Consider the following 47463-nt stretch of genomic DNA (forward strand, 5'->3'; position numbering starts at 1 on the left):
CGGCGAGCCGGTCCCAGCCCGCGCCGGGCGCCGCGCTCATTGCAGCCGCAGCCCGCGCCACGGCCGCCACAGCGCCGCGATCGCGGCCGGGGGCTGGGCCGGGTCGGCGCCGTCGCCGTCGCGCTGGCGGTAGAGGTGCGCGGCAAGGCGGAGCAGGCCGTGGCGCAGCCCGTCGGGCAGGCTCGCCCAGTCGGGCGCCAGCCCGGCCGTGTAGCGCACGACGAACAGAGCCACCCCGCCGGGCGCGAGGATCCGCACCCGGCCGCTGCCATCGGCCCCGAGTTCGACCGCATAGGCCGCGCTCGGCAGGTCCTGGCGTGGCCCGCTCGGGGGCTGCCCCTGCACCGCAAGGATCGCCTGGACCGGCGCCGTGGCCAGCGCCTGCCAGCCCGGGTCCGGGGCAAACCGCTCCTCGCAGCCCGCCTGCAGCGGCAGGACCCCGGTGAAGGCCTCGCAACTGTCGAGCGCGGCGCGCAGCAGCCCGGTCAGCATGGCATCCTCGGCGCTTGCCCCGGAGGCGATCCCGAGCCAGTCCCTGAGCGCGCCGAGCGCCGCCGGCGCCAGCGGCGCGGGCGTGACGATAGTCCGCTTCATCGCGGTCTCCCGATGAGAAACAGAGGGGCCGCCCCGGGTGCGAACCGGGACGGCCGCGGCGGATCAGGCGGCGATCTTCAACAGCTTGATCGCGTCGCTGTTGAGCACCTGCCCGCCGATCCGCTTGGTCGCATAGAAGTTGACGAAGGGCTTGTTGGTATAGGGATCGCGCAGGATCGTGGTCGTGCTGCGCTCGGTGATCAGGTAGCCGCTGGCGAAGTTGCCGAAGGCGATCGGCACGTTGCCCGCCGCGATATCGGGCATGTCATCGGCCTCGACCACCGGATAGCCCAGCAGCCGCACCGGATGCCCGTCGACCAGGCTGTTCTGGTAGAGATACTGCCCATCGGTACCCTTGAGCTTGCGCAGCTGCCCGAGCGTGGCCGAATTCATCACGAAGACCGCGCCCTGGCGGTGCCCGGACTTGAGCGCGTGAACCAGGTCGAGCAGTTTGAGGTCGGGCGCCGCGTCGAACCCGCTGGCGTTGCCGCTCGGCAGGAACTGCAGCGTGCCATAGGCCCGGGCCGCGTCGGGCTGGGTCGTCGCCGGCGCCATCAGGAAGCCGCGCGGCTGGTTGGTCCCGCTGCCGTTGACGAACGCCGCGCCCTCGGCCCGGGCGAACTCGCGGCCGATCTCGTCCGCCAGCCAGGCCTCGAGATCGAACATTGCATCGTCCAGCATGGCCTGGGTCGCCGAGGGGTTGGCATAGAGCTCGCCATAGGGCGGGACGACCTCCATGAACCGCGGCGAGGCGGTCTCGGGCCGGGCCCCGGTCTCGCTGGTCCAGCCCGAGGCCGCGCCGGCGGTCATGATCAGCTTGCGGTAGCCCGAGGTGCCGGTCTGCACGACCTGCGCGATCGTGCGGATCGGGTTGGTCCGCTTGAGCACCTGGGCGATCGCCGCGTCGATCTCGCGCGGCACGGCATAGCCGCCATCGGGCAGCGAACCCTGCGACATGGCCTTGGTCTGGGCCTTGAGCGCGCTGTCGCGGCCCTGCCGCAGATAGCCCTCGACGAAGCTGGTGACCTCGTGCGGGCGGGGTTCGGCACCGGCCAGCAGCGGCCGCGCCGGGCTGCGCGACAGGCGTTCGACCAGCGACTTCACCTCGGTGAGATCGCCCTGCAGCGCGGCCAGCGCAGCCTCGGCCGCCGCCTGCCGGTCAGCCAGATCGAAGGGGCGGTCGAGCGGGTCGGGGAGGGTCTCGGTTTCCATGGGCAGTCACCTTCCTGAAGGGCCGCGGCGGGATGCCGGGCGGGGAACTGGGGGGCGGGGAACTGGGGGGCGGGGAACTGGAGGGGCGGAGGACTGGAGGGCGGAGGACTTGGGGGGGCAGGACGGGGACGGCTCAGGCCACCAGCAGGACCCGGGCGCCGGGCTGCATCGGGTGGGTGACGAGGCTGACCTCGAACAGGTCGATCTCGGTCAGCTCGCGGCCGATCCCGTCGGGCTGGAAACCGCGCGCGACATAGCCGAACGACAGCCCGGTCACCGCGCCGCGGCGCAGCGCCGCCGCCGCGCCGCCGCCGGGATTGTCGATCGTCGCGGTCACCCGCAGGCCGCGCTCGTCCTCGGCGAGGCTCTCGACCCAGCCGATCCGCTGGTCCGCGCGGTGCTGCCAGTAGAGCGGCAGGGGCCCGCGCCGCGCCGCCAGCGAGCGGGCGAAGGCCCCGCGGCGGATCACGTCGCGGCCGCCGTCGCGGCGGTCGAACAGCGCGGCATAGCCGGCGAAGCGCAGCCGGTCGGGCGCGCTCACCGCAGCCATTCCGGATGGCCGAAGCGCATCGCCAGACCGACCAGCAGCAGCGCCAGGGCGGCGCGCAGCAGCCAGCCGAGCAGCGCGCGCCAGGCCCCGCGCTTGGCATCGCGCCAGGCGCCAAGCAGCTCGCGCAGCTCCGACAGGTCGCCGCGCGCCGCGGCATCGTCCAGCCCGAGCCGGCACAGCGCGCGCGCGGCGCCAAGCTCGCTGGCCTCCTCGACCAGCGCGCGCAGGGTGACAAGGTCGGCGCCGTCCGCGCCGGCCTGGCCGACCAGCCGGGCCAGCATGTCGTCATGGTGCATGTCGGGCACTCCCGCGTCAGAGGGCGGTGGTCAGGCCGAGCAGCGCGCGCTTCTCGGCCGCGGTCAGGAAATCGGCGGCGCTGACCTGGGCCCACAGCCGCTCGCGGTCCTCGGCCAGCGCCGGGACCTGATCGAGATCGACCGCGAGGACGGCCTCGGGGAACCAGGTCGCCAGGCCCTCGGCCAGGGCGCCCAGCAGCTTGGCCGCCAGCGGCAAGAGCGTCAGCCGCCACAGCGCGCGGTTGGCCTCGCGGTAGTTGGCATAGGTCGAATCGCCGGGCAGCCCGAGCAGCATCGGCGGCACCCCGAAGGCCAGCGCGATGTCGCGCGCCGCGGCCGCCTTGAGCGTGGCGAAGTCCATGTCGGCCGGGGACAGGCTCAGCGCTTGCCAGCGCAGCCCGCCCTCGAGCAGCAGCGGGCGCCCGGCATTGCTCTGCCCGGCAAAGGCCTCGACCAGCTCGCGCCGCAGCCGCTCGAACTGTTCGCCGGTCAGGGCATTGCCCTCGCCCGCCTCGTAGACCAGCGCGCCCGAGGGCCGCGCCGCATTCTCCAGCAGGGCGCGGTTCCACGCGCTCGCGGCGTTGTGCGTCGCCACGGCGCGGTCGGCCGCGGCCAGGCAGCCGGCGCCATAGTGATCGTCGGCCGGATGGAACCCGCGGACATGGATCAGGTTCGGCGACGCATCGCTGTCGAGCAGTGGCAGGGTCAGCGTGCGCTCGCCGGCGCGGTAGCCATAGGCCTCGGGCCAGCCATCGGCACCGGGCAGCACCGTCACCCGCTCGGGGCGCAGCGCGTAGAGCTCGACCGGTCGTCCGGCGCCGTCCTTGAGGATCTGGATGAAGGCATTGCCGTGCAACAGCAACTGGCTGGCGGCGGTCTCGAGCAGCGATTGCCCGCCGCTCGTGGCCCCGACCAGGCCGAGCAGGGCCGGATCGGCCGGTTGCAGCGGCGCCCCGCCGATCCCCTCCGCCACCAGCCGCACCGCGCGCTGCGCCACCGGATTATCCAGGTAGGCGCCGCGCACCGCGCGCTGGTACTCATAGGTGGGGCGCCCGCCGCCGGGCTCGGCGAAGACCCAGGGCGAGGCGAACCCCCGCGCCAGCGGCACACGCGCGCCGCCCCCCTTGAAGGCGGCGACAAGGGATTGAAGGAAGGACATGGCTGATCCTTTCGGCTGTGGCGAGGAGCTGCGCGGCGCCGCAGACGTTTGCTGATCGGGCGCAGGGGTCGGGGCGCGAACCCCCGGCTAGAGCGCCAGCACCCGCGGGATGCTCCGGTACGACAGGCACAGGTCGGTGAGCGCCCAGACCAGCGCGTCGGCGCGGTCGGGCGAGCGGCCCGGGCCGGCGTAGCCGCCACCGGCCAGCAGGCCGCACAGTTGATCTTCCAGCACGGCGAACAGCCCGGCGTGGCGCACCCGCCCGGCCTCGTAGAGCGCCGCCACCGGCTCGGCCCGGGCGGCCTTGCCGGTGCGGGCATGGACCAGCTGCAGCGGCAGGGCGCAGTCCGCCGCGCGCAGCACGCTGGCCACCATCGCCCCGCCCTGGTTGGCCTCGGCCACGACCCGGTCGGCCTGCCACAGTGCGGCAGCGGCGGCGACGGCGCGGGCCCAGCGCTCGGGGCTGGCGCGTTCGGCGGAGGCATCGGCCAGCACCCGCGCCACTCCGTCGGCTCCCAGCGCGCAGACCACGATCCCGCAGGCGTCGCCCCCGGCCGAGGCCGGCGGATCGACCCCGATCACAGTGCGCGCCGCGGCCGGCACGGCGCCGCTCTCCCGCGCGGTTTCAAGCAGGGCGCGGGTCCACAGCGCGCCGGCGCGGTCGAGCAGCAGATCGCCATAGAGCTCCTGGCGCCCGAGCTGGCTGGCGCCATAGCTGCGGCGCATGGCGTGCAGATAGGCCCGCGGCAGGTTGGCGCAGTTGTCGAAGGTGGTGCCTCGGGTCACCACCGTCGCCGCGGCCCCGGGCGCCTCGTCCCCCGCCGCGGCGACCAGGTGCCGCACCAGCGGCCTGTCGCGCGGCGTGGTCGTGACCACCACGCGCGGCTGGTCGCCGAGCCGCAGCCCCATCATCAGATTGTCCCAGGCGGCCATGGCCCGGCCCGCGCAGGGGTCCCACTTGCCCACCTCGTCAGCCCAGGCGTGGCTCGCCTCGGGGCCGCGCAGCGAATCCGGCTCGGCCGCCGAATAGAGCGTGGCCTGGGCGCCGCTCGGCCAGGTCAGCCGCCGCAGCGAGCTTTCGTAATGCGGCTGCTGGCCCGGCGGGGCGATGCGGCGCAGCCCGCTCTCGCCTTCCACCATGATCGCCCGCGCCTCGCCAAGGCTGGCCGCGACCAGCGCGATCCGCGCGGCGCCGTCGTGGGCGGCGACGGCCTGGACCCATTCGGCCCCGGCCCGGGTCTTGCCGAAGCCGCGCCCGGCCAGGATCAGCCAGGTCTGCCAGTCCCCCGGCGGCGGGCACTGCGCGCTGCGCGCCCAGAGCGGCCAGAGATGCCGCCAGCGCTTGCGCTCGCGCTGATCGAGCATGGCGACCAGCGCGGCCTTCTCGCCCTCGTTCGCGCGGTTCAGCCATTCGAACCACGGCGGCGTTACGGCCTCGGGCAGGTCCACCCGGTCAGCCGTCACCGTCTGTCTCCTGCCCGCCGCCGGCTTCCGCCGCCTCGCGGGTCAGGACCCATTCGCGCAGGCGGGCGAGCTTGTCCTCGATCGAGGCGCGGATCGCCTCGGCCGAAACCGCGTCCTGCTGCGCCATGTAGCGCGTGCGGCTGTCCCGGTGGGCCAGCAGCAGGCGCAGCCCGGTGGCATTGTCATGGCGCCGCTCGGCCCCGTCCGCGGGCTGGCGCGGCTCGCCGCCGCGCAACCGGCCGAGCAGCTCGAGCTCGAGCCGGTCATAGCCCTCGCACAGGGCGGCCAGCCAATCCGCAGCGAAGTCCGGATCGTCGCGCTTGGTCCGGTAGACGCAGGACAGGCTGATGCCGGCGGCCTGCGCCGCAGCGCTGACGTTCGAGGTTTCGGCCAGCGCCGCCAGGAACAGCGCACGCCAGTTGCGCCGCGCGCCCGGCGCGGCGGCAGAGGAGGATGAAGCCATGACAGGGGTTTCCCGAGAGCGACGCGGTGACCGGCGGCAAGCGACTCGGTCTATCGCGATGTTCCGGATATGTGCCATATCAGCGTGACGCTGTCAAGCTGAATAACCATATCGGTTATCGACTCGTCGCTTGCCGCTCTCGCGCCCTGCCCCTATGCAGGCCGCTCCCTAGGAGATCTGCCGGATGCTACGCCGCCTCTACGACTGGACCCTGGCCAAGGCCGCCGATCCGCGGGCCGAAGTCTGGCTGGCGCTGTTCGCCTTCGTCGAGGCCAGCTTCTTCCCGGTCCCGCCGCACCCGCTGCTCGGCGTGATGTGCCTGGCCGAACCGCGCAAGGCGGTGCGCTTCGCCGTGATCGCCGTGCTCGCCTCGGTCGCCGGAGGGCTGCTGGGTTACGCGATCGGCCATTTCGTCTACGAGGCGGTCGGCGCGCAGCTGCTCCACTGGCTCGGGCTCGAGCAGAGCTTCCCCAAGGCGGCCTGCTACCTGCGCGAGACCGGGTTCTGGATCTTCGTCGCCAAGGGGGCGACGCCGATCCCGTTCAAGCTGCTGACCATCACCGCCGGCTTCATCGCCATGCCGCTGGGCACCTTCATCCTGGCCAGCCTGGCCAGCCGCTCGATCAGCTTCCTGCTGGTCGGCGTGCTGTTCCGCCTGTTCGGGGCGCCGATCAAGGCCTTCATCGACAAGTACCTGGCGCTGGTCACCGCCGGTTTCGTCGCGCTGGTGATCCTCGGCTTCGCGGCCATCACCCTGCTCGGCCACTCGGGTGGCCGGCCCGGCTCGCGCTGCGATGCGGTCACGGCGGTCACCGCGGTCACGGCGGCGCCCGCCCGCTTCCCTGCGGGTGAAACCGGTTCTACAATCGCGTCACTGGAACCATCGCAGCCGGTGCGGATGGCCTGACCGACCAGCAAGGACATGCCGATGAACCCGCTTTTCCCGCTCACCGCCGCCACCCTCGTCCTGCTGCTGGGCGCCTGCGCCGACACCAGCCCGGGGGGCAAGGCGGTCAGCGCCCGGCATGAGCGCTTCGAGGAGATGGGCGCGGCGATGAAGGCGATCGGCGGCGAGCTGGAGAAGGACAACGCCACCTCGGCGACCGTCCGGCAAAGCGCCGACCGGCTCGCCGCACTGGCGCCGCAGGTCAAGGGCTGGTTCCCGGCCGGATCGGGCCCGCAGGACGGCAAGCGCACCGATGCGAAGGCCGAGATCTGGACCCGCCAGGCCGAGTTCGGCGCCGCCGCCACCCGGTTCGAGGCCGCGGCCGTAGCGCTCAAGGCCGCTGCCGACGCGGGCGATGCGGCCAAGATCCGCGCCGCGGTGCAGACCGTCGGGGCGGCCTGCAAGGCCTGCCATCAGACCTTCAAGGAGGACTGATCCCGCGCCGGTCGGGCGGGATCAGAGGCCGAAGCGGAACGAATAGAGCAGACCCGCGGCATAGCTGGTGCGCTGGCCGCGCTGGCGGATCAGCGCGGATCCGGCGGGGGCGTCGCCCAGCCGGTCGATCCCGGCGAACAGCGAGACGGCGCGCCGCCGGTCGAGCGGACGGATCAGGTTGCCGCCCAGCCCCCATGAGACCAGCCCGCCATCCGGGCGCGATACGGCCAGGCCGGTGCGCGCGGCCTGGGCCGCATTGACCCCGAAATAGGTTTGCATGAAGTCGCGGCTCGCCAGAGTGGCGCGCGGGCCGACCGAATAGAGCACCCGGCCGGCGCGGCCGCCATAGGTCAGCGACAGGTCGCCAACCACACCCTCGTGTGCGCCGAAGCCCTGGCGCACCTCGATCCGTCCGCGCCACTGTCCGGTCCGGCCCAGCCGCTTCTCGACGAAACCGCCCAGTTCGCCGGCCACGCCGATGTCGCCCATGCCGCGCAGGGCATTGCTGCCGCCGACGATCTGGAAGGGCGAGCCGCCGTTGTCCTCGTTGCGACCGAAGCGCGGCTTGAGCACCGGACCGATCCGCCAGCCGTCACGGTTGATCGCGTTCCAGCCGAGCCCTTCGGGGATCGATAGGAAGATCCGGTCCCGGTAGTTGATGCGCAGGTCCGGGATCACCGACAGCGCGGTATCGCGCGAGCCCTGCCAGGCCGTGCCGACCAGCGTGCCCACCCCGACCGACATGGTCCAGCCCTGCGGCGGTGGCGGTCCGGCCGGACGGAAGGCCGCACCCGGCGCGCCGGCAGGCGCGCCCGCGGGAGCCGCGGCGGACTGGGCGAGCGCCGGGGTCGCGGCGCTCAGCAGGCCGGCGGCGAGCGACAGAACGGACAGGGGGGCGCCAGGACAGGTCAGGCGGGGCATGCAGGAACTCCGAGCGCGGCGTGAAGCCCGCGGCTATGCCCCAGCCTGTGCCAATCGGTCATGTCTCGTTTGTGACGAAACATGGCTGGCGCCGGTACCGCCGGGGCTCACAGGATGCCCGCGGCCTTCCCGGCCCGGGCGAACATGCCGATGATCGTCTGGACCTGCTCGGCGCTGTGCTCGGCGCAGAGCGAGCAGCGCAGCAGCGTCATGCCGGCCGGGGTGGCCGGCGGGCGGGCCAGGTTCACGTAAAGGCCCTCATGTAGCAGCGCCTCCCACATCCCCGCGCCGCGCTCCAGATCGGGCATGATCACCGCGATGATCGCGCTCTGCGGTTCGGCCGTGCCGAGCTGGAAGCCCAGGTCGCGCAGGCCCTTGTGCAGGGTGCGGCTGTTCTCCCACAGGTGGGCGCGCTTGTCGGCGCCATGCATCAGCTTGCGGATCGAGGTCGCCGCGGTCGCCACCACGCTCGGCGGCAGGCTGGCGGTGAACACGTAGGGACGGCAGACCAGCCGCATGATCTCGAACTTGGGATGGTTCGAGACACAGAACCCGCCGACCGTGCCGACCGACTTGCTGAAGGTCCCGATCACGAAGTCGACCTGGTCGAGCACGCCCTGGTCCTCGGCCACGCCGCGGCCGTTCGGGCCGATGAAGCCCATCGAGTGCGCCTCGTCGACCAGCACCATCGCGCCGTGCTCCTTGGCGATGCGGATCATCTCCTTGAGCGGCGCGATATCGCCGAGCATCGAATAGACCCCCTCGAGGATCACCAGCTTGCCGGCCCCCTCGGGAATGCGCTTGAGGCGCTTTTCCATCGCCTCGATGTCGTTGTGCTTGAACGGCACCACCTCGGCATCGCCCATCTTGCAGCCGTCCCAGATCGAGGCGTGGCTGTCGATGTCGAGCACGATGTAGTCGCCCTTGCCGGCGATCGTGCTGATGATGCCCAGGTTGGCCTGGTAGCCGGTGGAGAACACCATGGCATGGTCCATGCCATAGAACTCCTTGAGCGCCTGCTCGACCGCGCGGTGCCCGGCATAGGTGCCGTTGAGCACGCGGCTCCCGGTCGTGCCCGAGCCGAAATCGTCGAGCGCCTGCTTGCCCGCCGCGATCACGTCGGGGTCAAAGGTCATGCCCATGTAGTTGTAGGTGCCGAGGAGAATCGTCTCGCGCCCGTTGCACACCGCCACGGTGGGCGAGATCACCCGCTCCATCACCAGCCCGAACGGGTCGGTCACGCCAGTCGCCAACAGGCCCTCGCGCTGGGCGATCAGGGCATCGAACTTGGAGAAGAGATCGGTCATCGCGGCCTGTCTTGTCCTTCTGATCTGTCGTCACCCTGAACCGGGCCAGATGAACCGGGCCAGGGTCGCTCCCGCGCCGGGCCGGCCCAGCGGGGCGGGCGGCGCGGGCCGGGGCATGCTATCCCTGCAGCTTCACCACCGCGTCGATCAGCTGGCCATAGGTCTCGATCTCGGCCTGCTGGTTCATTGAGATGATGATGTCGAACTCGTCCTCGATCGCCGCCACGAAATCCATCACGGTCAGGCTGTCGAACTCGAGGTCGCCGGCGAAGGTGCTGGCCTCGGTGATCGCCACGCCCTTCTTGTTGAAGGGGGCGATCAGGGCGGCGATCCGGTCGACAGTGGCGGCACGATCCATGGTCAGGCTCCAGACAGGGGGGCGGGGCGGACCGCAAGGGCCGCCTCGGCAGGGCCAAGGCCAAAGCCGGGCGCGCCGGCGAAGTCAAGCAATCCGCTCATCACTGCCCTCATGCCATGCCCCACTGCGGCGCCGCGACCACGGCCGGTCTGCCCCGGGCGCTCATGCCCCCGCCTTGTCGAGCAGGCCGCGCACCGCGGCGAGGAAGGGGCCGATCGACACCGGCTTGGCGAGATAGCCCTCGGCCCCGGCATCGCGGATGCGCTCCTCGTCGCCGCGCCCGGCATAGGCGGTGACGGCCAGCACCGGGATCGGCCGCAGCAGCGCGTCGGCCTTCGCCCGCTCGATCAGCTCGACACCCGATACGTCGGCCAGCTGGATGTCCATGATGATCAGGTTCGGAACGAATTCCCGTGCGCGATCAAGCGCCTGTGCGCCATCGGCAACCGGTTCGACAGCAAAGCCCTGGCTCTTCAGCACGTCGCAGAAGAGCTTCCGGTTCAGATCGTTGTCCTCGACAACGAGTATTCTCTTTGCCACTTGCAATCCCGCCCAGCGAATGCCTTGCTGCCCGTGTCTATGCCCTGCGAAAGACCCTGACAATTCTCCGTGACCCCTCATCCCCCGCTGATCCCCAGACCCTCGCGCTCGGCGCGCTGGGCTGGCTGCTGCAGAGCGAGAGCCGGGCCGAGCGCCTGCTCGCCCTGACCGGGTTGACGCCCGAGGCGCTGCGCGGGGGACTGGGCGATCCGGCGGTGCTGGGCGCAGTGCTCGACTTCCTCGCCGCGCACGAGCCCGATCTGGTCGGGGCTGCGGCGCATCTCGGGGTTCCGCCCGAGGCGCTGGCGCGTGCCGCCGCGGGGCTGGCACGATGAGCCGCCCGCTCGTGATCAGCGACTGCGACGAAGTGCTGCTGCACATGATCGGCCCGTTCCGCGCCTGGCTGGGCGAGGCGCAGGGCGTGACCTTCCGCATGGGCGGCAACGATTTCGCCCGCTCGATGACCTGGACCGCCAGCGGCGATCCCGTCGCGCCGGCCGAGATCTGGCGGCTGCTCGACCTGTTCTTCACCACCGAAATGCACCGCCAGGTCCCGATCGCCGGGGCGGTCGAGGCGATCGGCGCACTGGGCGAGGTGGCCGACGTGGTCGTGCTCACCAACCTCGGCGACCACCACCAGGCGCGCCGCACCGACCAGCTGCGGGGCCACGGACTGGCGCTGAAGGTCTATACCAACCTTGGCCCCAAGGGCCCGGCGCTGCGCCGGATCGTCGAGGAATACCGCCCGAGCCGCGCCGTGTTCATCGACGACATCGCCCAGCATCATGGCTCGGCCGCCGAACACGTCCCCACGCTTGGCCGCCTGCACTTCTGCGGCGAGCCCGAACTGGCCCCCTTGATCCCCTGCGCCCGTGACGCCGGGCACGCCCATGCCCGGATCGACCACTGGGCCGGAGCCCTGCCCTGGCTGCTCGACCGCCTGACCGGAGACCCCGCATGACCGACGCCGATATCGAATCCCGCCTCGCCGCACTCGGCCTGGCCCTCCCCGCCCCGGCCGCGCCGGTGGCCGCCTATGTCCCGGTGGTGATCGCCGGCGGGCTGGCCCATGTCTCGGGGCAGTTGCCGTTCGTCAACGGCGCGCTCGTCACCGGGCGGCTCGGCGAGGACGTCTCGGTCGAGGCCGGGACCGCCGCCGCGCAGGCCTGCGCGCTGATGATCCTGGCCCAGCTGAAGGCCGCGCTGGGCTCGCTGACGCGGGTCGAACGCGTGGTCAAGCTGGGCGCCTTCGTCAGTTCGACGGCGACCTTCACCGATCAGCCGAAGGTCGCCAATGGCGCCTCCGAGCTGATGGCCGCCGTGTTCGGCGAGGCGGGCAAGCATGCGCGCAGCGCGGTGGGCGTGCCGGTCCTGCCGCTTGGCGCCGCGGTGGAGGTGGACGCGATTGTCGCTGTTAAGCCCGCTTGACCGCTGGCTCGCGCCGGCGCCCGATCCCGACCGCGTGGCCTGGTTGCGCGGCGCAACTTTCGCGCACCGCGGGCTTCACGGCCCGGGCGCGCCGGAGAACGGACTGACCGCCGCCGCAGCCGCGATCGCCCGCGGCTTCGGGATCGAATGCGATGTCCACAAGGCCAGCGACGGGCGCCCGGTGGTGTTCCACGACGAGACCCTCGAGCGGCTGACCGGCGTGACCGGCGCCCTGGCCGACCGCACCGCCGCCCAGCTGGCCACGTTGCGCCTGCTCGGCAGCGATGATGCCGTGCCCACGCTGCGCCAGCTGCTCGATCTGGTCGCCGGGCAGGTGCCGCTGCTGATCGAGCTCAAGGCCCCGCCCGATGGCCGGATCGGCGCGCTGTGCCTGGCGGTGCGGCGGGTGCTCGAAGGCTATCGCGGCGCCCATGCGGTGATGAGCTTCGATCCGCGCATCGTCCGCTGGTTCCGCCGCCATGCCCCGCACACCGTGCGCGGGCTGGTCGTCTCCGAGCAGGACGACAAGGCCCTGGCCGGGCGCTGGCGCCGCCATCGGGCGCTGTGGCAGGCCCAGCCCGATTTCCTCTCCTACGATATCCGCGACCTGCCGGCCCGGTTCCCGCGCGCCCAGCGCCGGCGCGGACTGCCGCTGGTCACCTGGACCGTGCGCAGCCCGGAGCTGCTCGCCCGCGCGCTGGATCACGCCGATGCGCCGACGGTCGAGGGAGCCGGGGTGCCGTGACCGCGCCCGGCGCCGAGGATCCGGCCGCACCGGGGGACCAGGCGGTCACGGTCGAGCTCGGCCGGGCGGTAGGCCAGTTCACCGCCGCCGAGTGGGACGCGCTGACCGATGGCGCCAACCCCTTCGTCAGCCACGCCTTTCTCACCGCGCTCGAGGATTCGGGCAGCGTCGGCGGGCGCAGCGGCTGGGACCCGGTGCCGCTGGCGATCCGCGACGCGGCCGGCCGGCTGGTCGCGGCGCTGCCCGCCTATCGCAAGCTCCACAGCCAGGGCGAATACGTGTTCGATCACAGCTGGGCCGATGCCTGGCACCGGGCCGGGGGCGACTATTACCCCAAGCTGCAGATCGCCGTGCCCTTCACCCCGGCCACCGGGCCGCGGCTGCTGACCCGCGAGCCGCGGCTGGGGCTGGCCCTGCTGCGCGGCGCCGAGGCGCTGTGCGAGGGCAACGGCCTGTCCTCGGCCCATGCCACCTTCATCGAGCCGGCGCAGGTCCCCCTGTTCGAGGCGGCCGGCTGGCTGCTGCGCAGCGACATCCAGTTCCACTGGGAGAACCGCGGCTATGCCGGCTTCGCGGACTTTCTCGGCACCCTGTCCTCGGCGCGGCGCAAGACCCTGCGCAAGGAGCGCGCCGCGGCCCAGGACGGGGTGGAGATCCGCCAGCTGACCGGCTCCGACATCCGGCCCGAACACTGGGATGCCTTCTGGGGGTTCTACCAGGACACCGGCGCGCGCAAATGGGGTCGGCCCTACCTGACCCGCGCCGCCTTCACCCTGCTGGGCGAGCGCATGGCCGAACGGATCCTGCTGGTCCTGGCCTTCCAGCACGGCGAGGCGGTGGCCGGGGCGCTCAACTTCATCGGTCGTGACGCACTTTACGGGCGCTACTGGGGCGCGCGGATCGACAAGCCCTTCCTCCATTTCGAGCTGTGCTACTATCAGGCGATCGACGCCGCGATCGCCCGCGGCCTCGCCCGGGTCGAGGCCGGGGCCCAGGGCGGGCACAAGCTGGCGCGCGGCTACGAGCCGGTCCAGACGATCTCGGCCCACCACATCGTTCACCCCGGCTTCCGCGCGGCGGTAGCCGACTTTCTGGAGCGGGAACGCGCGGGCGTGGCGCAGGAGCAATTGCTGCTGGGTGAGCGCACGCCATTCCGGAAGGGGTGAGCCCTCTGGCGGGTGGGCGCGTGTCTCGCAGAGATCGCACAGACGGCAGAGGACGCCGAGGCGAATGGCCCGCGGCAAGCCCCGGTTCCGGATGATGGCTGACCCTTTACCGCTTCGCGGTCTCCGGGGTCTCTGCGCGAAACCCGACCGAGGTCGGGATCCAGATCGAAGCTGTCAGCCCATCCGCTTGAGCAGCCAGGCGAAGTTGCCGCCGCCGCGGCTGACCAGGCCCTGCACCACGATCTGCTGGATCGCCACCGGGCGGGCATTGCCGTCGGCCCACAGCGATTCCTCGACCGCCACCTCGCCGCCGCCGACGCGGAACTGCCAGTAGGAGCCATCGGGCAGGGCCAGCCCGACGCCCTGGCCATCGGGCGACTGGCCCACTTCGATCCCGGGACCGAGATGGAAGCGGATCGCGAAGGCAACCTTGCCCTTGGCGCCCTTGCCACGGGTCGGCACCAGCAGGTCCTCGCCGCGCAGCTCGGTGCCGTCATCGCGCAGGATCAGGATGCGGCGGTGGACCAGGCCGTAGCGCGCGACATAGCCGTCATGGCTCGCCTCGATCCGGGTCGCCCCGCTGTTGCGCTCGCCCAGCAGGGTGCGCCGGTCGACCTCGACCTCGCCGACCCCGCTGCCGATCTTGCCGTTGATCAGCACGGCGGTGGAATTGGCGTCGTCGAGCACCAGGGTGGAATGGGCCGCCGTGGCGCGCAGCCCCTGCTCGAGCCGCGCCGGGATCAGTCCCCCGGCCGCGGCGGCGCCGCCGCAGTTGACCACGATGCGCTGGCCGGCATGGCTCAGCTCGAAGGCCAGGGTCGAGGCGCAGCCGGTCCGCGCGTGCCGCGCCATCGGCGGCGGAGCGGCATCGAACTGGAGGATCGTCTTCTGCGCCACCGCGCGCTGATAGCCCCACTGGCGCACGTCGCGCAGCGGCCGGGTGCGCACCCCCGAGGCCTCGACCAGCCGCGCCACCTCATCGGCGGCCACGGCCCAGCCGCCCTGCCACGAGCCGAGCGAGCCGTCGCCATGGGTCAGCGCCAGCAGCGGCGGGACCAGCAGGCCCAGCGTGCCCTGCACCGCCTGCGGCGGATCGCCGCGCAGCGCGCGGTAGCAGGCCGACAGCCGCACCAGCAGCGCGATCGCCTCCATCTGCGCCAGCGGGCTGCGCGCCAGGGTGCCGCCATCGTCGCCGATCAGCTCGCCGAGGCAGCGGATCAGCCCGGCCTCGGCATGGAGCCGGCGGCCCTTGCCGTCGGGCAGCAGCAGCCCGGTGGCGACCAGCGCGCACCAGCCGGCCAGCTGGGCGAGCAGATCCTCGCCGCGTCCGACATTGCGGTCGAGCCAGCGGGCATGGCCATCGATCATCCCGAGCATGCGGGTGCGCAACCCGCCCGACAGGATCAGCGGGGCATGGACCAGCCACGACAGCAGCCGGGTGCCGGTGAGCGAGACCGTCCAGCTGCCGGCCTTGGCGGCCCGGGCCGGCGGTTCGGGGTTGGCTTCGAGCCAGGCGGCCAGGATCCGCTCGGCCAGCGGCGCCCCCTGGTCGCGGCTGCCGGCCGCCTCGAGATCGGCCAGCCAGGTGAAGCCGTGGACATAGCGCTCGAGGGGCGGGGCCATCCGCGCGACGCCGGCCAGCTCGGCCTGGGCGATCGGCAGCTTGACCCCGTGCAGCAGGAAGTGCCCGGCGCGCAGCGCGGTGCCGGCTACGCGGTCGCCCGGCAGGGGATTGGCCACCGTCGCCAGCAGGCGCCGCTTCGACGGCTTGCGGAAGGCCCCCATCAGGCTGCCGCGCAGCCCCAGCCCGTAGGCCAGACGGACCAGCCGCTCGCCGGGGGAGAGCGAAGGCGGCGAGAAATCGGCCAGGGCCAGCATGCGGCCGGGTTCGATCACCTCGCCGGCGGGGTCGGAGGACAGATCGGAAGACAGATCGGAGGACAGGCCGGTCATCGCATGGGGCTCCGGCTGGTCGGCCGGCAGGGGCACGGCCGGGGCCTCGCCACCGCGCAAGCCGGCGCCTGTCGTGGCGGCGGGGCGGGCGGCGAGATCGACCATCGGTTCAGCCCAGTCCCTTGAGGGCGGCGATGTTCGCGGCATAGCGCTCCGGTCCGCCGCGGAAGGTCGCCGTGCCGGCCACCAGGACATCGGCCCCGGCGGCGACGCACTGCGGCGCGGTGACCGCATCGACCCCGCCATCGACCTCGAGCCGGATCGGCCGCCCGGTCTTGTCGATCATCTTGCGCACGGCCTCGATCTTGCGCAGCTGGCTGGTGATGAAGCTCTGCCCGCCGAAGCCGGGATTGACGCTCATCACCAGCACCAGGTCGATCTCGTCGATCAGGTAATCGAGCATCTTGGCCGGTGTGGCCGGATTGAGCGAGATGCCCGCCTGCTTGCCGAGCGAGCGGATCAGCTGGACCGTGCGGTGGACGTGCGGGCCGGCCTCGGGGTGGACCGTGATGATGTCGGCGCCGGCGGCGGCGAAGGCCTCGACATAGGCGTCGACCGGGCTGATCATCAGGTGGACGTCGAACGGCTTGGCGGTGTGCGGGCGCAGCGCCTTGACCACCATCGGGCCGATCGTGAGGTTGGGAACGAAGTGCCCGTCCATCACGTCGACATGGATCCAGTCAGCCCCGGCCGCGTCGATCGCGCGAACTTCCTCGCCCAGCCGCGCGAAATCGGCCGAGAGCAGGGACGGAGAGATCAGCGGCACGGTCATGCGGGTAAGGTTCCTTACAATTCGGGGTTAGACAGCGGGGGCCGCGGCCACAACCGCGCGGCGCGGCGTTTTCCACACCGTTGGCGGCGGCGCGCGCCCCGACAGACCGGCGCCAAGCACTTGCCGGGGCTTGATTCATCGGGCAGTGGGGGCCACGGGCCGCGGCCAAGGGTGATGGGACGGACTCCCGCAGGAGCGATGGGATGAAGATGGGTTCGCGACGCCGCATGTCGCTGCCACTCGCGGCAGGGCTGGCGTTGGCAGGTTCGCTGGCCTCGGGGCAGGCCCGGGCCGAGGCGGCTCCGGCGGGATGCACCGGCCCGGCCAGCGCCACCTGGATCGAGGTCGCGGTCGAGGGCGTCACCAGCGACAAGGGCCTGATCGCGATCACGCTCTATGCCGACAATCCGCGCAAGTTCCTGGTCAAGCACGGTTCGCTCTATGTCGGCCGGGTCCCGGCGAAGGCCGGCACGACCACCGGCTGCCTGTTCATCCCCGCCCCCGGGGTCTATGCCATCGCGATCTACCACGACGAGAACGCCAGCCAGACCTTCGACCGCACCGGCCTGGGCCTGCCCGACGAGGGCTACGGCTTCTCGAACAATCCCAGCACGCTGGCCGGGCTGCCGGCGTTCCGCTCGGTCCGCCTGGCGATTCCCCGCGCCGGCCTGCTGACCCGGATCCGCATCAAGTATCCCTGACCGGGCTGGTGCCGCCGCCACGCCAGCGGAAGCGAAGCTAGCCGTAGAGCGGGGCGAGCGCCGTGGGGGCCTGGGCCTCGGCCAGGGCATGGGCGCGCGGATCGTCGACGTCGATCCACCAGGCCGTGCCGAGATCGAGCGTGGCGGCGCGGCCCCGGTCCGCCAGGCGCTGCATCCCGTCCGACAGGCTGCCGGCGGCCCCGGCGGCAATGGCTTCGGCGATCGCCTCGGGCAGCTCGGGGGTGGCGAGAAAGGCCCCGCAGTCGACCGCATCGTAGGGTGCGATGGTCTTGCCGATCGCCGCGATCCGCCCGGCGGCGCCCAACCGCACCCAGGTGGCATCGTCGGGATCGACCAGCGGGCTGTCGGTGCGGTGGTCGATCGCCAGGGTCACCCCGCGGTCGGGCGCGCCGACCCGGACGAGGCGATGCAGGATCTCGGCCGCGAACAGGTGGTCGGCCATCATCAGCAGGAAGTCGCGCCCGCCGGCGCGGGCGACGCGGGCGGCGCCGGCCATCACCGAGAAACCGTTGGGCCGCGACCAGTCGGCGACCCGCTCGGTCAGGACCTCGATGCCGCTGCGGCGCGACAGATCGGCCAGGAAGGCCTCGACCCGTGCCGCCTCGTGCCCGGTCACCACGGTGACCCGGGCGGCGCCGGCGGCATGGGCCTGGCGCACCCCCAGTTCGATCAGGGGCACGCCCGCCACCGGGGTGAGCGGCTTGGAATCGGACAGGTCGCGCAGCCGGCTGCCATAGCCGGCGGCGATGATCACCGCGTCCATGCCGCGCCCCGGGCGGTGTCGCTTATTCGGCCGCGATCGCCGTGGCCGAGATGTACTCCTCGACCATGTGGGCGGCGGTGTCGTCGCTGAACTGCTGCGGCGGATGCTTGCAGAAGTAGGCCGACGGACCGACCAGGGCGCCACCCTCGCCGCGCTCGAGCGCGACCTTGCAGCAGCGAATCGCGTCCATCACGCAGGCCGCCGAGTTCGGGCTGTCCTCGACCGAGAGGCGCAGCTCGAGGTTCATCGGCACGTTGCCCCACTGCGCGCCTTCCAGGCGCAGGAAGCACAGCTTGTTGTCCTTCTGCCACGGCACATAGTCCGACGGACCGACGTGGATGTTCTCGTCCTCGAGCCGCTGGGCGAGCATGGCCTGCACCGCCTCGGTCTTCGATTCCTTCTTGCTGCCCAGCCGCTGGCGATCGAGCATGTTCATGAAGTCGGTGTTGCCGCCGGTGTTGAGCTGGTAGGTCCGCTCGACCGTGACGCCGCGGGCGGCGAACAGGCTGGACAGCACGCGGTGCACGATCGTCGCGCCGACCTGCGCCTTGATGTCGTCACCAACGATCGGGATGCGCTTCTCGCGGAACTTGGCTTCCCACTCGGGACGGCTGGCGATGAACACCGGCATGCAGTTGACCACGGCCACGCCCGCTTCCAGCGCGCATTCCATGTAGAACTCGGTCGCGGTCTCGCTGCCCACCGGCAGGAAGTTGACCAGCACCTCGGCCCCGCTGTCCTTGATCGCGGCGACGATCGATTCCTTGGTGGCCTCGGCCTCGTCGGCGAGGATGAAGCCCTTGTCGCCCATGCCGGTCATGTGATCGGCCACGCCGTCGAGGATCTTGCCCATGATCACCTTGGCGCCGGTGGCCGGCACCTCGGGGTGGAACACGGCGGTGCAGTTGGGCGCGGCGAAGATCGCCTCGGCAATGTCCTTGCCCACCTTGCGCTTGTCGACATCGATGCCGAGCACGAAATCGACGTCGCCAGCTCCGTAACCGCCAATCACGTCATGGATCAGACCCTGCGAGGAGTTGTTCTGCCGGTAATAGGCCACGCCCTGCACCAGCGAACTCGCACAGTTGCCAACACCGATCACGGCAACCTTGATTGACTTCATTAACTAGAACCCCTTCAGGCGGACGATCTGGAGTACCCAAACGGCTCCGGCGCCCTGGTTAAGACTTCGCGCCGGGACCGGGCCCGGCCCTCTCCGGCCGGCAACCCCCTCCCCGTCGCGCGGGACACGTCCGGGTCCAGCCGGACCTGTGACGCCACACATTGATGACCGTCGCGCTGGCGCTGCTGGCACCGGCCGTTGCAGCCCGCGTCCACGCCGGTACGGCACACTGGTGCACCCGATGCGCGGCGACTATAGTTGGCTTGGCGCCCCCCGCAAGCCTATATGACGGTTGGGTTGCAGTAAGACGGTATCACGACGGTCACAGGACAGCCCGCAGCGGCGCCTGCGGACAGGGGAGCATGGGCTTGAGTCACCAGGAAGCAACGGTTGCCGTAGCGGCAGGACGGCCGCAGCGGCCCCAGCGCCCGCGCGAATTGCAGGATCCGCTCAACCATTACCTCTACCACCCGCTGGCCTGGCAGCTGGCCCGCCTGCTCGCGCCGACTCCGCTCACGCCCAACATGGTCTCGGTGGTCGGCGGGTCCTGCGTGGTCGCGGCCGCCTGCGCCTATGCCGGCCCGGCGTTCGGGCTGCTGTCCTGGCCGCTCTCGGCCCTGCTCGGCATGGCACTGCACATGACCTGGCACGTGGTTGACGGCGCCGACGGCGATCTGGCCCGGCTGACCGGCCGCTCGAGCCCGATCGGCGAGATGGTCGACGGGCTGTGCGACTATTGCAGCCATATCGTGCTCTATCTGGTGCTCGGCTGGCTGCTCGCCGGAATGGCCGCACCTGGCGAACGGTGGATCGCCTGGGCCTGGATGTGGGCCGCCGGGCTCAGCCACGTCGTCCAGGCGAACCATGTCGAGGTCCAGCGCCGCCAGTACCAGTGGTGGGTCTATGGCACGCCGTGGATCCGCAACAGCCATGCCGCCGATTCCGCCACCGGGCGCAGCCTGTTCGGCGGGCTGGTCTCGGCCTACCTCGCCCTTGCCACCGGACTGACCCCCCATGCGCTGCGGATCGACGCGGCCGTGGCGGCGGGGCAGGACGATCCGGCCCGGCGCGAGGCGATCCGCGGCGCGGTGCGCGCCGAGGCCCCGCCGCTGCTGCTGCTGTGCAAGATCCTTGGCCCCAACCCGCGCGCGATCGTGCTGGGGCTGGCGATGCTGGCAGGCAGCCCGCTCTGGTATTTCCTGTACCAGTCGCTGGTGCTCAACGTGCTGCTGGTGGTCTCGGTGATCGCGCACAACCGCGCGGCGCAGCGAATCGCGGCGCGGATCGGCCTGCCCCAGGCCTGAGCCCGGTCAGCGCACCCCGCCCCCGCGGCGCTCTCGACAGCGGGGCGCGGCGGGGTAAGATGCGGCCATGCTACACGCCGATCTGCTTGCCGCAGCCCGGGGCCTGGCCCCCGACATTGTCGCCCTGCGCCGCGCGATCCATGCCGAACCCGAGCTGGGGCTGCACACCCCGCGGACCCGCGACAAGGTGCGCGCAGCCCTCGCGGGGCTGCCGCTCGACTGGCGCGAGGGCCCTTCCACCACCGGGCTGGTCGCCACGCTCAGGGGCAGCGCCGCGCCGGGGGCGGCGGGTGCCCGGCGGGTCCTGCTGCGCGGCGACATGGATGCCCTGCCGATGCCGGAGGAGACCGGCCTGGCCTTCGCCTCGACCGTGCCGGGCACGATGCACGCCTGCGGCCACGATGCCCACACCGCGATGCTGGTCGGCGCCGCGCGGCTGCTCTGCGCACGCCAGGCCGAGCTGGCCGGCGAGGTCCAGTTCATGTTCCAGCCGGGCGAGGAAGGCCATCACGGCGCGCGCTTCATGCTCGACGACGGCCTGATCGATCCGCTGCCCGACGCCGCCTTCGCACTGCACGTCATGCCCAATGCCCCGCACGGTCTGGTCGGCGGCCGCGCCGGGCCGCTGCTGGCCGGCGCCGACCAGATCGACATCGTGGTCGAAGGCCGCGGCGGCCATGCCTCGCTCCCGCACGAGACGCTCGATCCGATGCCGGTCGCCTGCGAGATCGTCATGGCGCTGCAGGCCATGGTCACACGCAAGTTCAGCGTGCACGATCCGGTGGTCCTGACCATCGCCCGGATCGAGGGGGGCAGCACGCACAACGTGATTGCCGATCGCGTCGCAATGCGCGGCACCATGCGCACCCTCTCCCCCGCCAACCGCGCGCGAATCCGCGAGAGCCTGGCCATGGTGGCCGAAGGCATCGCCGCCGCGCATGGGCTGACCGCCCGGGTGACCGTGACCGAGGGCTTCCCGGTGACCGTCTGCGATCCCCGCGCGGTCGACTTCGGCGAGCGGATCACCCGCGACCTGCTCGGTGCCGGCGCCTTCCAGCGGCTGGCCGATCCGATCATGGGCGCCGAGGACTTCGCCTACCTGCTGGAAAAGGTCCCCGGGGCGATGTTCTTTCTTGGCATGGCCCATGCCGACGACGACTGGCGCCAGTGCTGCGGAATCCATTCGACCCGCATGGTGCTGGACGAGACCGTGCTGCCCCACGGCGCCGCGCTGCTGGCCACGCTGGGCGCGCGGTTCCTGGCGGAAGGGTTCGGCTGAGGCGCCCGGCGCGATCCGGCAACAGCGGCCAGACCAGATCAGACCAGACCAGACCGGGGTCAGCCGCCGGCCGCATCCTCCGGGCGCAACCGGAACTCGTCCACCGGCGTGCCTCCGATCAGGTGTTCCTGGAGGATCCGTTCGAGCACCGGCTCGGTACAGGAGTGATACCAGACCCCGTCGGGCCAGACCACGGCGACCGGGCCGGCAGCGCAGATCCGCAGGCAGTCGGCCTTGGTCCGCGCCACTCCGCCCGGACCGTCAAGCCCGAGCTGCCTGACCCGCTTCTTCAGGTACTTCCACGCGGAGCTGCCCACCTCGGGCGTGCAGCATTCCCCCTTCTGGGGTTCGGCGCAGAGAAAGATCTGGCGCTGCGGGCCGTCACCCACGGTCTTGGCAAGCGCTGCACGCGCCTGGGCCAGTGCGGACGCGCCCCCGGCGTCCTCACGCCCGTCCTCACGCGCAGCCTCGCGGTCGGTCAAACCGGTTCAGCCCTTCTTGCCGACGATCCGCGCGATCTCGGCCGCGACCATGCGCTCGACCAGCGGCGGCAGGTTCTTGTCGAGCCAGTCGGCCAGCAGCGGGCGCAGCATCTCGCGCACGAGGCCCTCGAGCGAGGTTTCCCCGGCCCGGACGATCTGCGGCGCGGCGCCCGGCGCCGCCATGGTGGCCAGCGCAGCCAGCGAATCGCGCATCGCATCGACCGCGGCATCGGCCAGCAGCGGGCCGTCCTCGGCCGCATCGGTCGGCGCGGCCACCTCGGGATCGAGCGCCGCGGCCTCGGTCAGATCAAGCACCTCGTCCTCGGCGGGATCGCGCACCGGACGAAGCTGGTGCACGCGGCGTTCCTCGACGGCGGGAGTGCGGCTGTCCCGGGCGATCACCTTCTTGATCGAATCGAGGATCTCCTCGACCGATGGTTCGCCTGCCTGCCGCATTGTCGATACCCCCCCGATTCGCAATTCATGCCGCGTCCCGAATCGCGACAGTTTTGGCTTACACGCTCAAGGCAGGGATTTCACCGGACTTGTTGCGTCCTGCGCGGGGGTGTCGACCGTGCGGGTCGACTGCGCCACCGGCGCGGGGTCCTTGTCCCAGTCGAAGATGCGGTGCCGCACCCGCTCGTAATTGGTTTGCGGATCATACAGTGCGCCGCCGTCGAGCCCGAGATCGTCGGCATCGGCCTTGCCCATCGCCGACAGCAGGTTGAACCCGGCGACATAGGCGTTGCGCCGCGCCGCGACGAGCTGGACCTGCGCGCGCAGCAGCTCCTGTTCGGCATCGAGGATGTTGAGGATCGTGCGGTTGCCCACCGAGTTCTCGGCCTTGACGCCCTCGAGGCTGAGCGCCGCGGCATCGACCGCGGTCTGGTTCATCGCGATGATCTCGTTGGCGGCGCGCCACTGCGCGAAGGCCGAGCGGACGCTGGCGATGACCGCGCGCTCGGTCGCGATCTCGGTTTCCAGCGCCGCGCCTTCGCGGGCCTGGGCCTGGCGGGTCTGCGCCGCCGGCCGGCCACCCTGGAACAGCGGCAGCGACAGGCTGACCGAGGCCTGGGCCGTGGTGAACTGCTGCAGCGCCGGAATTCCGCCCGGGATCGTGCCCAGCGTGCCGAGCGTGTTCTGGTAGGCGCCCTGGGTGTTGACCGAGACCGTCGGCAGCTTGGCCGCCTCGGCCACGCGCACGTCGATCTTGGCCGCCTTGCTCCGTTCCTGGGCGGCCAGCAGATCGGGGTTGTGCTCCAGCGCGAAGTCGACCGCCTCGTCCGGGCTGGCCGGCATGCCCGGCAGCGGCGGCGGCGGCGCCAGATCGGCCGGGGCCTTGCCCACGATCTGGACATAGCGCTCGCGGCTGGACAGCAGGTTGACCTCGGCAGTGCGCAGGTCGCCGCGGGCCAGCGCCAGGCGCGACTGCGACTGGGCCACGTCGGTGCGGGTCAGGTCGCCGATCTCGTAGCGATCGGTGGTTGCGCGCAGGTTGACCTCGAGCACCTGCACGGTGTTGCGGTTGAGCCCGACAATCGCCGAATCCCGGATCACGTCCATGTAGGCCGCGACAACCTGGCTGAACAGGCCGGCCTCGGTGCCGCGCAGATCCTGCTGGCCCGCCTCGACGCGGATTTCCGCCGCCTCGATGGCGTTGCGCACGGCACCGCCCGAATAGACCGGCACGCCCATGTTCACCTGGCTCGACAGGGCGCGCAGCGGCGCGGTGAAGGCCACCGGGTTGCGCTTGATGAACTCGACGAAGTTGACCTGGCCCGACAGGCTGGGCAGCGCGTTCGAGCGGGCCAGCGGCACCCCTTCGTCCACCGCGCGCTGGTTGGCCCGGGCGGCCTGGATCGTCGGGTTGGTGGCATAGGCGCTGGTCAGGGCATCGCGCAGGTCATCGGCGCGCAGCGGCATGGCGGCCAGGACGGTCCCCAGCGCGGCGCCCAGCCGCAGCGCGGTGCGCAGCGCGCCCGGTCCGCGCATCGGCCCCATCAGAAACTCCAGCGCTTGGGCGCGGCGAATTCGGCCAGGACCGGAATGCCGATGTCGGTCACCGGCAGAAGGGCCACGGTGCCCGCGGCCTTGGCGCCGACCGCGAGCCGGGTGACACCGCGCTCGACCGTGCCGGTGACGATCCGGCCGCCCTCGGCCAGCTGGTCGCCCAACGCCGCCGGGAGCTGCTCGATCGCGCCATCGATCAGGATCAGGCTGCAGGGCCCCTCCGCGGGCGTGGCCGCAGCCACGGCCTCGGCCGGGCCAAGCTGCCGCACCGTGGCGCCCAGTTCGGTTGCCAGCGCCGCCAGATAGCCCGCCGCGGCCACCACCAGCACGCGCTCACCCGGCTGGATCCGGGCCTCGCACAGCGCCAGGCCGTGGAACAGCGGCGCGGGCAGCGCCTGCCCGTCGCCCAGCGGCAGGGCGCGGTCGATATAGGCGTGGTCACGCTGGGCGGCGGGCACGAAATCCTCGCGCGCGACCCGGTCGAGCGCCGCGAGAACCGCCGGATCGTTGACGCCGCTGACCCGCAGCTGGCTGTCGATCATCGCCCGGCGGGCGGTGCTGGCGCGTTCCTGCACAATCGTCATTCCGTCTCTGTCCTGCCCGTCATCGTCCTGTCGGCCTGCCGTGCCGTGGGGTCGGTGGTGTTATACGGCAGCAATACACCACTGCAACGTTCCGCCTTCTAGGACAAGGCCCTTTTCCCGCCAAGCGGTTTCAGGCCCGCAAGGCGATGCGCCGAATGGCGTATCGCCGCGGCCACAGCGGGCTGGGCGGGTCGGCGCGGGCTGTCCCGTCGAAGCGGCTTTACGGCGGCGCGGGCTTGGGCCTATGGGCGCCGCGAGGGTTCATCCGGGATGAAGGAGCAGGGCACGTCATGGCGGACATGGTCACGATTCGCGAAGCTGATCTGATCGAGAGCGTTGCCGACGCGTTGCAGTACATCAGCTATTTCCACCCGATGGACTACATCCGCGCGCTGGGCGATGCCTACGAGGCCGAGCAGGGCCCGGCGGCCAAGGACGCGATCGCGCAGATCCTCACCAACAGCCGGATGTGCGCCGAAGGGCACCGTCCGATCTGCCAGGACACCGGGATCGTCAACGTCTTCATCGAATGGGGCCAGGACTGCCGGCTGGAGAGCGACCGCTCGCTGCAGGAGGTCGTCGACGAGGGCGTGCGCCGCGCCTACCTCAACGCCGACAACAAGCTGCGCGCCTCGGTCCTGGCCGATCCGGCCTTCACCCGCCGCAACACCCGCGACAACACGCCTTCGGTACTCCACGTCACCATGGTGCCGGGCAGGACGATCTCGGTCGATGTCGCGGCCAAGGGTGGCGGGTCGGAGAACAAGACCAAGTTCAAGATGATGAACCCGTCGGATTCGATCGTCGACTGGGTGGTGGAGATGCTGCCGCAGATGGGTGCCGGCTGGTGCCCGCCGGGCATGCTGGGCATCGGCATCGGCGGCACGGCCGAGCACTGCATGCTCCTGGCCAAGCAGGCGCTGATGGAGCCGATCGACATGGCCCAGCTCAAGCAGCGCGGGCCCGCGAACGATATCGAGGCGCTGCGGATCGAGATCTTCGACAAGGTCAACGCGCTGGGCATCGGCGCCCAGGGCCTCGGCGGGCTCTCGACCATCCTCGACGTCAAGATCCTCGACGCGCCGTGCCATGCCGCCTCGAAGCCGGTGGCGATGATCCCCAACTGCGCCGCCACGCGCCATGCGCACTTCACGCTCGACGGTTCGGGCCCGACCTTCCTCGAAGCGCCCAACCTGGACGAATGGCCCCAGGTGCAGTGGGCGCCCGACAGCGCCGCCAGGCGGGTCAACCTCGACACGCTGACCGCCGAGGAGGTCAAGAGCTGGAAGCAGGGCGACCGCATCCTGCTCAACGGCAAGATGCTCACCGGCCGCGACGCCGCGCACAAGCGGATCAAGGACATGCTGGCCAAGGGCGAGGAGCTGCCGGTCGATTTCAGGGGCCGGGTGATCTACTATGTCGGCCCGGTCGATCCGGTGCGCGACGAGGTGGTCGGCCCGGCCGGGCCGACCACGGCCACCCGGATGGACAGCTTCATGGACATGATGCTGGGCCAGGGCCTGCTCGCCTGCGTCGGCAAGGCCGAGCGTGGCCCGGCGGCGACCGAATCGATCGCCCGCCACGAAAGCGCCTACCTGATGGCGGTGGGCGGCGCGGCCTATCTGGTGGCGCGCGCGATCAAGGGCGCCAAGGTGGTCGGCTTCGCGGACCTCGGCATGGAGGCGATCTACGAGTTCGACGTGGTCGACATGCCGGTGACGGTCGCGGTCGATTCGACCGGGCAGAACGTCCACAAGCTCGCCCCGCTGGTCTGGCAGAAGAAGATCGCCGCGGAGGGCCTGCTGGCCGGCTAGGACCCGGCCTGCGGCGGGGCAGCCCTGCCCGGCCGGCTGCGCTCAGGCACGTATGGCTTTGTCGGGCGGCAGGGCTATGCTGGCGGCATGGCCTTGCTCGTCTGCTTCCTCCTGGGCATCGCGAACTTCGCGCTGCACCGGGCCGTGCTCGACAGCGGCCACCCGGTGCTGGCGCAGGTCGGCTGGCTGTTCCGCTCGCTCGGCGGGCGCGGCAGCCTGCTCGCCGAGTTCGCGCTGCTGCTCGGCACGATGCTGCTGGTCGGCAGCGGCACGGCCGGCTGGGCCTGGGGCTATGCGCTCTACAGCCTGAGCAATGCGGTGTCCGCCTGGCTGATCCTCACCCGGCGGGTATGAGCGGCGCAGCGATCGCGCCCGTCGGCCCGGCCGGAGCGCTTTTCGCTTGCCCCCTTCGCGCTCGATCTGCTTGGCAGCGCGGGATGAGCGGCGCGATCACCCTGTTCCACATCAGCGACCTGCACTTCGGGCGCGAGGATCGCCGCGCGCTCGACTGGGTGGCCCAGGCGATCCGCAGCGAGCGGCCGCGGGCCGTGGCGGTCACCGGCGACCTGACCATGCGCGCGCGCCCGCCTGAGTTCCGCGCCGCCTGCGCCTGGATCGGCCAGCTCGCCGCGCCGGTCACGGTCGAGCCGGGCAACCACGACATGCCCTATGTCAACCTGGTCGAGCGCTTCGCCGCGCCCTACCGGCGGTTCCGCGCGATCGAGGCGCTGCTCGAGCGCCAGCTCGACCTCGGCGATCTCCACATCGTCCCGCTGCAGACCGTCACCCGCGCGCAGTGGCGCTTTCCCTGGGTCGACGGCTGGGTGCGCGAACCGGCGCTGGCCGCCACGCTGGCGCAGATCGATGCCCTGCCGCCGGGCGCGCGCGTGCTGGTCACCGCGCACCACCCGCTGCCCGAGCGCAGCACCTCGGGCAAGCGCCTGACGATCAACGGCGCCCGCGCCATGGCCGCCCTGGCCGGGCGCCGGGTGCTGGGAGTGCTGACCGGCCATGTCCACGATCCCTTCGACCTCACCGCCGAGACGCCGGAGGGGCCGCTGCGGATGATCGGCGCGGGCACGCTCTCGCAGCGCGTCCGCTCAACCCCGCCCAGCTTCAACGAGATCGTGGTCGACGGCCGCGAGGTGCGCGTGCGCGTGCGCAATCTCGAAGCCGTGTCCACGGCGGACATGCAGGTCGATGCCGTGCCCGAAACCGCCCTGCCCCCGCGCGCCCCGGGCGAGCCCGTCGCGCCCGTCGGGGCCGTGCCCGAGGTCGATCCGCCGGAGCATTGAGCCCCGTGGCGGCCGGGGTGGGCCGGCGCAGGATCAGGCGGGCGGTGCGGATCATCGCCGGGCTCCTGCCACAACGAAAAAGGGGCCGGCAAGCCGACCCCTGTTCCGGTTCCTGTCCCGCCCCGGAAGGCGGGCGGGAAATCAGCGCTTCGAGAACTGGAAGCTGCGACGGGCCTTGGCCCGGCCATACTTCTTGCGCTCGACCACGCGCGGGTCGCGGGTGAGGAACCCGGCGGCCTTGACCGCGCTGCGCAGCACCGGCTCGAAGCGGGTCAGCGCCTGGGCGATGCCGTGCTTGACCGCGCCGGCCTGGCCCGAGAGCCCGCCGCCCTTGACGGTGCAGATCACGTCGTACTGGTCGACCCGGTCGGCCACCTGGAACGGCTGGTTGATCACCAGGCGCAGGGTCGGACGGGCGAAGTACACGGCCTGGTCGCGGCCGTTGACGATGACCTTGCCCGAGCCGGGCTTAATCCACACGCGGGCGACGGCGTTCTTGCGGCGGCCGGTGGCATAGGCGCGGCCCTGCGCGTCGATCTGCTTCTCGCGCAGCGGCATGGTCGGCGCGGCAGGAACCACGGCGGCCGGGGCGGCGGTGTCGGCGGCAACGGCGCCGCCGGCGAGGGCACCGAGATCGGCGAGATCGGTGACGGTGTTATCGGACATCAGGCACCCACCTTGTTCTTGCGGTTGCGGCTGGCAACATCCAGCGGTTCGGGCTGGGTGCCACCGTGCGGGTGCTCGGCACCCGCGTAGAGGTGAAGGGCACGCATCTGCGCCCGGCCGAGCGGGCCGCGCGGGATCATGCGCTCAACCGCCTTCTCGAGCACGCGCTCGGGGAAGCGGCCGTCCAGCACCTTGGCGGCGGTCACTTCCTTGATGCCGCCGGCATAGCCGGTGTGCTTGTAGTAGACCTTCTGCTTGAGCTTGTTGCCCGTCAGCCGCACCTTGCCGGCGTTGATCACGACGACGTGATCGCCGCAATCGACGTGCGGGGTGTAGCTCGGCTTGTGCTTGCCGCGCAGGAGGTTGGCGATGATCACCGCAAGGCGGCCGACCACCAGGCCATCGGCATCGATCAGATGCCACTTCTTCTCCACCTCGGCCGGCTTGATCGACCGGGTGACCGTGCTGAGCGCCTTCATGGCTTGGTCTATCCCTATGATTCGGTGACCGGCAGGCAGGGCCCGACGGTCAGGAAGGCGCGCCAATGGCGAATGGGGCCGGCAGAGTCAAGGTTTGCGGGGGTTTGCAGAGAGGTAAAATAATACCGGCGGGGTTTGGGGGTCGATATGGGTTGGCCTGCTGGTGGATGCGGCAGGGTAGGCTGGCGCGGGAATAGGCGGGGGGCGGACATTGCGGTCGAGCATGGCAAACGTATAAGGACGCCATGAGCGGCATCCCTCCCAAGAGTGTTGGCCTTGGTGGCGACGGTGACGAGATATGCGCCATCGAAAGCGTTGAGCGCGCCTTTGGCGTGAAACTCGACAAGGCTGACGCCTCTAAATGGCACACCGCTGGCGACGTCTTTGCATCGCTCCGCCAAGCGCTACCTAACGAAGTTCGGGACCATGACCTATGGCCGCGCTTTACAGAGGTTTTGACGGAACAGACCGGCGTGGCCCCGGAGGCGATCGAGATGGCCAGCCCTTTGCTATCGCAATCGCGACTTTGGGTTCATGTGACAAATGCGTCTGCAGCAGCTTGGATTTCCGCAGCCATGGTGGTCTTGGGTTTACTAGGTTGGGCGCTGCTTTAGATCGTCAAAGTTCGGCAATGGAGCGCAATCGGACAGGCTGCTCTCGAGCCCAAGCCCTTGCTCCCAACCACGACCCAAGCCCGCTCAGGCTGAGCCTGTCGAAGCCCACGCGCGGCGGTGGAGCTTGGTCCCGCTGCGTTTCACCCGGCGGCGAGGTCGCCGGGTTGCTGGGCTGATCACGGCGCGTGGCCTTCGACAAGCTCAGGCTGAGCGGGCTTGGTGAAATGGGTGTCGAGGCGTGCCCGGCCCGAACGGGGCTAAACGCCCAGCCCGCCCAGCCAGGCCAGCGTCCCGGGCGCCGCCGCATCGCAGCGCCAGCCGAGGATCGCCGGCTCGTCATAGGGGTGCACCTCGCCCAGCCGCTCGATTACGGAATCGAGCAGGGCGGCGGTGGTCTTGAACAGCACGCCGACCTCGTCGCCGGTGTGCCGCGCGCCCTGCCAGACATAGAGCGAGCGCATCCCGGGCAGGAGATTGGCACAGGCCACCAGGCCCGCGTCCAGCAGCGTGCCGGCCGCGGCTTCGGCGCTGGCCGCGTCGGGGAAGGGACACCAGATCAGCGCCGGCGCCCGGTCCATGGTCAGACCCGCTCGACCGGGCGCCCGCCGAGGGCATGCGCGCCCCAGGCGGTCGCGGCCACCAGCAGCGCGCCGACCAGCTGGTGCAGCACCGCCAGCCACAGCGCGATCCCGCTCAGCACCGTGGCGATGCCCAGCAGCACCTGCACCCCGAAGGCGCTGTGCACCGCCACCGAGGCTGGCCGCGCGCCGATCCGGCGCAGCTTGCGGCCCATCACCACCAGCACCGCCACCACCACCCAGGCGAACCAGCGGTGATCGAAATGGGTCAGGAACGGATCGTTGAGCGCGGCGTGAAGCACCCCGCGGCTCCAGTCGATCCCCTCGGGAACCGCCGCGCCCTGCATCAGCGGCCAGTCGCTGGCGACATGCCCGGCGCGCATCCCCGCCACCAGCGCGCCCATGAACAGCTGCAGCGCCAGCGTGCCCAGCGCCAGCGCGGCAAAACCGGTCAAGCGGTGCGGCGGCTCGCCCCGAGCCAGCGCCAGCAGATCGAGCGCGGTCCAGACCAGCCCGCCGAGCGAGAACAGCGCGGTGAGCAGGTGGGTCGCCAGCCGGAAGTGGCTGACCCGCACGTCGTTGACGATGCCCGACTGCACCATCCACCAGCCGATCGCCCCCTGCAGGCCGATCAGCGCGATCAGCGCCAGCAGGCGCGGCTTGTAGCCGGGCGGGATCTGCCCGCGCAGCCAGAACCAGGCGGTCACCGCGATCAGCACGGTGCCGATCAGCCGCGCGATCAGGCGGTGGACCCATTCCCAGAAGTAGATGAACTTGTAGGTCGCCAGCGTCATCCCCTGCGGTCCGTTCACCTCAAGGTACTGCGGCGTCTGGCGATAGGCATCGAATTCGGCCTGCCATTGCGCGGCGTTGAGCGGCGGCAGCGTGCCGGTGACCGGCTTCCATTCGGTGATCGACACGCCCGATTCGGTCAGCCGGGTGATCCCGCCGACGGCGACGATGCCGACCACCAGCGCAGCGACGATCAGCAGCCAGCGGGCCAGCGCCAAGGGGCGGGGCGAGCGGACCGCGGCCAGGGACGGGGTGCCGGGCAGACCGGCGGCGAGGGCGTCAGACATGGCGCCCCGATGCGCCCCCACCCGCGCGAGTTCAAGCGTCTTGTGGGGTAGGGTGCGGCGGCGGGGCGCCAAAGTGGGCTGGTTGCCGACGGCAGCTACAGGTGTAGGCCCAGGCTGGCTTTGTCGGCGGGAAGCGCAGGTTGGCGGACGGGCCAAGGCAGCTGGGCCCCGGCTCAAGGCCGGGGCGACGTGGACGTGTTGAGGACGATCCCCTGGCTTGAGGCCTTCCCCTGCCCCCGATCCTTTCCCGTCAGGAACCAATACCCACCCCCACCTTGAACCATGTTACATTATAACATACATGGGCGGAACGATGCGCGACGCGATCCTCTCGATTCGGGACCGGCTGGACGGTTTCGGGGTCTTCCTTTCAGGCCTCTGCGCGCTGCATTGCCTGCTCGGGCTGGTGCTGGTCCCGCTGATCGGGCTGGGCGGCGGGGCCTTGCTCTCGCCGCGGGTCCATGAACTCGGCCTCGGCCTGGCCATCGCCGTCGGGCTGGTCACGCTGGGGCTGTCGGCGCTGCGCCACGGCCGGCTGCGTCCGGCGCTGATCGGCGCCTGCGGGATCGCGCTGATGGCCCTGGCGCTCGGCGTGGGCCATGGTGCGCGCGAGGCGGTGCTGACCATCGCCGGGGTGGGATTGGTCGCCTTTGCCCATTGGCAGAACTTGCGCACGGCCGCCTGAGCGCTATCTGCGCAGTGCATGACCACCGACCTGTCCCTTATCGTCAACGGCGAGCCGCGTCGCGCGCCCGCCGGCCAGTCGATCGCCGATCTCGTCGCCGCGCTCGGGCTCAACCCGGCCAAGGTCGCGGTTGAGCGCAACGGCGATATCGTGCCGCGCGCCACCCTGGCCGAGGTGCTCCTGGCCGATCAGGACCGGCTGGAGATCGTGCATTTCGTGGGGGGAGGAGAGAGCGTGAACGTGACCGAGGACGACAGCTGGACCGTGGCCGGCCGCAGGTTCCGCTCGCGCCTGATCGTGGGCACCGGCAAGTACAAGGACTTCGCCCAGAACGCCGCCGCGGTCGCCGCCTCGGGTGCCGAGATCGTCACCGTCGCGGTGCGCCGGGTCAATATCTCCGACCCCGCCGCGCCGATGCTGACCGACTTCATCGATCCGGCCAAGATCACCTACCTGCCCAACACCGCCGGCTGCTTCACCGCCGAGGATGCGATCCGCACGCTGCGCCTGGCGCGCGAGGCCGGCGGCTGGGACCTGGTCAAGCTCGAGGTGCTGGGCGAGGCGCGCACGCTCTATCCCGACATGCGCGAAACCCTGCGCGCGACCGAGGTGCTGGCCAGGGAGGGCTTCCTGCCGATGGTCTACTGCGCCGACGATCCGATCGCCGCGCGCCAGCTGGAAGAGGCCGGGGCCGTGGCGATCATGCCGCTGGGCGCGCCGATCGGCTCGGGCCTGGGCATCCAGAACAAGGTGATGATCCGCCTGATCGTGGAAGGGGCCAAGGTGCCGGTGCTGGTCGATGCCGGCGTGGGCACGGCCTCGGACGCGGCCGTGGCGATGGAGCTGGGCTGCGACGGGGTGCTGATGAACACGGCCATCGCCGAGGCGAAGGACCCGGTGCTGATGGCCCGGGCGATGAAGCTGGCGGTCGAAAGCGGCCGCGCCGCCTACCGCGCCGGGCGCATGGCGACCCGCCGCTATGCCGATCCGTCGAGCCCGCTGGCCGGGCTGATCTGAACGCGGGCTGGCCGCAGCGCACCACCCCGTCATCCCAGCGCAGGCTGGGACCTCTCTCCGGATTGTCCAGCGCCGGCGCGGGGCGGTACAGGCGATCTCGGACCAAGCCCATGAAGGTCCCAGCCGGCGCTGGGATGACGATGTTGTCCTGCCGCTTCAGGCTGTACGCCCCGGCGCCTGAACCTTACCCGGCCGGCGGGTGCGGTCCCGGGGGCATGGTTAACCCGATCCTAACCCGGGGCGGGGCATGGTGCGGGTGGTGGATGTCCCACCGGCAACAGGATCACGCCCCATGCGCTACGGCCGGACCGCTTCGCTCGCCATCGCGGAATTCCGCGAGTTCGCCGGGTTCACCCCGTGCGAGCAGCGCTACATCAAGCGCAGCCTCGACGTGGGACTCGGCCGTCAGGACGCGTTCAAGCTGTGGGCCCGCGATGCCGAGGAATCGGCCTCGATCCGCAGCCAGTACATCGCCTATCAGGAATTGAAGACGCTGCGCCGCGACATGCCCGACGAGACCGCCTTCGAGGGTATCGAGGCCTTCGTCGGCAAGCTCATCCGGGTCTCCGCCTTCGATCTGGCGCAGGAGCGGATCACCTGCTTCTCGGCCTATCGCTTCCTTTACGAACGGCTGCTCGGCGCCGAGGTGCGACCCTGGCTGCCGGCCGCCTTCTGCGGCGCCGCGGCGCTGCCGCAGATCCGCCCGGCGCTGCGCAAGGAGCTGCTCCAGTCGATCAGCGAGGCCGCCGCGACCGCCCCCGGCTGGTCGGACACGGCCCCCAGCTTCTTCCCCGAATGGGTGGAGAAGGAAGCCGCCTGATCCGGGCGCCGCGGCCAAAGACCCTTCCCATTCCCGAACATCGTCATCCTGAACTCGTTTCAGGATCCATGGTTGAGCTCGGTGCCGGCCCCGGACTGGACAGTGCGGCGAGCTCCCGCATGCGACGGGGCGCAGCGTTTGGCGTGCGATGGATCCTGAAACGAGTTCAGGATGACGGGAACGAGTTCAGGATGACGGGAACGAGTTCAGGAGGCGGGGCGGCAGCGGACGCTGACTAGCCCTTGTACAATCCGTCCAGCCGCTCGCCATAGCGCGCCTTCAGCTTGTGGCGGCGGATCTTGAGGCTGGGGGTCATTTCCTCGTTCTCGATGGTGAACGGCTCGTCGGCGAAGGCGAACTGACGGACCTTTTCGATCACCGAGAGGTCGCGGTTGACCCGGTCGACCGCCTCGCGCACGGCGCTGCGGAAGGCCGGCAGGTCCTGCAGCGCGGCCAGGTCGTACTTCTCGCCGTTGGCCCGCGCCCAGGCCAGCGCCCATTCGGCGTCGGGCACGATCAGCCCGGCGATGTAGGGGCGCTTGTCACCCACCACCATGGCCTGGGCGATCTCGGGCTGGAGCGTCAGCATGCCCTCGACCTTCTGCGGCGAGACGTTGTCGCCCTTGTCGTTGACGATCATGTCCTTCTTGCGGTCGGTGATGACGATCCGGCCCTTGTCGTCGATGTGGCCGATGTCGCCCGTGTGGAGCCAGCCGTCGACGATGGTGCGGGCGGTTTCCTCCGGGTTGCGCCAGTAGCCCTGCATCACCAGCTCGCCCTGGACCAGGATCTCGCCATCGGCGGCGATGCGCACGGTGACGCCCTCCATCGGCGGGCCGACCGTGTCCATCTTGAGCCCCACCTTCGGGCGGTTGCAGCTGACGATCGGGCCGCTCTCGGTCTGGCCGTAGCCCTGCAGCAGGGTCAGCCCCATGGCCTGAAAGAAGGTGCCGATGTCGGGGTTGAGCGGCGCCCCGCCCGAGACCATCGCCTTGACCCGCCCGCCGAAGCGCTGGCGGATCTTGGGCCGCAGCAGCTTGCCGATCAGCAGGTCGACCGGCACGTCGGTGAGCCGCCGCCCGCGGCTGGCGATGACCAGCGCGCGGTCCATCAGGTAGCGGGCGATGCGGCCCTGCTTCTCGACCTGCTTCATGATCCGCGTGCGCAGCACCTCGAACAGGCGCGGCACCACCACCATCACCGTGGGGCGCACCTCCTCGATGTTGCTGGCGAGCTTTTCGAGGCCCTCCGAGTAATGGATCTGCCCGCCCAGCGCGATCGGCAGGTACTGTCCGGCAGAGTGCTCGTAAGCGTGGCTGAGCGGCAGGAACGAGAGGAACACCTCGGGGGTGCGGCCGCTCTGGTCCCAGGCGAAGTCCTCGGCGAAGATCTTGGCCGCCCCGGCGACGTTGCAGAGGATCGCGCCGTGGTGCTGCATCACCCCGCGCGGGGCGCCGCCGGTGCCGCTGGTGTAGATCAGGCAGGCGAGGTCGGTGCGTCCGATCCCGGCGATCCGCGCCTCGACCCCGCGTCGCGCCGCCGCGGCATCGCCGCTGACCAGCCGCCCCCAGTCGTGGCTGTCGGTCTGGCCGAGCTGGGGCAGCTTGAACGATTCGATCGCGATCAGGTGGGCCACCGACCCGGCGCGCAGCACCGCCGGAAGCAGCGGCTTGGCCAGCTTTGCGCTGGCGACGATCACCGCGCGCGCGCCCGAGTTGTCGAGGATGTGCTGGTGGTCGCGCTCGGTGTTGGTGATGTAGGCCGGGACGGTGACCAGCCCGGCGGCCATGATCGCCAGATCGGCGATGCACCATTCGGGGCGGTTGTCGGCCACCAGCATGACCCGGTCGCCCGGCGCCAGCCCCATGCCGGCGAGAGCCTCGGCCAGCAGGCAGACCTGGTCCGCCGCCTGCCGCCAGCTCAGCGCATGCCAGGTGCCGTCGCGCTTGGCGAACAGGAAGGGCTGGTCGCGGAACGCATCGGCGCGCTGCAGGAACAGCGCGACCAGGTTCGGGCTGGCATCGAAATCGGCAAGCTGCACGTGTCTGTCCTCATCCCCCTCGGCGACGCCCGCGGCGTCGCGGCCCTTACGGCGTGGCCGGCCAACCTAGTCGGCGGCACCGCGCCGAACAAGCCGGGAAGGGCGAACGGACAGGCGCCAACGGACAGCGGCCAGCGGACAGGGGCGAGGATCAGGGCGTGGCGGCGGCGCCCTCGCTGCGCGGATCGGCGGCGCCGACCAGCTTGCCCGCGACCACCTCGACCGCATTGGCCTTGAAGCTGGCCTCGCGCGGGCGGACATCGGCATGGCCCAGCGCCTGCAGCGCGGGGATCAGCGCCTCGTGCGCCGAGCCCTTCTCGACGAAGACCGTGGCGCCGGGCGAATAGAGCACCGGCAGGGCGATCGCCTGCTGGGCGGGCAGGTTCCAGTCGAGCACGCCGATGATCGCCTTGGCGACCTGCGCCGGGATCGTCGTCCCGCCGGCCGCGCCCACCGCCAGCCGCAGGTGCCCGGCGGCGTCGTAGATCAGCGTCGGCGACATCGAGCTGCGCGGGCGCTTGCCCCCGGCCACGGCATTGGCGGCCGGCTTGCCGTCGGTGGTCGGGGCGAAGTTGAAGTCGGTCAGCTCGTTGTTGAGGAAATAGCCGTTCACCATCAGCCCCGAGCCGAAGGCGCTCTCGATCGTGTTGGTATAGCTGACCGCGCTGCCCCAGCGGTCGACCGCGACGAAATGGGTGGTGCCATGCTCTTCCTGGGGCGGACCATCGGCCCGGGCCAGCCGCTGCGCCCCGGGCGGAGTCCCCGCGCTGACCAGGGCGAGCGTCTTGGCGGGATCGATCAAGGCCGAGCGCGTGGCGAGATAGGCCGGGTCCATCAGCCCGGTGACGGGAACCTTCACGAAATCGGCATCGCCGAGATAGCGCTCGCGGTCGGCATAGGCGAGCCGCATCGATTCGGCGATCAGGTGCCAGGCCACCGGCGATTGCGGCCCCAGCGCGGTCAGGTCGAACCGCTCGAGCTGCTTGAGGATCGCATAGACCGTGGTGGCGCCCGAGGAGGGCGGTCCCATCCCGCAGATCCGCCACTGCCGGTACATCCCGCAAAGCGGCTCGCGCAGCGGCGCCCGGTAGGCGGCGACGTCGGCCTCGGTCAGCGGCGAGGCGCCGACCCGGGCGGTGCTCACCTCGCGGGCGATCGCCGCGGCATTGGCGCCGGTATAGAACGCCGTGATCCCGCGCGCGGCGACCTGGGCGAGCGTGGCGGCGAGCGCCGGGTTCTTCAGCCGGGTCCCGACCGCCACCGGACTGCCGTCGGCGGTGTAGTAGAGCGCGCGCGAATCGGGATCGAAAGTGGCCGAACGCGCCGCACGGGCCAGCGTGGCGTTGAGCCGCGGAGTGACGAGGAACCCGTCGCGGGCCAGCCGGATCGCCGGCTGGAACAGCCGCGCCCAGGGCAGCTTGCCATAGCGCTTGTGCGCCTCGGCGGCGAGCGCCAGCGCGCCGGGCACGCCCACGCTGCGTCCGCCCGGGATCACCTCGCCGAAGGGCAGCGGCTTGCCGTCGCGCAGGAACCACTGCCCGTCCGCCGCCGCCGGCGCCCGCTCGCGTCCGTCAATCGTCTCGACCCCGCCGCGCGCATCGCCGCGCAGCAGGAACCCGCCGCCGCCGATCCCCGAGCTTTGCGGCTCGACCACGTTGAGCGCCAGCATCACCGCCAGCGCCGCGTCGGTCGCCGATCCGCCGGCCTTGAGGATTTCAGCCCCCGCCGCGGCCGCGCGCGGATCCGCCGCCGAGACCATGCCCTCGACATGGACCGGGGCGGGGCTGCGCGCCGCGGCCGGCGGGGCGACCAGCACCAGCGGCAGCAGGGCGGCGGAAAGCGAACGGCGGGCGGCGCGCGGGAACGGAGTCATCCCGGCACGCTATTCGCTCCCCACCGCCTCCGCAATCGTCGAGAAGCCGTATTGCCGCAGCAGCGTTTCGAGCCCGCGGGTGATCCGCCGCGCGATCCCCGGCCCGGCATAGACCATCGCGCTGTAGAGCTGGACCAGGCTGGCCCCGGCCCGGATCCGCGCGAAGGCGTCCTCGGCCGTGGCGATTCCGCCCACCCCGACCAGCGGGATCGCCCCGCCGGTGGCGCTGCGGAAATCGCGCAGGCGCTGCTGGGCCAGATCGCGCAGCGGCGCGCCCGACAGACCGCCGGTCTCGCCGCCGTGGGCCGAGCGCAGCGGCGGGCGCGCGATGGTGGTGTTCGACACGATCAGCGCCCCCAGCCCGCGCTCGAGCGCGATCCGCGCGATGGCGTCGATGTCGGCCGGCGCCAGATCGGGGGCGACCTTGAGAAACACCGGCGGCCCCTCCGGTCCGCGCGCGGCCAGCACGCCGTCGAGCAGGTCGATCAGCGCGCCTTCATCCTGCAACGCGCGCAGCCCCGGGGTGTTGGGGCTTGAGATGTTGACCGCAAGATAGCTGGCCAGCGGCGCCATCAACCGGGTCATCGTCGCATAGTCGGCGATCCGGTCGACCGAATCCTTGTTGGCGCCGATGTTGATCCCGACGATCCCGGGACGCCCGGCGCGCGCCGCCAGCCGGGCGACGGCCGCCTCGGCCCCGCCATTGTTGAACCCCATGCGGTTGATCACCGCGCCGTCCTCGACCAGCCGGAACAGCCGCGGGCGCGGGTTGCCGGCCTGCGGCAGCGGCGTGATCGAACCGACCTCGGCAAAGCCGAAGCCCAGTCCGAGCAGGGCGTCGGGGACCTCGCCGTCCTTGTCGAACCCGGCCGCCATGCCGAGCGGATTGGGAAAGGCCAGCCCGGCCACCGTGCTGGCCAGCGGGCCGCGCGCCGGACCGGCCGGCGCCGCGCCACCCAGCAGCTTGAGCCCGGCCATGGCCAGGCCATGGGCACGTTCGGCCTCGAGACGGAACAGCAGCGGGCGAACCAGCGGATACAGCATGGCGCGCCTATGCCAGCGCCCCCCGAACCTGTCCATGCGCGGGACGATTTGCCGTGCCCGCGCAGCCATGTCGATTCCGTACAATGCTTTGGCGCCGGCTTGCGGCTATCGGGCCGATGCGACCCGAAGGGCTCGCGCACGACCGTGCGCCGAGTTCTTGACTTAAAGGGGTGGTTGCCCGGGCCTGGCCCGCTGCAGCCACCCCCTTTTTTTCGGTCGCCAGTCCCCCTTCGCATGCCCCCTCCGCCCAGCCCCGGCTGTTATCCCGCGGCCGGTCGGCCTGGCCAAGGGGACGGACCAGGGGGACGGGGCACCGAACGCGGGTTTGCAATTCCCGCCCCTCGCGCCTAGGTAACCGGAACGAATCTGTCCGATTTCGCTGGAGCCCGCCCCGTGCGCCTGTCGAGCATGGCCGACTATGCCGTCGTGATGATGATCGCCGCCGCGCGTCACTGTGGCGGCGCGCGCGTCAATGCGGTGCAGCTGGCCGAGGAGACCGGCCTGCCCGCGCCGACCGTGCAGAAGCTGGTCAGCCGCCTGTCGGCCGCCGGGCTGCTCAAGTCGGTGCGCGGGGCGGGCGGCGGGTTCAAGCTGGCCCGCCCGGCCGCGGCGATCACCCTGGCCGACATCGTCGAGGCGGTGGAGGGGCCGATCGCGCTCGCCACCTGCGTCGAGGCGGGTGGTGGCCAGGGCAAGGGCCCCGGCCGCGGCGACTGCGCGCTCGAGCCGGCCTGCTCGCTGCGGCCGCACTGGCCGCTGGTCAATGAAACCCTGCGCGGCGCGCTGGCCGGGGTCGCCCTGACCCAGCTCGCGGCGCCCCCGCAACCCATGGCCCCCGCGGCCGGAGTATCCGCATGACCGAGGACGTCACCGTGAAGGACCAGGCCGCCCGCGAGGCGGCGGCGCGCGTCGCCGACTACGAGCATGGCTGGGTCTCCGACATCGAGCAGGAATATGGCCCCAAGGGCCTGTCCGAGGACACGGTGCGGTTCATCTCGGCCAAGAAGAACGAGCCCGAGTGGATGCTCGAGTGGCGGCTCAAGGCCTATCGCCACTGGCTGACCATGCCGATGCCCGACTGGGCCAAGCTGAACATCGCCCCGATCGACTACCAGGACGCCTACTACTGGGCCGCACCCAAGACGAAGGACGGCCCCAAGTCGCTCGACGAGGTCGATCCCGAGATCCTCAAGGTCTATGCCAAGCTGGGCATCCCGCTCGAGGAGCAGAAGGTGCTCGCCGGGGTCGAGGGCGCACGCAAGGTGGCGGTCGACGCGGTGTTCGATTCGGTCTCGGTGGCCACCACCTTCCGCAAGGAGCTGGAGGCGGCCGGGGTGATCTTCCGTTCGATCTCCGAGGCGATCCGCGAATACCCCGAGCTGGTCCGCCAGTGGCTGGGCAAGGTCGTGCCGATGCACGACAACTTCTTCAGCGCGCTGAACTGCGCGGTCTTCTCCGACGGGACCTTCGTCTACATCCCGGAAGGGGTGCGCTGCCCGATGGAGCTGTCCACCTATTTCCGCATCAACGCCGAGAACACCGGCCAGTTCGAACGCACGCTGATCGTGGCCGACAAGGGCTCCTACGTCTCCTACCTGGAAGGCTGCACGGCCCCGCAGCGCGACGAGAACCAGCTTCACGCCGCCGTGGTCGAGCTGGTCGCGCTCGACGATGCCGAGATCAAGTATTCGACCGTGCAGAACTGGTACCCCGGCGATGCCGAGGGCAAGGGCGGGATCTACAACTTCGTGACCAAGCGCGCGCTGTGCCAGGGCAAGCGCAGCAAGGTCAGCTGGACCCAGGTGGAGACCGGCAGCGCGGTCACCTGGAAGTACCCGTCCTGCGTGCTCAACGGCGAGGATTCGGTCGGCGAGTTCTACTCGGTGGCGGTGACCAACAATTTCCAGCAGGCCGATACCGGCACCAAGATGATCCACAACGGCAAGCGCAGCCGCTCGACCATCGTCAGCAAGGGGATCAGCGCGGGCCACTCGAACAACACCTATCGCGGGCTGGTGCGCGTCGCCGCCGGTGCCGAGGGGGTACGCAACTTCACCCAGTGCGACAGCCTGCTGCTGGGCGGCCAGTGCGGCGCCCATACCGTGCCCTACATCGAGGTGAAGAACCCCTCGGCCCAGATCGAGCACGAGGCGACCACCAGCAAGATCAGCGACGACCAGCTGTTCTACGCGATGCAGCGCGGGCTGGGCCAGGAAGAGGCCGTGGCGCTGATCGTCAACGGCTTCGCCAAGGAGGTGCTGCAGCAGCTGCCGATGGAATTCGCGGTGGAAGCGCAGAAGCTGCTGGGGATTTCGCTGGAAGGGTCGGTGGGATGACGGGCCAGTCCCCCACCCCAACCCCTCCCCTGACGGGGAGGGGCTTGAGCAGCCGCGAAACCTCGGCCCGCACCAACTCCCCTCCCCTTCAGGGGAGGGGCCGCGGCTGGGGGCTCTCCGCTGCACGCAACGCCGATCTGGCAAGCTTCGCCCAAGACATGCGCCGCAATCCGACCGAACCGGAAAAGCGGCTGTGGCACGCGCTGTCGCAGTCCCAGCTCGGTGGCTTCAAGTTCCGCCGTCAGGCCGTGATCGGCCCGTTCATCGCCGATTTCCTCTGCCCGCAAAAGGCGCTGGTGGTCGAGGTGGATGGCGAGACGCACGACGTCGATCGGGACCAGCCGCGCGACCGGGCGCTGCAGCGCATGGGCTACGCGGTGGTTCACGTCACCAACGCCGAAGTGATGCACAACATCGACGGGGTGCGCGCGTTCATCCTCGGCACTCTCGAGGCGACGCCGGACCGCAGGGCCAGCCCCCACCCCAACCCCTCCCCTGAAGGGGAGGGGCTTGACCGATCTGCACTCCCCTCCCCTTCAGGGGAGGGGTTGGGGGTGGGGGCTCTCCCCGCCGCGCAACCTCGCAAGAATGACATCTGATATGACCAAGCGCACCCTCACCATTCGCGCCGACGCCCCTTCGGCCCTGCCTCGGCAGGACAGCTGGACCCCCTCGCCCGAGCGCGCCGAGCGGCTCAAGGAGCGCGCCCGCACGCTGCGGCGCGAGCTGAGCGAGGCCGAGACCGCGCTGTGGGACAAGCTGTCCGGCGCCCGGCTGGGCGGGATCAAGTTCACCCGCAAGGCCGTGGTCGGCAGCGTGATCGTCGATTTCGCCTGTCCCTCGCGCTGGGTGGTGGTCTCGCTCTCGGGCGAGGGCGCCAATCCCGAGCTCGACGCGCTGCAGGACCGCAAGCTGACCGAAGCCGGCATCCGCGTGCTGCGCTTCACCGACGACGAGGTCCTGACCGACATCGACCGCGTGACGAAGGAGATCGCCACCCTCGTCCACACCCCGTTCGACCGCCCCGGGCGCCCCGCGCCCCAGCGCCGGACCCAACCCCCGCGCGGACGCGCCTGAGGACTGCCATGACCACCCCCCTGCTTTCCATCGACGCCCTCCACGCCACCGTGGCCGACAAGCCGATCCTCAAGGGCCTGTCGCTGACCATCAACCCCGGCGAGATCCATGCCATCATGGGCCCGAACGGGGCCGGTAAGTCGACCACGGGCTATGTCCTGGGCGGCCGCCCCGGGTATGAGGTGACCGGCGGGTCGGTCACCTTCGCCGGAGCGGACCTGCTCGCGCTGGAGCCGCACGAGCGCGCCGCCGCCGGGCTGTTCCTGGGCTTCCAGTACCCGGTGGAGATCCCCGGCGTGTCCTTCGTCCAGTTCCTGCGCGAGGCGGCCAATGCCCAGCGCCGCGCCCGCGGCGAGGCCGAGCTGTCGGGCGGCGAGTTCCTCAAGCTGGCGCGCGCGCAGGCAGCCTTGCTCAAGATGGACATGGACATGCTCAAGCGGCCGGTGAACGTCGGCTTCTCGGGCGGCGAGAAGAAGCGCGCCGAGATGGTCCAGATGGGCATCCTCGACCCCAGGCTGGCGATCCTCGACGAGACCGATTCCGGGCTCGACATCGATGCCCTGCGGATCTGCGGCGAGGGGATCAACGCGATCATGCGCCGCCCGGACAAGGCCGTGCTGCTGATCACCCATTACCAGCGCCTGCTCGACTATGTGCAGCCCGATTTCGTCCATGTGCTGGCCGGGGGCCGGATCATCAAGTCCGGCGGGCCCGAGCTGGCGCACCAGCTCGAGCGCGAGGGCTACGAGGCGGTGGCGGCATGATCGCGCCGATCGTCCTGGTCGCGACGCTCGTCGCGCCCGATCCCGCGCCGCTGCGCACCGCGCTCGAGCGCTGCGACCGCGGCGCGATCGCCGCGCTGACCGCGATCGAGCCGAAGCGCCGCGCCGCCTTCTCGGGCGCGGCCTATGACGAGCAGCGCGCGATCGCCACCGAACGGGCCCAGCTCGACGCCGGCCTGCTGGGCGAAGGCGGCGCCGTGGTCGCCCAGCCCGGCGCGGCCCCGGCGGCCGGCGACCGGGTGCGCGCCGCGCTCGAGGCGCGCCAGCGCCGACTCGACGATGCCCGCACGGTCGAGCGCGCCTGGCGCGAATCGCTCGAGGATGGCCGCGCGGCGTTCCTCGCGCAGTGCACCGGCCGCCGCGACGGGAACCAGCCATGAGCGCCGCCGCGATACTAGCGCCCGCCCTGCCCGACCGGCGCGACGAGGCCTACCGCTATGCCGACCTGGCCGCGCTGGCCCCGCTCTGGCCGGTCGCGACCGAGACCATCGCCGTGGCCGCGGGCGAGAGCGGCCAGCTCACCCTGGTCCCGCCGGGGGGCAATGTCGCCCGCCATCTCGCCATCACCCTCGCCGCGGGGGCGCGGTTCGATCTGCGCGTGCTCAATGCCGGGCAGGCCTATGGCCGGATCGCGGTCGACGTGATCCTCGCGGCCGGGGCCGACTTCACCCTCGGCGCGGCGCAGCTCGGCGGGGGCAGCGAGGTGCTCGAGATCGTCACCGAGGTGCGCCACGCCGAACCGGGGGCGACCAGCCGCCAGGTGGTGCGCTCGGTCCTCGCCGGCCGGGCGAGCGGAACCTATCTCGGCAAGGTCGCCGTGGCCCGCGGCGCCGATGGCACCGACGCCAGCCAGTCGGTCCGCGCCATGCTGCTCGACCGCACCGCCCAGGCCAATGCCCGGCCCGAGCTCGAGATCTACGCCGACGACGTCAAGTGCGCGCATGGCTGCGCGGTGGGCGAGCTCGATGCCCAGGGGCTGTTCTACCTGCAGTCGCGCGGGCTGCCCCCGGCCGCGGCCAAGCGCCTGATGCTCCAGGCCTTCGTCGCCGAGGCCTTCACCGGCGCGGCCGACGAGGCCAGCCTGTGCGACCGCGCCCTCGCCGCGCTCGAGGTCCTGCTGTGACCGCGCTGCTCGCCCCCGCACGGCTGGCCGCGGCGCGCGCCGACTTCCCCGGCATGGTCACCCGCGACGGCGCCCCCTGGCACTATCTCGACACGGGCGCCACGGCGCAGAAGCCGCAGGCGGTGATCGATGCCACGGTCCGCGCGATGGGGGCCGACTATGCGACCGTGCACCGCGGCGTCTACGCCCGCTCGGCCGAGATGACCCTTGCCTACGAAGCCGCCCGGCGGCGGGTCGCAGGGTTCATCGGCGGCCGCGAGGACGAGCTGGTCTTCACCCGCGGCGCGACCGAGGCGATCAACCTCGTCGCGCAGTCATGGGGCGCGCTCAACCTTGGTCCGGGTGACCGGATCCTGCTCTCGCTGCTCGAGCATCATTCCAATATCGTTCCATGGCAGTTGTTGGGCCAACGCACCGGCGTTGCGATCGACGTGTGCCCGCTGACCGCGGACGGCCGGATCGATCTCGACGCGGCCGAGCGGATGCTGACCCCGGCGCACCGGCTGGTGAGCTTCGCCCATGTCTCCAACGTGCTGGGGTCGGTGCTCGACGTGCCGCGCGCGGTGGCCCTGGCCCACGGCGTCGGCGCGAAGCTGCTGCTCGACGGCTGCCAGGCGGTGCCGCGGCTGCCCGTCGACGTCGCCGCGCTGGGCTGCGATTTCTACGTCTTTTCAAGCCACAAGCTCTATGGTCCGACCGGGATCGGCGCGCTCTGGGCGCGGGCCGAGATCCTCGCCGACATGCCGCCGTGGCAGGGCGGCGGGGCGATGATCGACCGCGTTTCGTTCGCCGGGACCACCTGGGCCCCGGCGCCGACCCGGTTCGAGGCCGGCACCCCGGCGATCGTCGAGGCGATCGGGCTCGCCGCCGCGATCGACTATGTCGAAGGCTTCGGCATGCCCGCGCTCCAGGCCCACGAGGCGCACCTCGCCCGCACCCTGCGCGGCGAGCTGCAGCGGCTCAACGCGGTAACGCTGTTCGGCCCCGAGGACGGGCTCGGCGTGGTCAGCTTCGCACTCGACGGCGTGCATCCGCACGATCTCGGCACGATCCTCGACGAGGAGAACGTGGCGATCCGGGCCGGGCACCATTGCGCCCAGCCGCTGATGGAGCATCTCGGCGTGCCCGCCACGGCGCGCGCCAGTTTCGGCTTGTACAACGATGAAGGCGACATCGCCGCGCTGCTGCGCGGGATCGAACGGACGAGAAGGATTTTCGCATGAGCAGCGGCGAGGAACCCCGGTTCACCGTGGAAGAGGTGAGCGCCGTCGAAGCGCCCCGGCGCGCCCGGGTGGAGGACGAGGTCGCGCCCGCGGCCGATGAAAGCGCCGCGCAGAAGCTGGAGCGCAAGCGCGACTATCTCGAGGGCTTCCTGGCCCAGCAGCCCGCCGACGCAGCCGCGGGCGAGCCCGGCGGGGCGCTTTACGAGGCGGTGATCCAGGCGCTGCGCGAGATCTTCGATCCGGAGATCCCGGTGAACATCTACGATCTCGGCCTGATCTACGGCGTGGATATCGACGACGGCGGCAGCGTCGCGGTGACCATGACCCTGACCACCCCGCATTGCCCGGTGGCCGAATCGATGCCCGGCGAGGTCGAGATGCGCGTCTGCGCGGTGCCCGGGGTGCGCGATGCCGAGGTCAACCTCGTCTGGGATCCGCCGTGGGATCCGGCCAAGATGAGCGACGAGGCCAAGCTCGAACTGGGAATGCTCTGAGCGCTCCCCATATAGGTGATGCCATGACAACCGAAACGCCGACCCGACCCGCCGCCCGCCCGCGCCCCGCCGCGGTGATCCTGACCCCATCGGCCGAGGCGCGCATCGCCAAGCTGATGGGCGAGGCACCGGCCGGCGCGATCGGCGTCAAGCTCTCGACCCCGCGGCGCGGCTGCTCGGGCTTGGCCTATTCGGTCGACTACGTGAACGAGGCGAGCGCGCTTGACGAGCGGATCGAGACACCCGGCGGAACCTTCTTCATCGACGGCGCCTCGGTGCTCTACCTGATCGGCAGCACGATGGACTGGCAGGAGGACGATTTCACCGCCGGCTTCGTCTTCGCCAACCCCAACGCCAAGGGCAGCTGCGGCTGCGGCGAGAGCTTCACGGTCTAGGATCGTCCTCGCCTGCGAGGAAACGGCAGCGAAGCCGCTTCAGGTGCAGGCAAGCGGACTGCGGCGGACGAAGCGGCTCAGCCCCGCCGCTCCTCCGCGGCGATGAAGCGCAGGAGAGCCCGCTCGAGCGGGTCGAGCTGACCGTCGCTGTCGATCCACTGCTGCAGCCACGCATCCTCGGCCTCGGTCACCCGGTGCGCCACCGCAGCCTCGGCGGCGCGATCGACCGTGGCGCCCTTGCGCCCGAAGCCGAGCACGCGGGCGAAGCCCTCGCCGGGCGCGCTTTGTGCCACCCGGCCAAGGAAGCCGCCGACCCGCGGCGTATGGTCGTTCATGAAGGTGTCGAGCGCGGCGGCGCGATCAGCCGAGAGCTGGCGGAAGCCGGTGTATCCCATCAGGTGGTTGGCCACGCCCTGGACAAACAGCGTTTCCCACTCGGGCGCATTGGGCGCCCCAAGCGTGGCGTCCTTCAGGCGGAACAGCATTTCGGCCTCGGCCTGGCTGACCCCGCCCGGCGCGTCGCTCGCGAACGAGAAGATGAAGCGCCGCAGCAGGCGGCATTCGGCGGCGGTGATGCAGGCCCCGTCGATCCGCCCGCCGTCGCGGGTCGGACCCTCGCCGGTGAGGACGATCTGCTCGATCTGGGCGAGGGCATAGCTGCGCAGCCGCTCGGGCAGGAGCTGGCACTTGTCGAACAGGCGGCTGAGCAGCTCGAGCTCGGCCATGGTCTCGATCCGGCCATCGCGGTCGAGCCGGTCGAGCAGCCAGTCGGCCTGAGCCTCGCTGACGAAGCCACGCGGGCTGCCGCCGGCGATGACGTATTCGGCGATGGCCTCGACGAAAAAGTCGACCCATTCGGGTGGGCGCGTGGCGAGGTGGTCGTTGATCACGAAGATCGCCTCGGCCTCGGCCGGGTCGATCCGGCCATCGCCCCAGCCGGCTCGGCGCAGCGCGAGGACTTCATCGGCGGTGATCGCGCCATCGGCCTGGGCCTGCTCGGCCAGCGCGCGGAACTGATAGGTCATGCCAAACCCCTTGTTGAGCGGGGCGCAGTGTGACGCGGGCCGGTTAAGGCCGGGTTACGCCGGAGGCCCCGGGGGTCTGGCGCAGGGCGGCGATGCAGGCGGCCCGATCGACCTCCTGGCCGTCGCTCGCCCGGCGGGCGTCGACATAGGTCGCCTGGGGCTCGCGGCCGCTGGCCGGCGGATAGAGGAACACGTCGAGCACGCAGGCCGGGCCGACGAATTGCAGCTTGCGGGCATCGCCCTCCCACACGTCGAGCCGGGGCGGGCCGAACTGGCGGGCCAGCTCGGTCGCGCCCGCGCCGATCACCCCGGCCACCCCGGGGAGCGCCTGGATCTGCGGCGGCGGCGGGACGTAGCGCTGCGGCGGGCGCGGCGCGGGCCGCACCGGCTTGCCCGGCCGCGGCGGGGGCGCACTGCCCGGCCCGCG

The 47463-nt window shown here is 71.3% G+C and carries 55 protein-coding genes; 27 read left to right on the forward strand and 28 right to left on the reverse strand.

The window, feature by feature from the left end; all coding sequences use genetic code 11:
- Positions 1 to 36: 36 nt before the first annotated feature.
- From H7F53_RS15270 to H7F53_RS15300, 7 genes are all read right to left on the reverse strand, one after another.
- Positions 37 to 594, reverse strand: a complete 558-nt coding sequence (locus H7F53_RS15270; RefSeq protein ID WP_185680373.1) for a head-tail connector protein — start codon at positions 592 to 594, stop codon at positions 37 to 39.
- A gap of 63 nt (positions 595 to 657) precedes the next feature.
- Positions 658 to 1806, reverse strand: a complete 1149-nt coding sequence (locus H7F53_RS15275) for a phage major capsid protein (RefSeq protein WP_185680374.1) — start codon at positions 1804 to 1806, stop codon at positions 658 to 660.
- Positions 1807 to 1939: 133 nt separating this feature from the next.
- The gene (locus tag H7F53_RS15280) at positions 1940 to 2356 is read right to left on the reverse strand and encodes an HK97 family phage prohead protease (RefSeq protein WP_185680375.1); all 417 of its coding nucleotides are present in this window, start codon (positions 2354 to 2356) and stop codon (positions 1940 to 1942) included.
- Positions 2344 to 2652, reverse strand: coding sequence for a DUF6127 family protein (locus H7F53_RS15285; protein WP_185680376.1), 309 nt, complete (start codon positions 2650 to 2652; stop codon positions 2344 to 2346). Before H7F53_RS15285 ends, H7F53_RS15280 begins: the two co-directional genes overlap by 13 nt.
- Positions 2653 to 2668: 16 nt before the next feature.
- Positions 2669 to 3811: a phage portal protein gene (locus H7F53_RS15290; protein ID WP_185680377.1), complete on the reverse strand. Its 1143-nt coding sequence runs from the start codon at positions 3809 to 3811 to the stop codon at positions 2669 to 2671.
- An 87-nt stretch (positions 3812 to 3898) separates the two neighbouring features.
- The gene (locus tag H7F53_RS15295; RefSeq protein ID WP_185680420.1) at positions 3899 to 5176 is read right to left on the reverse strand and encodes a DNA-packaging protein; all 1278 of its coding nucleotides are present in this window, start codon (positions 5174 to 5176) and stop codon (positions 3899 to 3901) included.
- A gap of 88 nt (positions 5177 to 5264) precedes the next feature.
- The gene (locus H7F53_RS15300; protein ID WP_185680378.1) at positions 5265 to 5738 is read right to left on the reverse strand and encodes a hypothetical protein; all 474 of its coding nucleotides are present in this window, start codon (positions 5736 to 5738) and stop codon (positions 5265 to 5267) included.
- 184 nt (positions 5739 to 5922) lie between these two features.
- Between H7F53_RS15300 and H7F53_RS15305 the strand changes: the two genes are divergently transcribed.
- Positions 5923 to 6645 (forward strand): YqaA family protein, encoded by a 723-nt coding sequence (locus H7F53_RS15305; protein WP_185680379.1) that lies wholly within the window; start codon positions 5923 to 5925, stop codon positions 6643 to 6645.
- A 21-nt stretch (positions 6646 to 6666) separates the two neighbouring features.
- Positions 6667 to 7119, forward strand: coding sequence for a c-type cytochrome (locus H7F53_RS15310; protein WP_185680380.1), 453 nt, complete (start codon positions 6667 to 6669; stop codon positions 7117 to 7119).
- A 21-nt stretch (positions 7120 to 7140) separates the two neighbouring features.
- Here the strand turns inward: H7F53_RS15310 and H7F53_RS15315 are convergent, their stop codons facing one another.
- The 4 genes from H7F53_RS15315 to H7F53_RS15330 all read right to left on the reverse strand — a co-directional run bounded on the left by H7F53_RS15315 (position 7141) and on the right by H7F53_RS15330 (position 10245).
- Positions 7141 to 8040 carry a MipA/OmpV family protein gene (locus H7F53_RS15315; protein ID WP_185680381.1) on the reverse strand — a complete coding sequence of 300 codons (900 nt, stop codon included), beginning with the start codon at positions 8038 to 8040 and terminating at the stop codon, positions 7141 to 7143.
- Positions 8041 to 8147: 107 nt separating this feature from the next.
- Complete coding sequence (spt, locus tag H7F53_RS15320; RefSeq protein ID WP_185680382.1) at positions 8148 to 9347, reverse strand: serine palmitoyltransferase; 1200 nt, start codon at positions 9345 to 9347, stop codon at positions 8148 to 8150.
- Between the two features lie 118 nt (positions 9348 to 9465).
- Positions 9466 to 9705, reverse strand: a complete 240-nt coding sequence (locus H7F53_RS15325) for an acyl carrier protein (protein ID WP_185680383.1) — start codon at positions 9703 to 9705, stop codon at positions 9466 to 9468.
- A 162-nt stretch (positions 9706 to 9867) separates the two neighbouring features.
- Positions 9868 to 10245 carry a response regulator gene (locus H7F53_RS15330; RefSeq protein WP_185680384.1) on the reverse strand — a complete coding sequence of 126 codons (378 nt, stop codon included), beginning with the start codon at positions 10243 to 10245 and terminating at the stop codon, positions 9868 to 9870.
- On the opposite strand from H7F53_RS15330, the gene H7F53_RS15335 reads away from it, so the two are divergent.
- The 5 genes from H7F53_RS15335 to H7F53_RS15355 are packed head-to-tail and all read left to right on the forward strand — an operon-like array spanning position 10239 to position 13584.
- On the forward strand, positions 10239 to 10580 hold the full coding sequence (locus H7F53_RS15335) for a DUF3572 family protein (protein WP_379542825.1): 342 nt from the start codon (positions 10239 to 10241) through the stop codon (positions 10578 to 10580). The genes H7F53_RS15330 and H7F53_RS15335 overlap by 7 nt on opposite strands.
- Positions 10577 to 11206: an HAD family hydrolase gene (locus H7F53_RS15340; RefSeq protein ID WP_185680385.1), complete on the forward strand. Its 630-nt coding sequence runs from the start codon at positions 10577 to 10579 to the stop codon at positions 11204 to 11206. The genes H7F53_RS15335 and H7F53_RS15340 overlap by 4 nt, the downstream gene beginning before the upstream one ends.
- Positions 11203 to 11673, forward strand: coding sequence for a RidA family protein (locus H7F53_RS15345; RefSeq protein WP_185680386.1), 471 nt, complete (start codon positions 11203 to 11205; stop codon positions 11671 to 11673). The genes H7F53_RS15340 and H7F53_RS15345 overlap by 4 nt, the downstream gene beginning before the upstream one ends.
- On the forward strand, positions 11651 to 12418 hold the full coding sequence (locus tag H7F53_RS15350; protein WP_246438937.1) for a glycerophosphodiester phosphodiesterase family protein: 768 nt from the start codon (positions 11651 to 11653) through the stop codon (positions 12416 to 12418). Before H7F53_RS15345 ends, H7F53_RS15350 begins: the two co-directional genes overlap by 23 nt.
- Entirely contained in the window at positions 12415 to 13584 is a 1170-nt protein-coding gene (locus H7F53_RS15355) for a GNAT family N-acetyltransferase (RefSeq protein WP_185680388.1), read from the forward strand. The genes H7F53_RS15350 and H7F53_RS15355 overlap by 4 nt, the downstream gene beginning before the upstream one ends.
- Positions 13585 to 13758: 174 nt before the next feature.
- Here H7F53_RS15355 and H7F53_RS15360 read toward each other — a convergent pair whose 3' ends face one another.
- Both H7F53_RS15360 and rpe read right to left on the reverse strand, forming a co-directional pair.
- Positions 13759 to 15537 (reverse strand): heparinase II/III family protein, encoded by a 1779-nt coding sequence (locus tag H7F53_RS15360; RefSeq protein ID WP_246438944.1) that lies wholly within the window; start codon positions 15535 to 15537, stop codon positions 13759 to 13761.
- Between the two features lie 109 nt (positions 15538 to 15646).
- On the reverse strand, positions 15647 to 16309 hold the full coding sequence (gene rpe, locus H7F53_RS15365) for a ribulose-phosphate 3-epimerase (RefSeq protein WP_185680390.1): 663 nt from the start codon (positions 16307 to 16309) through the stop codon (positions 15647 to 15649).
- 203 nt (positions 16310 to 16512) lie between these two features.
- On the opposite strand from rpe, the gene H7F53_RS15370 reads away from it, so the two are divergent.
- Positions 16513 to 17010 carry a DUF2141 domain-containing protein gene (locus H7F53_RS15370; RefSeq protein WP_246438938.1) on the forward strand — a complete coding sequence of 166 codons (498 nt, stop codon included), beginning with the start codon at positions 16513 to 16515 and terminating at the stop codon, positions 17008 to 17010.
- 37 nt (positions 17011 to 17047) lie between these two features.
- Here H7F53_RS15370 and H7F53_RS15375 read toward each other — a convergent pair whose 3' ends face one another.
- Together H7F53_RS15375 and H7F53_RS15380 are read right to left on the reverse strand one after the other, a co-directional pair.
- On the reverse strand, positions 17048 to 17794 hold the full coding sequence (locus H7F53_RS15375; RefSeq protein ID WP_185680391.1) for a phosphocholine cytidylyltransferase family protein: 747 nt from the start codon (positions 17792 to 17794) through the stop codon (positions 17048 to 17050).
- A gap of 22 nt (positions 17795 to 17816) precedes the next feature.
- Positions 17817 to 18917: an inositol-3-phosphate synthase gene (locus tag H7F53_RS15380; protein ID WP_185680392.1), complete on the reverse strand. Its 1101-nt coding sequence runs from the start codon at positions 18915 to 18917 to the stop codon at positions 17817 to 17819.
- 362 nt (positions 18918 to 19279) lie between these two features.
- Between H7F53_RS15380 and H7F53_RS15385 the strand changes: the two genes are divergently transcribed.
- Together H7F53_RS15385 and H7F53_RS15390 are read left to right on the forward strand one after the other, a co-directional pair.
- Positions 19280 to 20221, forward strand: a complete 942-nt coding sequence (locus H7F53_RS15385; RefSeq protein WP_185680393.1) for a CDP-alcohol phosphatidyltransferase family protein — start codon at positions 19280 to 19282, stop codon at positions 20219 to 20221.
- Positions 20222 to 20288: 67 nt separating this feature from the next.
- Positions 20289 to 21500 (forward strand): M20 metallopeptidase family protein, encoded by a 1212-nt coding sequence (locus tag H7F53_RS15390; protein ID WP_185680394.1) that lies wholly within the window; start codon positions 20289 to 20291, stop codon positions 21498 to 21500.
- Between the two features lie 59 nt (positions 21501 to 21559).
- On the opposite strand, the gene H7F53_RS15395 is transcribed toward H7F53_RS15390, so the two are convergent.
- The 4 genes from H7F53_RS15395 to H7F53_RS15410 all read right to left on the reverse strand — a co-directional run bounded on the left by H7F53_RS15395 (position 21560) and on the right by H7F53_RS15410 (position 24576).
- Positions 21560 to 21982 (reverse strand): (2Fe-2S) ferredoxin domain-containing protein, encoded by a 423-nt coding sequence (locus H7F53_RS15395; RefSeq protein WP_246438940.1) that lies wholly within the window; start codon positions 21980 to 21982, stop codon positions 21560 to 21562.
- A gap of 6 nt (positions 21983 to 21988) precedes the next feature.
- Positions 21989 to 22438, reverse strand: a complete 450-nt coding sequence (locus H7F53_RS15400) for a DUF2497 domain-containing protein (RefSeq protein ID WP_185680395.1) — start codon at positions 22436 to 22438, stop codon at positions 21989 to 21991.
- Between the two features lie 66 nt (positions 22439 to 22504).
- A complete protein-coding gene (locus H7F53_RS15405) occupies positions 22505 to 23974 on the reverse strand; it encodes a TolC family outer membrane protein (protein WP_185680424.1) in 1470 nt (489 codons plus the stop codon).
- 8 nt (positions 23975 to 23982) lie between these two features.
- On the reverse strand, positions 23983 to 24576 hold the full coding sequence (locus tag H7F53_RS15410) for a protein-L-isoaspartate O-methyltransferase family protein (RefSeq protein ID WP_185680396.1): 594 nt from the start codon (positions 24574 to 24576) through the stop codon (positions 23983 to 23985).
- Between the two features lie 290 nt (positions 24577 to 24866).
- Here H7F53_RS15410 and H7F53_RS15415 point away from each other — a divergent pair, with 290 nt between their 5' ends.
- The 3 genes from H7F53_RS15415 to H7F53_RS15425 all read left to right on the forward strand — a co-directional run bounded on the left by H7F53_RS15415 (position 24867) and on the right by H7F53_RS15425 (position 27685).
- Positions 24867 to 26390, forward strand: coding sequence for a fumarate hydratase (locus tag H7F53_RS15415; RefSeq protein ID WP_185680397.1), 1524 nt, complete (start codon positions 24867 to 24869; stop codon positions 26388 to 26390).
- A gap of 87 nt (positions 26391 to 26477) precedes the next feature.
- On the forward strand, positions 26478 to 26744 hold the full coding sequence (locus tag H7F53_RS15420; protein ID WP_185680398.1) for a hypothetical protein: 267 nt from the start codon (positions 26478 to 26480) through the stop codon (positions 26742 to 26744).
- Between the two features lie 83 nt (positions 26745 to 26827).
- Positions 26828 to 27685 carry a metallophosphoesterase family protein gene (locus H7F53_RS15425; RefSeq protein WP_185680399.1) on the forward strand — a complete coding sequence of 286 codons (858 nt, stop codon included), beginning with the start codon at positions 26828 to 26830 and terminating at the stop codon, positions 27683 to 27685.
- 141 nt (positions 27686 to 27826) lie between these two features.
- Here the strand turns inward: H7F53_RS15425 and rpsI are convergent, their stop codons facing one another.
- Positions 27827 to 28351: a 30S ribosomal protein S9 gene (rpsI, locus tag H7F53_RS15430; RefSeq protein WP_185680400.1), complete on the reverse strand. Its 525-nt coding sequence runs from the start codon at positions 28349 to 28351 to the stop codon at positions 27827 to 27829.
- Positions 28351 to 28830, reverse strand: coding sequence for a 50S ribosomal protein L13 (rplM, locus tag H7F53_RS15435; protein ID WP_185680401.1), 480 nt, complete (start codon positions 28828 to 28830; stop codon positions 28351 to 28353). The genes rpsI and rplM overlap by 1 nt, the downstream gene beginning before the upstream one ends.
- A gap of 245 nt (positions 28831 to 29075) precedes the next feature.
- Between rplM and H7F53_RS15440 the strand changes: the two genes are divergently transcribed.
- On the forward strand, positions 29076 to 29444 hold the full coding sequence (locus H7F53_RS15440; protein ID WP_185680402.1) for a hypothetical protein: 369 nt from the start codon (positions 29076 to 29078) through the stop codon (positions 29442 to 29444).
- Between the two features lie 257 nt (positions 29445 to 29701).
- Here the strand turns inward: H7F53_RS15440 and cutA are convergent, their stop codons facing one another.
- Both cutA and H7F53_RS15450 read right to left on the reverse strand, forming a co-directional pair.
- Complete coding sequence (gene cutA / locus H7F53_RS15445) at positions 29702 to 30022, reverse strand: divalent-cation tolerance protein CutA (RefSeq protein ID WP_185680403.1); 321 nt, start codon at positions 30020 to 30022, stop codon at positions 29702 to 29704.
- 2 nt (positions 30023 to 30024) lie between these two features.
- Complete coding sequence (locus tag H7F53_RS15450) at positions 30025 to 31101, reverse strand: COX15/CtaA family protein (RefSeq protein ID WP_185680404.1); 1077 nt, start codon at positions 31099 to 31101, stop codon at positions 30025 to 30027.
- Positions 31102 to 31414: 313 nt separating this feature from the next.
- Between H7F53_RS15450 and H7F53_RS15455 the strand changes: the two genes are divergently transcribed.
- From H7F53_RS15455 to H7F53_RS15465, 3 genes are all read left to right on the forward strand, one after another.
- A complete protein-coding gene (locus tag H7F53_RS15455; protein WP_185680405.1) occupies positions 31415 to 31786 on the forward strand; it encodes a MerC domain-containing protein in 372 nt (123 codons plus the stop codon).
- A gap of 18 nt (positions 31787 to 31804) precedes the next feature.
- Positions 31805 to 32803 carry a sulfur carrier protein ThiS gene (thiS, locus tag H7F53_RS15460; protein ID WP_185680406.1) on the forward strand — a complete coding sequence of 333 codons (999 nt, stop codon included), beginning with the start codon at positions 31805 to 31807 and terminating at the stop codon, positions 32801 to 32803.
- 292 nt (positions 32804 to 33095) lie between these two features.
- Complete coding sequence (locus H7F53_RS15465; RefSeq protein WP_185680407.1) at positions 33096 to 33623, forward strand: hypothetical protein; 528 nt, start codon at positions 33096 to 33098, stop codon at positions 33621 to 33623.
- Between the two features lie 235 nt (positions 33624 to 33858).
- On the opposite strand, the gene H7F53_RS15470 is transcribed toward H7F53_RS15465, so the two are convergent.
- The 3 genes from H7F53_RS15470 to H7F53_RS15480 all read right to left on the reverse strand — a co-directional run bounded on the left by H7F53_RS15470 (position 33859) and on the right by H7F53_RS15480 (position 38581).
- The gene (locus H7F53_RS15470; protein ID WP_185680408.1) at positions 33859 to 35664 is read right to left on the reverse strand and encodes an AMP-binding protein; all 1806 of its coding nucleotides are present in this window, start codon (positions 35662 to 35664) and stop codon (positions 33859 to 33861) included.
- A gap of 151 nt (positions 35665 to 35815) precedes the next feature.
- On the reverse strand, positions 35816 to 37537 hold the full coding sequence (ggt, locus tag H7F53_RS15475) for a gamma-glutamyltransferase (protein ID WP_185680409.1): 1722 nt from the start codon (positions 37535 to 37537) through the stop codon (positions 35816 to 35818).
- 9 nt (positions 37538 to 37546) lie between these two features.
- Positions 37547 to 38581, reverse strand: coding sequence for a quinone-dependent dihydroorotate dehydrogenase (locus tag H7F53_RS15480; protein WP_185680410.1), 1035 nt, complete (start codon positions 38579 to 38581; stop codon positions 37547 to 37549).
- A 393-nt stretch (positions 38582 to 38974) separates the two neighbouring features.
- On the opposite strand from H7F53_RS15480, the gene H7F53_RS15485 reads away from it, so the two are divergent.
- From H7F53_RS15485 to H7F53_RS15530, 10 genes are read left to right on the forward strand one after another with little or no spacing between them, the layout of a single operon-like run.
- A complete protein-coding gene (locus H7F53_RS15485; protein WP_185680411.1) occupies positions 38975 to 39439 on the forward strand; it encodes an Rrf2 family transcriptional regulator in 465 nt (154 codons plus the stop codon).
- Positions 39436 to 40917, forward strand: a complete 1482-nt coding sequence (sufB, locus tag H7F53_RS15490; protein ID WP_221773766.1) for a Fe-S cluster assembly protein SufB — start codon at positions 39436 to 39438, stop codon at positions 40915 to 40917. The genes H7F53_RS15485 and sufB overlap by 4 nt, the downstream gene beginning before the upstream one ends.
- 44 nt (positions 40918 to 40961) lie before the next feature.
- On the forward strand, positions 40962 to 41516 hold the full coding sequence (locus H7F53_RS15495; protein WP_246438941.1) for an endonuclease domain-containing protein: 555 nt from the start codon (positions 40962 to 40964) through the stop codon (positions 41514 to 41516).
- 1 nt (position 41517) lies between these two features.
- The gene (locus H7F53_RS15500) at positions 41518 to 41994 is read left to right on the forward strand and encodes an endonuclease domain-containing protein (RefSeq protein WP_185680413.1); all 477 of its coding nucleotides are present in this window, start codon (positions 41518 to 41520) and stop codon (positions 41992 to 41994) included.
- A gap of 20 nt (positions 41995 to 42014) precedes the next feature.
- Entirely contained in the window at positions 42015 to 42758 is a 744-nt protein-coding gene (gene sufC, locus H7F53_RS15505; protein WP_185680426.1) for a Fe-S cluster assembly ATPase SufC, read from the forward strand.
- The gene (locus H7F53_RS15510) at positions 42755 to 43156 is read left to right on the forward strand and encodes a hypothetical protein (RefSeq protein WP_185680414.1); all 402 of its coding nucleotides are present in this window, start codon (positions 42755 to 42757) and stop codon (positions 43154 to 43156) included. Before sufC ends, H7F53_RS15510 begins: the two co-directional genes overlap by 4 nt.
- The gene (locus H7F53_RS15515; RefSeq protein WP_185680415.1) at positions 43153 to 43899 is read left to right on the forward strand and encodes a SufD family Fe-S cluster assembly protein; all 747 of its coding nucleotides are present in this window, start codon (positions 43153 to 43155) and stop codon (positions 43897 to 43899) included. The genes H7F53_RS15510 and H7F53_RS15515 overlap by 4 nt, the downstream gene beginning before the upstream one ends.
- Before the next feature lie 53 nt (positions 43900 to 43952).
- On the forward strand, positions 43953 to 45122 hold the full coding sequence (locus H7F53_RS15520; protein WP_221773771.1) for an aminotransferase class V-fold PLP-dependent enzyme: 1170 nt from the start codon (positions 43953 to 43955) through the stop codon (positions 45120 to 45122).
- Positions 45119 to 45616 carry an SUF system Fe-S cluster assembly protein gene (locus H7F53_RS15525; protein ID WP_185680417.1) on the forward strand — a complete coding sequence of 166 codons (498 nt, stop codon included), beginning with the start codon at positions 45119 to 45121 and terminating at the stop codon, positions 45614 to 45616. The genes H7F53_RS15520 and H7F53_RS15525 overlap by 4 nt, the downstream gene beginning before the upstream one ends.
- A 23-nt stretch (positions 45617 to 45639) precedes the next feature.
- A complete protein-coding gene (locus tag H7F53_RS15530) occupies positions 45640 to 46011 on the forward strand; it encodes a HesB/IscA family protein (RefSeq protein WP_185680418.1) in 372 nt (123 codons plus the stop codon).
- 77 nt (positions 46012 to 46088) lie between these two features.
- On the opposite strand, the gene H7F53_RS15535 is transcribed toward H7F53_RS15530, so the two are convergent.
- Together H7F53_RS15535 and H7F53_RS15540 are read right to left on the reverse strand one after the other, a co-directional pair.
- On the reverse strand, positions 46089 to 47036 hold the full coding sequence (locus H7F53_RS15535; RefSeq protein ID WP_185680419.1) for a hypothetical protein: 948 nt from the start codon (positions 47034 to 47036) through the stop codon (positions 46089 to 46091).
- Between the two features lie 43 nt (positions 47037 to 47079).
- Positions 47080 to 47463: hypothetical protein (locus tag H7F53_RS15540; protein ID WP_246438942.1), on the reverse strand; the 384-nt coding region annotated here is incomplete at its 5' end.

The organism is Novosphingobium piscinae (assembly GCF_014230355.1).
GTDB lineage: Bacteria > Pseudomonadota > Alphaproteobacteria > Sphingomonadales > Sphingomonadaceae > Novosphingobium > Novosphingobium piscinae.

Coding starts and splice junctions, on each gene's coding strand:
- H7F53_RS15270 (WP_185680373.1), bottom strand. CDS start 594: ATGAAGCGGACTATCGTCACGCCCGCGCCGCTGGCGCCGGCGGCGCTC.
- H7F53_RS15275 (WP_185680374.1), bottom strand. CDS start 1,806: ATGGAAACCGAGACCCTCCCCGACCCGCTCGACCGCCCCTTCGATCTG.
- H7F53_RS15280 (WP_185680375.1), bottom strand. CDS start 2,356: ATGGCTGCGGTGAGCGCGCCCGACCGGCTGCGCTTCGCCGGCTATGCC.
- H7F53_RS15285 (WP_185680376.1), bottom strand. CDS start 2,652: ATGCACCATGACGACATGCTGGCCCGGCTGGTCGGCCAGGCCGGCGCG.
- H7F53_RS15290 (WP_185680377.1), bottom strand. CDS start 3,811: ATGTCCTTCCTTCAATCCCTTGTCGCCGCCTTCAAGGGGGGCGGCGCG.
- H7F53_RS15295 (WP_185680420.1), bottom strand. CDS start 5,176: ATGCTCGATCAGCGCGAGCGCAAGCGCTGGCGGCATCTCTGGCCGCTC.
- H7F53_RS15300 (WP_185680378.1), bottom strand. CDS start 5,738: ATGGCTTCATCCTCCTCTGCCGCCGCGCCGGGCGCGCGGCGCAACTGG.
- H7F53_RS15305 (WP_185680379.1), top strand. CDS start 5,923: ATGCTACGCCGCCTCTACGACTGGACCCTGGCCAAGGCCGCCGATCCG.
- H7F53_RS15310 (WP_185680380.1), top strand. CDS start 6,667: ATGAACCCGCTTTTCCCGCTCACCGCCGCCACCCTCGTCCTGCTGCTG.
- H7F53_RS15315 (WP_185680381.1), bottom strand. CDS start 8,040: ATGCCCCGCCTGACCTGTCCTGGCGCCCCCCTGTCCGTTCTGTCGCTC.
- spt (WP_185680382.1), bottom strand. CDS start 9,347: ATGACCGATCTCTTCTCCAAGTTCGATGCCCTGATCGCCCAGCGCGAG.
- H7F53_RS15325 (WP_185680383.1), bottom strand. CDS start 9,705: ATGGATCGTGCCGCCACTGTCGACCGGATCGCCGCCCTGATCGCCCCC.
- H7F53_RS15340 (WP_185680385.1), top strand. CDS start 10,577: ATGAGCCGCCCGCTCGTGATCAGCGACTGCGACGAAGTGCTGCTGCAC.
- H7F53_RS15345 (WP_185680386.1), top strand. CDS start 11,203: ATGACCGACGCCGATATCGAATCCCGCCTCGCCGCACTCGGCCTGGCC.
- H7F53_RS15360 (WP_246438944.1), bottom strand. CDS start 15,537: ATGACCGGCCTGTCCTCCGATCTGTCTTCCGATCTGTCCTCCGACCCC.
- rpe (WP_185680390.1), bottom strand. CDS start 16,309: ATGACCGTGCCGCTGATCTCTCCGTCCCTGCTCTCGGCCGATTTCGCG.
- H7F53_RS15370 (WP_246438938.1), top strand. CDS start 16,513: ATGAAGATGGGTTCGCGACGCCGCATGTCGCTGCCACTCGCGGCAGGG.
- H7F53_RS15375 (WP_185680391.1), bottom strand. CDS start 17,794: ATGGACGCGGTGATCATCGCCGCCGGCTATGGCAGCCGGCTGCGCGAC.
- H7F53_RS15380 (WP_185680392.1), bottom strand. CDS start 18,917: ATGAAGTCAATCAAGGTTGCCGTGATCGGTGTTGGCAACTGTGCGAGT.
- H7F53_RS15385 (WP_185680393.1), top strand. CDS start 19,280: ATGGGCTTGAGTCACCAGGAAGCAACGGTTGCCGTAGCGGCAGGACGG.
- H7F53_RS15390 (WP_185680394.1), top strand. CDS start 20,289: ATGCTACACGCCGATCTGCTTGCCGCAGCCCGGGGCCTGGCCCCCGAC.
- H7F53_RS15400 (WP_185680395.1), bottom strand. CDS start 22,438: ATGCGGCAGGCAGGCGAACCATCGGTCGAGGAGATCCTCGATTCGATC.
- H7F53_RS15405 (WP_185680424.1), bottom strand. CDS start 23,974: ATGCGCGGACCGGGCGCGCTGCGCACCGCGCTGCGGCTGGGCGCCGCG.
- H7F53_RS15410 (WP_185680396.1), bottom strand. CDS start 24,576: ATGACGATTGTGCAGGAACGCGCCAGCACCGCCCGCCGGGCGATGATC.
- H7F53_RS15415 (WP_185680397.1), top strand. CDS start 24,867: ATGGCGGACATGGTCACGATTCGCGAAGCTGATCTGATCGAGAGCGTT.
- H7F53_RS15420 (WP_185680398.1), top strand. CDS start 26,478: ATGGCCTTGCTCGTCTGCTTCCTCCTGGGCATCGCGAACTTCGCGCTG.
- H7F53_RS15425 (WP_185680399.1), top strand. CDS start 26,828: ATGAGCGGCGCGATCACCCTGTTCCACATCAGCGACCTGCACTTCGGG.
- rpsI (WP_185680400.1), bottom strand. CDS start 28,351: ATGTCCGATAACACCGTCACCGATCTCGCCGATCTCGGTGCCCTCGCC.
- rplM (WP_185680401.1), bottom strand. CDS start 28,830: ATGAAGGCGCTCAGCACGGTCACCCGGTCGATCAAGCCGGCCGAGGTG.
- H7F53_RS15440 (WP_185680402.1), top strand. CDS start 29,076: ATGAGCGGCATCCCTCCCAAGAGTGTTGGCCTTGGTGGCGACGGTGAC.
- cutA (WP_185680403.1), bottom strand. CDS start 30,022: ATGGACCGGGCGCCGGCGCTGATCTGGTGTCCCTTCCCCGACGCGGCC.
- H7F53_RS15450 (WP_185680404.1), bottom strand. CDS start 31,101: ATGTCTGACGCCCTCGCCGCCGGTCTGCCCGGCACCCCGTCCCTGGCC.
- H7F53_RS15455 (WP_185680405.1), top strand. CDS start 31,415: ATGCGCGACGCGATCCTCTCGATTCGGGACCGGCTGGACGGTTTCGGG.
- thiS (WP_185680406.1), top strand. CDS start 31,805: ATGACCACCGACCTGTCCCTTATCGTCAACGGCGAGCCGCGTCGCGCG.
- H7F53_RS15465 (WP_185680407.1), top strand. CDS start 33,096: ATGCGCTACGGCCGGACCGCTTCGCTCGCCATCGCGGAATTCCGCGAG.
- ggt (WP_185680409.1), bottom strand. CDS start 37,537: ATGACTCCGTTCCCGCGCGCCGCCCGCCGTTCGCTTTCCGCCGCCCTG.
- H7F53_RS15480 (WP_185680410.1), bottom strand. CDS start 38,581: ATGCTGTATCCGCTGGTTCGCCCGCTGCTGTTCCGTCTCGAGGCCGAA.
- sufB (WP_221773766.1), top strand. CDS start 39,436: ATGACCGAGGACGTCACCGTGAAGGACCAGGCCGCCCGCGAGGCGGCG.
- H7F53_RS15500 (WP_185680413.1), top strand. CDS start 41,518: ATGACCAAGCGCACCCTCACCATTCGCGCCGACGCCCCTTCGGCCCTG.
- H7F53_RS15510 (WP_185680414.1), top strand. CDS start 42,755: ATGATCGCGCCGATCGTCCTGGTCGCGACGCTCGTCGCGCCCGATCCC.
- H7F53_RS15515 (WP_185680415.1), top strand. CDS start 43,153: ATGAGCGCCGCCGCGATACTAGCGCCCGCCCTGCCCGACCGGCGCGAC.
- H7F53_RS15520 (WP_221773771.1), top strand. CDS start 43,953: ATGGTCACCCGCGACGGCGCCCCCTGGCACTATCTCGACACGGGCGCC.
- H7F53_RS15525 (WP_185680417.1), top strand. CDS start 45,119: ATGAGCAGCGGCGAGGAACCCCGGTTCACCGTGGAAGAGGTGAGCGCC.
- H7F53_RS15530 (WP_185680418.1), top strand. CDS start 45,640: ATGACAACCGAAACGCCGACCCGACCCGCCGCCCGCCCGCGCCCCGCC.
- H7F53_RS15535 (WP_185680419.1), bottom strand. CDS start 47,036: ATGACCTATCAGTTCCGCGCGCTGGCCGAGCAGGCCCAGGCCGATGGC.